The organism is Rhizobium sp. NLR22b (genome assembly GCF_019685295.1).
Taxonomy (GTDB): Bacteria; Pseudomonadota; Alphaproteobacteria; order Rhizobiales; family Rhizobiaceae; genus Rhizobium.
The window spans coordinates 165,235-219,376 of the sequence record NZ_JABDWM010000007.1 but is presented as its reverse complement, the minus strand read 5'-3'; the positions used below and the strand labels follow the sequence as shown (position 1 = coordinate 219,376).

Annotated in this window: 60 protein-coding genes and 7 pseudogenes (2 of these 67 running past the window's edge); 31 read left to right on the top strand and 36 right to left on the bottom strand. The window is 60.8% G+C overall.

All coding sequences use genetic code 11. The features are described from left to right. The 4 genes and pseudogenes from HJC00_RS13985 to HJC00_RS13970 all read right to left on the bottom strand — a co-directional run. On the bottom strand, positions 1–71 hold the 5' end (the start) of the coding sequence (locus HJC00_RS13985) for a hypothetical protein (protein ID WP_221164213.1). The gene continues 556 nt to the left of window position 1, outside the view; the window shows 71 of its 627 coding nt (coding positions 1–71); its start codon is at positions 69–71; the stop codon falls past the left edge of the window. 36 nt (positions 72–107) lie between these two features. Further along, positions 108–1,502, bottom strand: a complete 1,395-nt coding sequence (locus tag HJC00_RS13980; RefSeq protein ID WP_210630952.1) for a selenium-binding family protein — start codon at positions 1,500–1,502, stop codon at positions 108–110. 304 nt (positions 1,503–1,806) lie between these two features. After that, on the bottom strand, positions 1,807–2,253 hold the full coding sequence (locus HJC00_RS13975; RefSeq protein ID WP_221164212.1) for a DUF1184 domain-containing protein: 447 nt from the start codon (positions 2,251–2,253) through the stop codon (positions 1,807–1,809). A gap of 115 nt (positions 2,254–2,368) precedes the next feature. Beyond that, positions 2,369–2,782: pseudogene (locus HJC00_RS13970) on the bottom strand (TetR-like C-terminal domain-containing protein); the annotation flags it as partial. Here HJC00_RS13970 and HJC00_RS13965 point away from each other — a divergent pair. The 4 genes and pseudogenes from HJC00_RS13965 to HJC00_RS33130 form a co-directional block, all read left to right on the top strand. Continuing rightward, positions 2,771–3,376, top strand: a pseudogene (locus HJC00_RS13965) (alpha/beta hydrolase); the annotation flags it as partial. The pseudogenes HJC00_RS13970 and HJC00_RS13965 sit on opposite strands and share 12 nt — an antisense overlap. Beyond that, the gene (locus HJC00_RS13960; protein ID WP_221164211.1) at positions 3,339–3,860 is read left to right on the top strand and encodes a TetR/AcrR family transcriptional regulator; all 522 of its coding nucleotides are present in this window, start codon (positions 3,339–3,341) and stop codon (positions 3,858–3,860) included. The pseudogene HJC00_RS13965 and the gene HJC00_RS13960, both read left to right, overlap by 38 nt. Positions 3,861–4,306: 446 nt before the next feature. Further along, a complete protein-coding gene (locus tag HJC00_RS13955; RefSeq protein WP_064803254.1) occupies positions 4,307–4,507 on the top strand; it encodes a hypothetical protein in 201 nt (66 codons plus the stop codon). 282 nt (positions 4,508–4,789) lie between these two features. Beyond that, positions 4,790–5,809: a GlxA family transcriptional regulator gene (locus tag HJC00_RS33130; RefSeq protein WP_041678677.1), complete on the top strand. Its 1,020-nt coding sequence runs from the start codon at positions 4,790–4,792 to the stop codon at positions 5,807–5,809. A 227-nt stretch (positions 5,810–6,036) separates the two neighbouring features. Here the strand turns inward: HJC00_RS33130 and HJC00_RS13945 are convergent, their stop codons facing one another. The 3 genes from HJC00_RS13945 to HJC00_RS13935 form a co-directional block, all read right to left on the bottom strand. Beyond that, on the bottom strand, positions 6,037–7,368 hold the full coding sequence (locus HJC00_RS13945) for a diguanylate cyclase (protein ID WP_221164210.1): 1,332 nt from the start codon (positions 7,366–7,368) through the stop codon (positions 6,037–6,039). A 186-nt stretch (positions 7,369–7,554) separates the two neighbouring features. Then, on the bottom strand, positions 7,555–8,385 hold the full coding sequence (locus HJC00_RS13940) for a response regulator (protein WP_210630948.1): 831 nt from the start codon (positions 8,383–8,385) through the stop codon (positions 7,555–7,557). Beyond that, on the bottom strand, positions 8,373–8,654 hold the full coding sequence (locus tag HJC00_RS13935; RefSeq protein WP_221164209.1) for a hypothetical protein: 282 nt from the start codon (positions 8,652–8,654) through the stop codon (positions 8,373–8,375). Before HJC00_RS13935 ends, HJC00_RS13940 begins: the two co-directional genes overlap by 13 nt. A 306-nt stretch (positions 8,655–8,960) precedes the next feature. On the opposite strand from HJC00_RS13935, the gene HJC00_RS13930 reads away from it, so the two are divergent. Genes HJC00_RS13930 through arsC form a run of 4 tightly spaced genes read left to right on the top strand, consistent with a single transcriptional unit; the run spans position 8,961 to position 10,958 of the window. Further along, on the top strand, positions 8,961–9,317 hold the full coding sequence (locus HJC00_RS13930; protein ID WP_221164208.1) for a helix-turn-helix transcriptional regulator: 357 nt from the start codon (positions 8,961–8,963) through the stop codon (positions 9,315–9,317). Beyond that, a complete protein-coding gene (locus HJC00_RS13925) occupies positions 9,314–9,844 on the top strand; it encodes an arsenate reductase ArsC (RefSeq protein WP_221164207.1) in 531 nt (176 codons plus the stop codon). The genes HJC00_RS13930 and HJC00_RS13925 overlap by 4 nt, the downstream gene beginning before the upstream one ends. Next, positions 9,844–10,539, top strand: coding sequence for an MIP/aquaporin family protein (locus HJC00_RS13920; RefSeq protein ID WP_210630944.1), 696 nt, complete (start codon positions 9,844–9,846; stop codon positions 10,537–10,539). Before HJC00_RS13925 ends, HJC00_RS13920 begins: the two co-directional genes overlap by 1 nt. Beyond that, a complete protein-coding gene (arsC, locus tag HJC00_RS13915; protein ID WP_210630943.1) occupies positions 10,536–10,958 on the top strand; it encodes an arsenate reductase (glutaredoxin) in 423 nt (140 codons plus the stop codon). The genes HJC00_RS13920 and arsC overlap by 4 nt, the downstream gene beginning before the upstream one ends. A 27-nt stretch (positions 10,959–10,985) precedes the next feature. Here arsC and HJC00_RS13910 read toward each other — a convergent pair whose 3' ends face one another. The 5 genes from HJC00_RS13910 to HJC00_RS13890 all read right to left on the bottom strand — a co-directional run bounded on the left by HJC00_RS13910 (position 10,986) and on the right by HJC00_RS13890 (position 17,411). Further along, positions 10,986–11,252, bottom strand: coding sequence for a hypothetical protein (locus HJC00_RS13910; protein WP_221164239.1), 267 nt, complete (start codon positions 11,250–11,252; stop codon positions 10,986–10,988). 111 nt (positions 11,253–11,363) lie between these two features. Further along, positions 11,364–13,886 (bottom strand): mechanosensitive ion channel family protein, encoded by a 2,523-nt coding sequence (locus HJC00_RS13905; RefSeq protein WP_221164206.1) that lies wholly within the window; start codon positions 13,884–13,886, stop codon positions 11,364–11,366. Positions 13,887–14,021: 135 nt separating this feature from the next. Next, positions 14,022–14,573, bottom strand: a complete 552-nt coding sequence (locus tag HJC00_RS13900) for a DUF924 family protein (protein ID WP_221164205.1) — start codon at positions 14,571–14,573, stop codon at positions 14,022–14,024. 200 nt (positions 14,574–14,773) lie between these two features. Then, entirely contained in the window at positions 14,774–15,838 is a 1,065-nt protein-coding gene (locus HJC00_RS13895; RefSeq protein ID WP_210630939.1) for a sensor histidine kinase, read from the bottom strand. 127 nt (positions 15,839–15,965) lie between these two features. Further along, entirely contained in the window at positions 15,966–17,411 is a 1,446-nt protein-coding gene (locus tag HJC00_RS13890) for an MFS transporter (RefSeq protein ID WP_221164204.1), read from the bottom strand. Positions 17,412–17,770: 359 nt separating this feature from the next. On the opposite strand from HJC00_RS13890, the pseudogene HJC00_RS13885 reads away from it, so the two are divergent. Next, positions 17,771–17,970, top strand: a pseudogene (locus HJC00_RS13885) (FitA-like ribbon-helix-helix domain-containing protein). Then, a pseudogene (locus tag HJC00_RS13880) lies at positions 17,967–18,392 on the top strand (type II toxin-antitoxin system VapC family toxin). The pseudogenes HJC00_RS13885 and HJC00_RS13880 overlap by 4 nt, the downstream one beginning before the upstream one ends. A gap of 48 nt (positions 18,393–18,440) precedes the next feature. Here HJC00_RS13880 and HJC00_RS13875 read toward each other — a convergent pair. Both HJC00_RS13875 and HJC00_RS13870 read right to left on the bottom strand, forming a co-directional pair. Further along, positions 18,441–19,168: pseudogene (locus HJC00_RS13875) on the bottom strand (esterase family protein). After that, positions 19,165–20,124, bottom strand: a complete 960-nt coding sequence (locus tag HJC00_RS13870; RefSeq protein ID WP_221153508.1) for an acetylxylan esterase — start codon at positions 20,122–20,124, stop codon at positions 19,165–19,167. Before HJC00_RS13870 ends, HJC00_RS13875 begins: the two are co-directional and overlap by 4 nt. A gap of 109 nt (positions 20,125–20,233) precedes the next feature. On the opposite strand from HJC00_RS13870, the pseudogene HJC00_RS32545 reads away from it, so the two are divergent. Continuing rightward, a pseudogene (locus tag HJC00_RS32545) lies at positions 20,234–20,344 on the top strand (siderophore-interacting protein); the annotation flags it as partial. Between the two features lie 97 nt (positions 20,345–20,441). Beyond that, entirely contained in the window at positions 20,442–20,774 is a 333-nt protein-coding gene (locus HJC00_RS13865; protein ID WP_221153507.1) for an NUDIX hydrolase, read from the top strand. Positions 20,775–20,851: 77 nt separating this feature from the next. Here the strand turns inward: HJC00_RS13865 and HJC00_RS13860 are convergent, their stop codons facing one another. The 3 genes from HJC00_RS13860 to HJC00_RS13850 all read right to left on the bottom strand — a co-directional run bounded on the left by HJC00_RS13860 (position 20,852) and on the right by HJC00_RS13850 (position 24,633). Then, on the bottom strand, positions 20,852–21,199 hold the full coding sequence (locus tag HJC00_RS13860; protein ID WP_210630935.1) for a CAP-Gly domain protein: 348 nt from the start codon (positions 21,197–21,199) through the stop codon (positions 20,852–20,854). Positions 21,200–21,314: 115 nt separating this feature from the next. Beyond that, entirely contained in the window at positions 21,315–22,661 is a 1,347-nt protein-coding gene (locus HJC00_RS13855; protein WP_221164203.1) for an extensin family protein, read from the bottom strand. A gap of 151 nt (positions 22,662–22,812) precedes the next feature. Continuing rightward, positions 22,813–24,633, bottom strand: coding sequence for a methyl-accepting chemotaxis protein (locus HJC00_RS13850; RefSeq protein ID WP_210630933.1), 1,821 nt, complete (start codon positions 24,631–24,633; stop codon positions 22,813–22,815). A gap of 273 nt (positions 24,634–24,906) precedes the next feature. Here HJC00_RS13850 and HJC00_RS13845 point away from each other — a divergent pair, with 273 nt between their 5' ends. Beyond that, positions 24,907–25,293, top strand: a complete 387-nt coding sequence (locus HJC00_RS13845) for an acyl-CoA thioesterase (RefSeq protein ID WP_064803309.1) — start codon at positions 24,907–24,909, stop codon at positions 25,291–25,293. Positions 25,294–25,311: 18 nt separating this feature from the next. Beyond that, positions 25,312–25,899 (top strand): hypothetical protein, encoded by a 588-nt coding sequence (locus HJC00_RS13840; protein ID WP_210630932.1) that lies wholly within the window; start codon positions 25,312–25,314, stop codon positions 25,897–25,899. 211 nt (positions 25,900–26,110) lie between these two features. Here HJC00_RS13840 and HJC00_RS13835 read toward each other — a convergent pair whose 3' ends face one another. From HJC00_RS13835 to HJC00_RS13820, 4 genes are all read right to left on the bottom strand, one after another. Continuing rightward, positions 26,111–27,283: a DUF1501 domain-containing protein gene (locus HJC00_RS13835; RefSeq protein WP_210630931.1), complete on the bottom strand. Its 1,173-nt coding sequence runs from the start codon at positions 27,281–27,283 to the stop codon at positions 26,111–26,113. A gap of 10 nt (positions 27,284–27,293) precedes the next feature. Next, entirely contained in the window at positions 27,294–28,805 is a 1,512-nt protein-coding gene (locus HJC00_RS13830; RefSeq protein WP_221164202.1) for a DUF1800 family protein, read from the bottom strand. A 472-nt stretch (positions 28,806–29,277) separates the two neighbouring features. Further along, a complete protein-coding gene (locus HJC00_RS13825; RefSeq protein WP_210630929.1) occupies positions 29,278–30,078 on the bottom strand; it encodes a class I SAM-dependent methyltransferase in 801 nt (266 codons plus the stop codon). A gap of 151 nt (positions 30,079–30,229) precedes the next feature. Continuing rightward, entirely contained in the window at positions 30,230–31,111 is an 882-nt protein-coding gene (locus HJC00_RS13820) for an NmrA/HSCARG family protein (RefSeq protein WP_210630928.1), read from the bottom strand. A 100-nt stretch (positions 31,112–31,211) separates the two neighbouring features. Between HJC00_RS13820 and HJC00_RS13815 the strand changes: the two genes are divergently transcribed. After that, positions 31,212–32,135 carry a LysR family transcriptional regulator gene (locus tag HJC00_RS13815; protein WP_221153562.1) on the top strand — a complete coding sequence of 308 codons (924 nt, stop codon included), beginning with the start codon at positions 31,212–31,214 and terminating at the stop codon, positions 32,133–32,135. A 30-nt stretch (positions 32,136–32,165) separates the two neighbouring features. On the opposite strand, the gene HJC00_RS13810 is transcribed toward HJC00_RS13815, so the two are convergent. The 5 genes from HJC00_RS13810 to HJC00_RS13790 form a co-directional block, all read right to left on the bottom strand. Continuing rightward, positions 32,166–32,420: a hypothetical protein gene (locus HJC00_RS13810; RefSeq protein WP_221164201.1), complete on the bottom strand. Its 255-nt coding sequence runs from the start codon at positions 32,418–32,420 to the stop codon at positions 32,166–32,168. A gap of 48 nt (positions 32,421–32,468) precedes the next feature. Further along, positions 32,469–32,846 carry a response regulator gene (locus HJC00_RS13805; protein ID WP_210630926.1) on the bottom strand — a complete coding sequence of 126 codons (378 nt, stop codon included), beginning with the start codon at positions 32,844–32,846 and terminating at the stop codon, positions 32,469–32,471. Between the two features lie 139 nt (positions 32,847–32,985). Further along, on the bottom strand, positions 32,986–33,546 hold the full coding sequence (locus HJC00_RS13800; protein WP_282615039.1) for an NADH-quinone oxidoreductase subunit B family protein: 561 nt from the start codon (positions 33,544–33,546) through the stop codon (positions 32,986–32,988). Between the two features lie 131 nt (positions 33,547–33,677). After that, positions 33,678–34,046 (bottom strand): DUF4087 domain-containing protein, encoded by a 369-nt coding sequence (locus tag HJC00_RS13795; RefSeq protein ID WP_221164200.1) that lies wholly within the window; start codon positions 34,044–34,046, stop codon positions 33,678–33,680. 126 nt (positions 34,047–34,172) lie between these two features. Then, positions 34,173–34,961: a DUF899 domain-containing protein gene (locus tag HJC00_RS13790; RefSeq protein WP_210630924.1), complete on the bottom strand. Its 789-nt coding sequence runs from the start codon at positions 34,959–34,961 to the stop codon at positions 34,173–34,175. Positions 34,962–35,222: 261 nt separating this feature from the next. Between HJC00_RS13790 and HJC00_RS13785 the strand changes: the two genes are divergently transcribed. Then, positions 35,223–35,993 carry an adenylate/guanylate cyclase domain-containing protein gene (locus HJC00_RS13785; protein ID WP_221145331.1) on the top strand — a complete coding sequence of 257 codons (771 nt, stop codon included), beginning with the start codon at positions 35,223–35,225 and terminating at the stop codon, positions 35,991–35,993. Between the two features lie 56 nt (positions 35,994–36,049). Then, positions 36,050–36,240, top strand: a pseudogene (locus HJC00_RS32540) (DUF805 domain-containing protein); the annotation flags it as partial. 149 nt (positions 36,241–36,389) lie between these two features. Here HJC00_RS32540 and HJC00_RS13780 read toward each other — a convergent pair. From HJC00_RS13780 to HJC00_RS13770, 4 genes are all read right to left on the bottom strand, one after another. Next, positions 36,390–36,731 (bottom strand): lipoprotein, encoded by a 342-nt coding sequence (locus HJC00_RS13780; RefSeq protein ID WP_221164199.1) that lies wholly within the window; start codon positions 36,729–36,731, stop codon positions 36,390–36,392. Positions 36,732–37,065: 334 nt separating this feature from the next. Continuing rightward, complete coding sequence (locus tag HJC00_RS32535; RefSeq protein ID WP_221153503.1) at positions 37,066–37,443, bottom strand: hypothetical protein; 378 nt, start codon at positions 37,441–37,443, stop codon at positions 37,066–37,068. A 76-nt stretch (positions 37,444–37,519) separates the two neighbouring features. Then, positions 37,520–37,909, bottom strand: a complete 390-nt coding sequence (locus HJC00_RS13775) for a hypothetical protein (RefSeq protein WP_210630921.1) — start codon at positions 37,907–37,909, stop codon at positions 37,520–37,522. A gap of 147 nt (positions 37,910–38,056) precedes the next feature. After that, complete coding sequence (locus HJC00_RS13770) at positions 38,057–38,290, bottom strand: DUF982 domain-containing protein (RefSeq protein ID WP_259672267.1); 234 nt, start codon at positions 38,288–38,290, stop codon at positions 38,057–38,059. A 328-nt stretch (positions 38,291–38,618) separates the two neighbouring features. On the opposite strand from HJC00_RS13770, the gene uvrB reads away from it, so the two are divergent. After that, positions 38,619–41,630 (top strand): excinuclease ABC subunit UvrB, encoded by a 3,012-nt coding sequence (gene uvrB, locus HJC00_RS13765; protein ID WP_221164198.1) that lies wholly within the window; start codon positions 38,619–38,621, stop codon positions 41,628–41,630. A 307-nt stretch (positions 41,631–41,937) separates the two neighbouring features. On the opposite strand, the gene HJC00_RS13760 is transcribed toward uvrB, so the two are convergent. After that, positions 41,938–42,630, bottom strand: a complete 693-nt coding sequence (locus HJC00_RS13760; RefSeq protein WP_221164197.1) for a hypothetical protein — start codon at positions 42,628–42,630, stop codon at positions 41,938–41,940. Between the two features lie 396 nt (positions 42,631–43,026). On the opposite strand from HJC00_RS13760, the gene HJC00_RS13755 reads away from it, so the two are divergent. The 4 genes from HJC00_RS13755 (at position 43,027) to HJC00_RS13740 (ending at position 46,199) form a co-directional block, all read left to right on the top strand. Continuing rightward, positions 43,027–43,413: a GNAT family N-acetyltransferase gene (locus HJC00_RS13755; protein ID WP_210630918.1), complete on the top strand. Its 387-nt coding sequence runs from the start codon at positions 43,027–43,029 to the stop codon at positions 43,411–43,413. A gap of 118 nt (positions 43,414–43,531) precedes the next feature. After that, a complete protein-coding gene (locus tag HJC00_RS13750; protein ID WP_210630917.1) occupies positions 43,532–43,999 on the top strand; it encodes a DUF3828 domain-containing protein in 468 nt (155 codons plus the stop codon). A gap of 667 nt (positions 44,000–44,666) precedes the next feature. Beyond that, positions 44,667–44,879, top strand: coding sequence for a cold-shock protein (locus tag HJC00_RS13745; RefSeq protein WP_003540801.1), 213 nt, complete (start codon positions 44,667–44,669; stop codon positions 44,877–44,879). A 348-nt stretch (positions 44,880–45,227) separates the two neighbouring features. Further along, the gene (locus HJC00_RS13740) at positions 45,228–46,199 is read left to right on the top strand and encodes a helix-turn-helix domain-containing protein (RefSeq protein ID WP_221158325.1); all 972 of its coding nucleotides are present in this window, start codon (positions 45,228–45,230) and stop codon (positions 46,197–46,199) included. Between the two features lie 407 nt (positions 46,200–46,606). Here the strand turns inward: HJC00_RS13740 and HJC00_RS13735 are convergent, their stop codons facing one another. From HJC00_RS13735 to HJC00_RS13725, 3 genes are all read right to left on the bottom strand, one after another. Next, the gene (locus HJC00_RS13735; protein ID WP_221164196.1) at positions 46,607–46,951 is read right to left on the bottom strand and encodes a hypothetical protein; all 345 of its coding nucleotides are present in this window, start codon (positions 46,949–46,951) and stop codon (positions 46,607–46,609) included. A gap of 200 nt (positions 46,952–47,151) precedes the next feature. Continuing rightward, positions 47,152–47,451 carry an HNH endonuclease gene (locus HJC00_RS13730; protein ID WP_221158323.1) on the bottom strand — a complete coding sequence of 100 codons (300 nt, stop codon included), beginning with the start codon at positions 47,449–47,451 and terminating at the stop codon, positions 47,152–47,154. Then, positions 47,417–47,725, bottom strand: coding sequence for a hypothetical protein (locus tag HJC00_RS13725; RefSeq protein ID WP_221164195.1), 309 nt, complete (start codon positions 47,723–47,725; stop codon positions 47,417–47,419). Before HJC00_RS13725 ends, HJC00_RS13730 begins: the two co-directional genes overlap by 35 nt. A 96-nt stretch (positions 47,726–47,821) precedes the next feature. Here HJC00_RS13725 and HJC00_RS13720 point away from each other — a divergent pair, with 96 nt between their 5' ends. The 5 genes from HJC00_RS13720 (at position 47,822) to HJC00_RS13700 (ending at position 51,158) form a co-directional block, all read left to right on the top strand. After that, a complete protein-coding gene (locus HJC00_RS13720) occupies positions 47,822–48,049 on the top strand; it encodes a helix-turn-helix domain-containing protein (protein ID WP_221164194.1) in 228 nt (75 codons plus the stop codon). A gap of 917 nt (positions 48,050–48,966) precedes the next feature. Further along, a complete protein-coding gene (locus tag HJC00_RS13715; protein WP_259672260.1) occupies positions 48,967–49,344 on the top strand; it encodes a helix-turn-helix domain-containing protein in 378 nt (125 codons plus the stop codon). Continuing rightward, positions 49,341–49,817: an AlpA family transcriptional regulator gene (locus HJC00_RS13710; protein ID WP_221164192.1), complete on the top strand. Its 477-nt coding sequence runs from the start codon at positions 49,341–49,343 to the stop codon at positions 49,815–49,817. The genes HJC00_RS13715 and HJC00_RS13710 overlap by 4 nt, the downstream gene beginning before the upstream one ends. Positions 49,818–49,913: 96 nt before the next feature. After that, the gene (locus HJC00_RS13705) at positions 49,914–50,255 is read left to right on the top strand and encodes an HNH endonuclease (protein ID WP_221164191.1); all 342 of its coding nucleotides are present in this window, start codon (positions 49,914–49,916) and stop codon (positions 50,253–50,255) included. Positions 50,256–50,405: 150 nt separating this feature from the next. Beyond that, positions 50,406–51,158, top strand: a complete 753-nt coding sequence (locus HJC00_RS13700) for a serine protease (protein WP_221164190.1) — start codon at positions 50,406–50,408, stop codon at positions 51,156–51,158. Between the two features lie 8 nt (positions 51,159–51,166). Here the strand turns inward: HJC00_RS13700 and ligD are convergent, their stop codons facing one another. After that, positions 51,167–52,216, bottom strand: coding sequence for a non-homologous end-joining DNA ligase (ligD, locus tag HJC00_RS13695; protein ID WP_221164189.1), 1,050 nt, complete (start codon positions 52,214–52,216; stop codon positions 51,167–51,169). 289 nt (positions 52,217–52,505) lie between these two features. On the opposite strand from ligD, the gene HJC00_RS33020 reads away from it, so the two are divergent. The 4 genes from HJC00_RS33020 to HJC00_RS13680 all read left to right on the top strand — a co-directional run bounded on the left by HJC00_RS33020 (position 52,506) and on the right by HJC00_RS13680 (position 53,892). Further along, a complete protein-coding gene (locus HJC00_RS33020; protein WP_311044180.1) occupies positions 52,506–52,820 on the top strand; it encodes a hypothetical protein in 315 nt (104 codons plus the stop codon). 3 nt (positions 52,821–52,823) lie between these two features. Beyond that, positions 52,824–53,102, top strand: a complete 279-nt coding sequence (locus HJC00_RS13685) for a hypothetical protein (RefSeq protein WP_221158315.1) — start codon at positions 52,824–52,826, stop codon at positions 53,100–53,102. Positions 53,103–53,347: 245 nt separating this feature from the next. Next, on the top strand, positions 53,348–53,569 hold the full coding sequence (locus HJC00_RS32530) for a hypothetical protein (RefSeq protein WP_259672258.1): 222 nt from the start codon (positions 53,348–53,350) through the stop codon (positions 53,567–53,569). Then, positions 53,566–53,892, top strand: coding sequence for a thermonuclease family protein (locus tag HJC00_RS13680; RefSeq protein WP_221164188.1), 327 nt, complete (start codon positions 53,566–53,568; stop codon positions 53,890–53,892). The genes HJC00_RS32530 and HJC00_RS13680 overlap by 4 nt, the downstream gene beginning before the upstream one ends. Before the next feature lie 45 nt (positions 53,893–53,937). Here HJC00_RS13680 and HJC00_RS13675 read toward each other — a convergent pair whose 3' ends face one another. Continuing rightward, positions 53,938–54,142 carry the end of a phosphoribosyltransferase gene (locus tag HJC00_RS13675; protein WP_221164187.1) on the bottom strand. 641 nt of this gene lie beyond the right edge of the window, so only the last 205 of its 846 coding nucleotides appear in the window; the start codon falls outside the window, past its right edge — the gene reads right to left on this strand; it ends in the stop codon at positions 53,938–53,940.

Below are 54,142 nucleotides of genomic sequence, written 5' to 3'. Positions count from 1 at the left end.
CCCATCGCCGGATTAATGCCGTGAAAGGCGCCGAGACCGACAATCGAAAGCCATGGCCAGACGGTCGTCATTCGCCCTGAGAAGACCGCACTGTCGCCCCCTCCTCCCTATGGATAACAATAGGAATCGGACGAGCAGTCGCCGCCTTCGAGGCGGACCTGATGCGGGCGGTGACCCTTCGGCCAGTCGACGAAAAAGTTCTCGTCGAAGGCGATGCCGCCACCGTCGCCGACATCGAGTTTGACCATCCATCCGTCGATGCCGTCAGGGTAGAATTGCGGATCGATGGCGCCATAGAGCGAATTGGTGAAATAGATCCGCTTGCCGTCGCGGCTGATCTCCACCATCTGTGGCCCACCGTTCAGCGCTCCGTTTACAGCCTTCGGATGGGAGGTACGCGAAACGATCCCGCCGATCCGCACTCGGCCCGTTTCTTTCGGCGCGAAGGGATCGGAAACGTCATACTGGATCATATCGCCGGTGCCCCAACACGAGACGTAGAGAAAACGGTCGTCCATCGACAGGTCGATGTCAGTGACGAGCGGCGCCACGGCGCTGAACCCCTTGAGTACGGGAGGTAGCAGATCCGGGTCCGCCGGCTCCGCCGGAATCTCGATCACTTTCCTCACAGCCCACCGGTCTCCATCGCGATACCATGTCCAGATCGAGGCCGAGAGGTCCTTGAGGCTGATGACACAGCCGACAAAACCATAGGCCTTGGTCGGATCGTGAGCCGGGCGCAGCTCGAAGACGAGCTGGTGCTCCTCGCCGAAATCGATCTCTTGCAGGTGCTTGCGCTTGTGCAGATCCCAGAAATGCAATCGGCGGCCATATTTCGAGCCGAGCAACACCTCGGGAACCAGCCCGTTCTCGAATGTATCCGGCGTGCCCCATTCGCTGGTGATCATCGTATCGTGACCGAGATGCCACCAGAAATCATAGGCAAGCTTCTGCGGCCCACGATCCATTTCCCACTGCCCGAGCACGTCGAAACTCTGGTGATCCAAGAGGAAGATGCCGCCTGGCGCCTTGCCGTCGCGATCGGCGAGCGCATTGATGTAAATTCCCTCGGGTCCGCAGTGGGTCGTGTGCAACCGGGAATAGTTCGCCTTTTCGGCAATCTCCGAAGGCTCGATCACGCGAATGATCTTCGGATTGCGCGGATCCGGCTTGGTGTCGATGATGTGCAGACGCGAGGACCGCAAGCCCGGCACCACCAGATACCGCCGCTCGACATGCGGATGCGGCGCATTGGGGCAAAGACAGGACGAGCAGGCATTCCAGCCGAAATGGTGAAGCTCGTCGCCAAGGTTCGGCATCTCGACCTGTCCGACAATCTGCGAATAGCTTGAAGACGCCGGGTCGACGTCGACGACGGCGATTGCATCCGGTCGCCTTCGCTCTGGGTCGAACGCTGCAACATAGGCGAGCGTTTCCTTTGGAGCCTTGGCCGCCATGCGCGGTGATGGATAGAAGGAAGGATCGGGTCGCCACGTCGCCATCTCCATTCTCCCTGCTGGTATTCCCCATGCGTGGATCCTGATGCAGGCTCTGTTGATGCGGCAAAAACGCGTCGGAAATACGGCCTATCGGCCTTATTTCTTCGATTGAACGCTTGAAGCGCCTTACCGCCAAAATTGGATATACACGACGATCGTAGCGAGCGCGCTCAGGCCCGAACCGATCGTGCCGCAGTCACAGCGTTCCCTCATACGCTGTATGGTGGGGAGAGCGCGCGACAGGGATTCGGACTGTTGCGAGCAATCCGCGCAAGGAAATGCTCGCAAGCTGATCTCATCGGCGAAACTATCGACCAGAGCGGCGATCTGCCGATAGCTCGACCCGGCACGCCTCGCCGAATTCGAGTAGAACGTTCAATGCGCCTGATCTAGCCATACCCTTGATCTCAGAGAGGGAGCGGTTGGGAGCCAGATAAGTCTCGACAATCCTCTCCATCACCAACTCGGCCGCGTCTACAACCGGGCGCGTGGAAAAGAGCCGCATCTGGGCGACTAACGCGTAACAGAAGACGAGATCGGAGACGTCGTCCTTCTGGTGGCTGATTGCGTCACCATAGAGCCGTGTGGCTTCAGCGATGAAATCGGAAAAAAGCTTTTCGCGCTTGGCCATCTCGGCGTCGCGCTGCTTTTCCCTGGCCTGTGATCGCTGAGTCGTCCAAGTGGTAACAAAGGAGGTCAGGCTGCCGATCGCGACGCCTGCGAGCCCCATCAGAGCAGATAGGTATTCGCTCAAGAGTTTGTCCTCTCAAAGGAAGCTAGCACGGCTGTAACGACACCATGCCAAGCTATAGCAGCCGATCCTGCAAACCGGGCAGATGTCGGCATGTCGGGAGCGTGGCGAATTCTCTCTAGTCAGCGAGCGGGGGGCCCACCCACACGCCTGGCGGTATCGCCGGAATGTAATTTGCCAATCCGTTCAGCATCGCCTGCAAGACACTGTCGGTCAGTTCGCGTAGCGCTTCGGCTGGCCCCACGAGACGGTCCACCAACAGGAGCGTCAGGCCATGCAACTGCGACCAGAACACCAGGATGGCACCGTCGAGTTTGCTTTCGTTTTCGGCGGTGTTCGGAATCTCGCACCCCAAGGCGCCGCCGCTCATCGCATCCACGATCAGGGCTTTCATCCTGTAGGCAGCGGTCCTCTCTATCGCCGGACGGTCGCTATCCTGGCCCGTCAGGTAGCCGCCGAACATCAATCTGTAAAGCGCAGGATTATGAACGCCGCCACAGACGTAGGCGCCTGCCATGGCAGCGACGTGACGATCCTGGCCCACTCCATGGGAGGCTGGCTTGCAGCGGAGGCCCTGCGCGGTGTTGCCATGTGGGAGAAATCGATACCGTCCAAGGTCAGGAATGTCATCCTGGCATCCCCGGACATCGACATCGACGTGTTTCGCCGTCAGTTCACGGAAATGGGGCCGAAGAGGCCGCACTTTGCGATCCTGACATCGACGCGCGACAAGGCGCTGGAGGTGTCCGGCTGGCTGTCGGGTGGCGTCAACCGCGTCGGCGGCACCGATCTCAGACCCTATGCACCCCTTCTCGACCAACTCGGCGTTTCCGTGATCGACACGAGCGGCATCGCAACCAGCGATCCGCTCGGCCACAACGCTTTCGCCGACAGTCCCGAGATCGTGCGCATGCTCGGGCGGCGGCTGGCGGGGCAGAGCCTGGAGGGCGGAAAGGCAGGCGTTGCCGATGAGATCGGGATGACAGCGGCCAACTTCGCCGGCTCGGCAGCGCGCGTAGCCGTTGCGGCTCCGGTGGCCATCATCAGTCCGGAGGCACGCGATGCGCTGAAACGGGAGCTTTCCTCCGATGATGGAAAGATCGTCAACGGGCAGATCTCGTACTGAGCCTTCAGCGGGATTCTGCGATGAGGATCCGTCTGAAATCCCCTGTCCGGCAACTTACCGGCCGGACAGGGCTTCACTTCGAGACGATAGGATTCGAAGCCGTACGCCCAAAGGACTCGCAAATGGAAAGTCGCCTGATCCATCGATCGAGTCACGCGCAGAAGAGAGATCCCACATTGTCGAAGCTGCCACCACAGCGTGCCGGCGATACGGACCATTGAAAACGAACGTCACCGATATTGCCCGACTGATCGGAAAGTCGCCGGCAAGCGTGTACAAGGTCTTCCCTACTAAGGCTGCCGTACTGGACGCCGTGGCGGCGAGATTCTTCGAGCAGCGTTTCTGCTTTACCCAGTCTGCTGAAAGCGGCCAAGCCAGTGCAGGAGCGTTTGAAAGAAACGATCTGGAACAGCACCGACTGGTGCTGCAGGCGCGGACAATGACGCTGCGGTCGAACGCGCACGAGCCATCATGGTGCAGTTGACGGTGTTCGGTTCCCGAGGCGGTGGTCGAAGCGTGAACACCTATGATGCCGGCAGCAACGGGAATTTCGACGACGAGCTGCCCCATCTCGACACTCGGCACTGATCACTCCGCCCTCGCATACAGAATTCAGCTCGCTGCATTGGCCTTCGCGGCACGATCTTGCTCAACTGCCATTTCCAAAGGGAAAAAAGCTTGCCGTCTGTTGGAGAGACGCCAGCGGCATCCAGAGCCCACTTCCGCTCGCAGGGTTCAAAGTGCTTGGTACCGACAATAGAGGCCACGAGGTCCATTGTCGGGAGGCGCCGAGATCATTCAATATCGTTGATGCTATCCATAAGCTCTATTCGTTTGAATGATGAGTTCCCGACGCCCATATTAACAGCGTGGACATGGACGAACCTCCCATCGACGACCATGTCCCTGACCCAGGAAAGGAACTGGATAATGACCACGCTCACCTATCGGGGTGGTGGCAAGACCCTCACCTCCGGCGAAGGCCGCTTCGATCTGGGCCATTACGCCCACAAGCTCGTGCTTGCCTGGACGCGCTGGCGGACCGCCCGTGAAATCGAAGCCATGCCGTTTGACGTCCGCAAGGATATCGGCTGGCCGAGCACCGACGACAGCAAACACCGGACCATGTAATGAATGCGACATTCCTCCTGAGATGAGGGCGGCGTCTGCCTCGCGCAACGCCGCCTTTTTCCTGTCCGCTGTGCCGTTCCCAGCCGTTTTCAGCCCCGAATTTCAGTCGCGTATGAGCCTGTCTTCTGCCCCGATCGGCGATTTGACCGGTCAAATTCCGGTCAATGTCGCATATTTGCTCTTCCCGGCCGCATTTTTCCATGCCACTGTCGCTTTTAGGACATCGGCGCGACGCATTCCGCGCAACGAATATGTCATCGCCCCTCGAGCATGGATTTCGCTATGAACAGGATGCAGATCAAGAAGCGCTCACTGGTCTTCTTTATGGTACCGCAATTCACCATGCTGCCCTTTTCGGCAGCGGTGGACACCTTGCGCATCGCCAACCGCATGCTCGGCTATCAGGCCTATACCTGGCGGCTCGCCTCGGTCGACGGAGAGAAGGTCTATTCCTCCTGCGGCATCGGCATCGAGGCAAATTCCTCGCTCGCCGAGGAACGCCGGCATCTGGGCGGCGAAAACCGTCCCGGCATGGTGCTCGTCTGTTCCGGCATCGATATCGAGGAATTCAACAATAAATCCGTCAATGCCTGGCTGCGCGAATGCTACAATCGCGGCGTCGCCGTCGGCAGCCTCTGTACGGGCGCGCATGTGCTGGCTCAGGCCGGCCTCCTGAACGGCAAACGCTGCGCCATCCATTGGGAGAACCTGCCAGGCTTTTCCGAAGCCTTTCCGCAGGCGGAGGTCTATGCCGACCTCTACGAGGTCGACGGCAATCTCTATACCTGCGCCGGCGGCACCGCCTCGCTCGACATGATGCTGAACCTGATTGGCGAGGATTTCGGCGAAAGCCTGGTCAACCGCATCTGCGAGCAGCACCTGACCGACCGCGTGCGCAACCCGCACGACCGCCAGCGCCTGCCGCTGCGCGCCCGTCTTGGCGTGCAGAACGCCAAGGTTCTGTCGATCATCGAGCTGATGGAAGGCAATCTCGCCGAGCCGCTGTCGCTGATCGAGATCGCCGATGGCGCCGGCCTCTCCCGACGCCAGATCGAACGGCTGTTCCGCCAGGAGATGGGCCGTTCGCCGGCCCGCTACTATCTGGAAATTCGCCTTGACCGCGCGCGCCACCTGCTGGTTCAGTCCTCGATGCCCGTCGTCGAGGTCGCCGTCGCCTGCGGCTTCGTCTCGGCCTCGCATTTCTCCAAGTGTTATCGCGAACTCTACCACCGCTCACCGCAGCAGGAACGCGCCGAGCGCAAGATGACCATGGCGACGGCAAGACAGGCTGTTGCGGCTTGAGGCATCGGAAGGTCGCCGAGTGATAGGGCCGTGTCGGCCCCTCATCCGCCTGCCGGCCCCTTCTCCCCGCTTGCGGGGCGAAGGGGATACGCCGCACCGGCTTCCTCAGCCTCAACGCTGCATTTGGCATGCCCCCTCGCCCCGTTTAACCGGGGAGAGGGTTAGGGTGAGGGGCTGCCATTGGCGCAAACCGGACGGTGGCGAGAGGCTAATTACCGGAAGCAGTCCTACTGCGCCACCTCTTCCGTCATCCTGGCGTCGGAATAGACCTGGTTACGGCCGCGATGCTTGGCCATATAGAGGAACTGGTCGGCGGCGTTGAGATAATTCTCGAAGGTTTCATAGCCGCCGATTTCGGCGATGCCGATCGAGATGGTGACGCCGAGTTCCTCGTCGTCGGCCGTTACCTTCAGCCGCGAAATATCCGAGCGGATCTCGTCGCAGAGCTTGGTGGCGGCGGCCGAGTCCATCTGCGGAAAGAGGATGGCGAACTCCTCGCCGCCGAGGCGCGACAACAGGTTGTCGCTGCCGTCGAAGATCGTGAACAGCCTGTTTGCAACTGCTTTCAGCACCTTGTCGCCGATCTCGTGGCCGTATGTGTCGTTCAGCCGCTTGAAGTGGTCAATATCGAGGATGGCGACCGAGCTCGGCACTTTCAACCGCAAGCACTCGTTCACCAGCTTCGGGCCATTGTCATAGAAATAGCGGCGGTTATAGAGGCCGGTCAGATAGTCGCAGGCCGCAGCGGCCCTCAACTGGCGCATCTGCGCCAGTGTTTCCGCATTGTTTGCGATGCGGCATTGCAGCTCCTCGGCCACGAAGGGCCGGTAGACGAAATCGCTGGCGCCGGCTTTGAGGAAACTCGCGGACAGCATGCGATCATTGGAGGAGGAGACGCCGATGACGCGCAACCGGTCCGAACCGAAGCGATGGCGGATGCGCCGCGTCAGCTCGTAGCCGCTCATATCCGGCATGTGATGATCGGTGACGACGAGTTCGATATCGCTATAGGCTTCGAGCGCCGCCAGCGCCTCGAGCCCCGAGCTTGCCTCGACGACCAGATATTGCTGTGCCTTAAGGAGATCGACGAGAACCTGGCGTACCGAGACGACATCGTCGACGACGAGCACCCGCGTCTTGCGGTTGGAGATCGCACGGCGGACGGTGGCGACCAGATTGTCGAGCGCGAACTCATTGTCCTTCAGCACGTAATCGATGACATTGCGCTCCATGATCCTGTTGCGCGTATTGAGATCGAACGTGGCGGTGAAGACGATTGCTGGAATATCGTGCTCGATCGTGCAGTCGAGCGCCTCGCCATAGGGCGAATCCGGCAGGTTCAGATCGACGACCGCCATGGTGTAGCCGTGACCGTCTTCGGCAAGTTCCCTGCGAAGCGCCTTCAGCGACGAGCAGGATTTGACAGCAAGGCCAAGTTCCGTTTGGAACCGATGGCAAAGCACGGCGGAAAACATTCGAGAATCTTCAACCAGAAGTATCTTTAGCCCGCCGGAACGCAGCCCGATGCCATCTCGCTGAAAATCCGCCTGAAAAGCCACAGCCCCTATTCCCCCTTGCGCCTTATGGGCTCGACTCGGCCCTTCCCCCGGCGCGGCGGACGATAACCGAGAGGCTCATCCGCGTGAAGGGGACAAATATCCTGGTTACCTGTAATTGCAAAAATCCAGCGCCCGGCAGCGCCGATCGCCCCCGGCTTCCTCGCGATCCAGATCCTGGAAGGGCCGTCAGGCAACCGCCCGCTCCTTGCGCATGGACTGAATCTGCAGCAGCGTGTCGAGATTCTGGTTGACGCGGCAGTAGAACTCCTCGTCGATGAAGGGACGCAGCATGAAATCATTGCCGCCGGCCTTCAGAAACCGCGCCGAAAGCAGCCGGTTCGAGGACGAGGAAACACCGATGATGCGCAATTCGTGCGAGCCGATATGAGCCCGGATGCGCCGCGTCAGTTCAAAGCCGTCTATATCGGGCATATTGTAGTCGGTGATCATCAGGCCGATATCGCGACTGGCCTTCAGGATCTCCAGCGCCTTGGCGCCGTTTTCGGCGGTGCTCACTCGGAAATTATAGCGCTTCAGCCGGCTCGACAGCAGGGCGCGCGCCGTCGCGCTGTCGTCGACGATCAGCACGTGATGGCGATGATTGGTCAGAAACCGGCAGATCGACTCCGCCAGAAGGTCGACGGCGAAAATATTGTCTTTGAGGATATAGTCGACAATGTCCTTGGCGATCAGTTTGTCGCGCATGCCTTCATGGAAGGTGCCGGTAAACACGATGGTCGGTATGGAGAGATCGACCAGATATTCCAGCGCCTCGCCGTTTTCGGCGCCGGGCAGGTTGATGTTCGAGATCGCCAGCGTGATCGGGTCGGAAGACTTGTCGTAGGAAAACTGCAGATCCTCGAAGCTGCGGCAGATCTCGACATCGATGTCGAACAGCTCCTTCAGGCGCTTGCTGATCATGGAGGTGAATACGTTGGAATCTTCCGCGACAATAATCCGCGCACCGGCAAACATTTCCCCGGAATATTGCATCCCCGAAATACCTAGAAACGCCATAAGCAAACCTTTGATGTAAATTCTGTCCCCGAGCCAATTCGATACATCAATTGATTTGAATAATTATTAATCAGCATCTGCCGCTGCGAAATGAACACGCGGCGCAATGGTGCGCCTGCGATTTCTTTGCGGATATGATTAAGAGTCTGATCGAGAAAGCGGGATAGCGGACCAGCCTTCGTGTCATGAGCTTGATCATTGCAGCCTGGATGAACGTAGCGCATGCCGCTTCTATCATGTTGACGCCTGGTAGCGGGCGTCCGGATCATTCGATCTCTCCGCGTTTGTCGCCTAGATACGCAGGCATTAATCAGACACAGACGGCAAACCCAGCGAGCGCGCCTCGATCTTGTGCAGCAATTCGCGGGCCGAAAACTGGCCCGCCTTGACCTCGGTGATATGATAGCCCGGCTTCACCGGCCGGCCGTCATGGTAAAAAACAGGGAAGAGTCCCTGGCGCCGGCAAGCACGCTGAGCAGCATACCGAGATCGATATCGGTCTCCTGAATTCTACTGTTGTCGATGGCATTCATTTGCGCTAATCATCGCTTCAATGATTCAAGGATTATTGAAATATGGATCAGCGTCAAGCCCTCGCCGCATTTGGCGCGCTTTCACAGGAAACGCGCCTCCACATCATTCGCATGCTTGTCGTATCGGGTCCTGATGGAATGGCGGCAGGCGCCATCGCCGAAAAGGCGGAGGTTTCCCCGTCCAACATCTCCTTCCATTTGAAGGAGCTGGAACGAGCCGGCCTTATTGGCCAACAGCGCGAATCCCGCTCGATCATCTACACGGCCAATTACGAAGCGCTCGGCGGCCTGATCCGCTTCCTAATGGAGGATTGCTGCAGCGCAAATGCAGAGATCTGCGCCCCCGCTGCCACTGTCGCCGCATGCTGCGCACCTGCAAACAAGGAGGAACTGCAGTGACCACAGACCGCGTTTACAATGTGCTCTTTCTCTGCACCGCCAATTCTTCCCGCTCGATCTTGGCTGAATCCATTCTGAAGACCGAGGGCAAGGGCCGATTCAAGGCCTATTCCGCCGGCAGCCAGCCGAGGGGCGAGGTCAATCCTTTGGCGCTGAAGGAGCTTGCGGCACTCGGTTATCCCTCGGCCGGCTTTCGCTCGAAGAGCTGGGACGAATTTGCCAAACCTGAAGCACCGGAGATGGATTTCATCTTCACCGTCTGCGACACCGCCCACGGTGAAGCCTGCCCTGTCTGGATCGGCCATCCGATGACCGCTCACTGGGGCGTCGAGGATCCGGCCGCCGTCGAGGGCAGCGAGGTCGAGAAGGGCCGTGCCTTCGCGCAGGCCGCCCGCTTCCTCAAGAACCGGATCATGGCCTTCCTCAGCCTGCCCTTGTCGTCGATCGACAAGCTGGCGCTGGAGCAGCATCTGCGCCAGATCGGCGCGATGGGGGGCTCGACCGCTAAACCGGCGGGCGCCGGCTGATGGCGTCGTTCGATCTACCGCGCCGGCTGGTCGCAGAGGCCCTCGGCACCGCCATGCTGGTCGCAACCGTCGTCGGATCCGCCATCATGGCGGCATCGCTGACCGCGGATACGGGACTTGCCCTGCTCGGCAACACGCTGGCGACCGGCGCCATGCTGGTGGTGCTGATCACCGTTCTCGGACCCATCTCCGGCGCCCATTTCAATCCGGCCGTCTCGCTCGTCTTTGCCATGTCGCGCACGCTGGCGAAACGCGATCTCTCTGGATATGTCGCCGCGCAGATCGTCGGCGGCATTGTCGGAACCGTCATCGCTCATCTAATGTTCGCCCTGCCGATCGTCGAGTTGTCGAGCAAGGTGCGCACCGGCGACGCGCAATGGTTTTCCGAAGGTGTCGCGACCTTCGGTCTGGTCGCCATCATCCTTGCCGGCATCAGGTTCGAGCAGAAGGCGGTGCCGTGGCTGGTCGGCCTCTACATCACCGCCGCCTATTGGTTCACCGCCTCGACCTCCTTCGCCAATCCGGCCGTCGCCTTGGCCCGCTCGCTGACAGACACTTTCTCCGGCATCCGCCCAATCGATCTTCCCGGATTCTGGATCGCCGAAATATCCGGTGCTGTCGCAGCCCTTCTCCTGTTCACCTGGCTGTTACAGCCTGGCGCTTCGTCAACGCTATCGTCAGAGGCAAAACTATGAATGTCACCATCTACCACAATCCCGCGTGCGGCACGTCGCGCAATACGCTGGCGATCATCCGCAACGCCGGTATCGAACCTGATATCATCGACTATGTGAGGAACCCGCCATCGCGTGAGGAACTGGCAAGAATGATCGCCGATGCCGGCCTCACCGTGCGCCAGGCCCTTCGCGACAAAGATACGCTCTATGCCGAACTCGGCCTCGACAATCCTGATCTGACCGACGATCAGCTTCTCGACGCCATGCTGGCGGAGCCGATCCTGATCAACCGGCCCTTCGTCATCACACCGCTTGGCACACGCCTGTCGCGGCCTTCCGAGGTGGTCCTGGAAATCCTGCCGGAGACGCACAAGGGTGCCTTCACCAAGGAAGACGGCGAGAAGGTCCTGGATGCGGAGGGCAAGCGCATTATCTGAGCCGTCCAGCCTGACAGGTCCGCAACCCTATTTGACGACCGCCGAGCCTTTGATGATGTCGATCGTCTCGCCGCCATCGAGCCCGATCCGGTCGCCGTCGGGTGTCGTCATGAAGCAGCCGGAGGAGCAGAGGCTTTCGGAAGCGCCGGCATCGACCACGACTTCGACGCGCTGGCCGCCCTCGGTGATGATGAGCACCACGGCGGCTTGATCGGTGTTGGTGATGGATGCCGCATTGACCGCCGGCGCGGCAAGCAGCGGGACAAGCAGAACGGCGGCAAATCTTGCCATCATATGCGGCGGCGCTGACGCGCCCTCCCCTCGAAAGATCGGTGCTGCCCTCGGCAGCGATCCCGATGGAGGGATCATGCACATAGACCTGTGAATGATGGCTGAATAAGCTGTTCAGCTCTCCGCTGCCCGCCCGCGCAGTTGGCGTACCGGCCGCTCTTCTTCCTCCACCGGTCTATCCTTGGAATTCTCATCGCCGCCAGCATGCTCCTTAACCGCATTGGGAAAGACGGGGGCAGCCTCCCGATGGATGGTAAGGTCACTCTGTGGCAGCGGGATTTCTATGCCTTCCGCCTTGAAGCGCTTGAGGATCTCGATCCTGAGATTGTTGCGCACCGTCAGGCCGTCGCCCATGTCGGCGAGGAAGAAGCGAAGCTCGAAATCAAGCGAATAGGGGCCGAAGCGCAGGAATTCGACATGCGGCTCGGGATTGCGCATGACGAGCGGAATCTTCGCGGTCAACTCCAAGAGAATATCCATCACCATCTGCGGATCGGCGTCGTAGCTGACGGAGACCGGGATTTCCGAACGGCCGATCTTGTTGCGATGCGTCCAATTGCCGACGAGGCCGTTGATCAGTTCCGAATTCGGCACGATGATCGCCTGCTTGCGGAAAGTCTCGATCTCGGTGGCCCGCACCGAGATCCGCTTGACGATACCTTCGGCCGTGCCGGAGACGACGTGATCGCCGACCTTGAACGGCCGCTCGACCAGCAGGATCAGGCCGGAGACGAAGTTGGAGACGATGTTCTGCAGGCCGAAACCGATACCGACCGAAAGCGCCGAGGCGACAAGCGCGAAGCTCGACAGATCGATGCCGGCGGCGGAAACGCCGATGATCGCGGCAATGCCGACGCCGAGATAGCCGATGCCTGTCTTGACCGAATTTCGCACGCCGAGATCGACATGGCTTCGCGCCATGACATTGCCGTCGAGCCAGCGCTGCAGCCAGCGCGTCAGCAGATAGACGCCGGCAAAGAGCAGGACGCCGGTGCAGATTCCGAGCAGCGAGATGCTGATGCCGCCGAGCTTGACCTCAGTGAACAGCCGGAAGGCGATAAGCTGCAGATCCTGTACATGGAAGCCCCAGAGCAGCAGGATCAGCGGAATGCCGACGAGCAGCGCCACCGCATACATGGCAAGGCCGACGAGCAGGCCGACCTGGTCTATCGCCACCGGCCCGAGGTTGAAGCGCCGCGCCAGGAAGCGCGCGAAGAAGGTGTCGCCGAAGCTTTCCTGCCGCGAGATCGCCTTGCCGGAGAGCAGGCCGACATACATGGTTGCGACGACTGCGCCGGTGATGATGAGCTGCGTGGCGACGAAGCGGGCAAGTCCGACGTAGCCGGCAAGTGCCGTAACGATCAAAGCGGCACCGACGACGCGCAGGATGATCGCCATGCCGCGCGGCCAATGTCTGCCAGGCGCGTCGGGATCGCCGCTTCTCGCCAACATCGGCTTGCCGAAGGAGACCGCGATCAGGATGATGCCGATGATGAGCGCGGCGATCAGACTTCTGACGACCGTCAGCACCAGCGGTGAGCCCATCGCTTCGCCGATGCTGCTGAAGAGATAGTCGAGCCCGTTGATGACTGCCATCGCCAGCAGGCAATAACCGATTGAGCGCGCGCCGAGGTTGGAAAGCTTGACGAGCCGCCAGCGCGGTTCGTGCGGCGCAAAGATGGCATTGATGAAGCGACCGACAAAATAGACGAGTCCGATTGTTCCGAACAGCGCGCCGATGACCGGCGCGATATCCGGCCGCAGCACGTTGAAACTGTTGAGGAAGAAGAAGGAGGTGACGAGCAGCACCGCCAGCGCCAGCGTGCGGATCAGCGTCGACCAGAAGGCGATCGACAGCCGGCCGATATAAGAAGGGTTCTCGACCGCCTCGTCCCGGCGCAGATAAGAGCCGAACAGTCGGTAGCTGCCGGAAAGCAGAATGAGCGCCGAAGCGAGCGACAGGAAGATCGCCGCGAACAGCGGGAAGCGCTTGAACTTCCAGACGAAGGTGGCCCAGCTCGACAGCGCCGTGGCAAATTCGCCAGTCTCCCGTACGAAGGCAGTCGCAGCATCGTCAAGGACGGAAACCGAGATTTCGGTGCGCCTGAAAAGCGTATCGGCGAAAAGCTGCCGCCGCATCTCGATGATCTCGTTCATGAGCTTCGTCACCGCGATCGACAGGTTTTCGGCGTCACCGGTCACCGCATTGATCTGCGCGCGCTCGGCGGCAAGCGCGTTACGCTCGTCGGTGACGATCTGCGCCTCGGGCGGCTGCCCATCCTTCGGCGGCTCGCCGATCTCGGTCAGCCGGTTCTTGATCTGGTCGAAACGCGGCCTCAGGTTGACCGATATGGTGATGACGGCGCGGCTGAGTTCGTCGGCTTTGGTCGCAAGCCCGACCAGCGCATCGTCATTATCGGCGTTCTCCTTGACGCTGTCCTGCAGCGAACCAAGCTGGACCTTCGCCTTCTCGATCTCCTTCGCCGCCTGGGCGGAAGGCGTATCGACAGGCGGCGTCTCTGCTGCCGCCTGCGGCTGCGGTTCCTGCGCGAAGGCTGCTGCGCTCTCAAAATGCGCACCGGCGAGCGCCAGCGTCATGAGAAGAATGGTGCGAAGCAGGATGGATCTCAGCCGCAAAAAGGCCTCCGGAAAGGTTGTCATCGAAATTGAATGCTCGCTTTTCATCGCAAAGAAAGGCGACAGAAAGGCGGGAGATGCCTAAAGCGCCCTGCACCGAGCCTGTTCCATGCCGCGCACGTTCGTCCAAACAGCTCAGAACCCCGCGCCAGGCTTGGAGAGATAGTCGAGTTCTGCTGCCGTCGATTCCCGCCCGAGCATGGCATTGCGGTGAGGAAAGCGCCCGTAGGCGGCGATTATCTCATGGTGGCGGATCGCATAATCGAGATATTCCTCGTCGCCAAGCGCGGTGAACAGTGCCACCGAACGCGCCTGCTCATCGAGGTTCTCGGCATGTTCGAAGGGAAGATAGAAGAAGGTCCGGCATGCATGTTCCACCGCCTGGTCGGCGCCGGCCGCAAGCGCAAGCTTGGCTTCCCGAAGCGCCAGCCCGTCGGTAGCAACGGCAAGCCCAGTGCCGCGATAGATGTTGCGGGGAAACTGATCGAGCACGATGACGGCCGCCAGCCGGCTCATCGGATCGGCCCGCCATTCGTCGCCGACGCCTGCGGCAAGCGCCAGATGCGTATCGCGGAATATATCACGGATCTCGACATCGAGTTCCGGCGGCGGGCGAAACCATAGCTCGCGGCCGCATCGAACGAACCAGAAATCGTGGACTTCGCGAGGTGTGCGGATCGTTGTCATGCTTTCCTCCCGTCGCGTTAGGTTCATGATGTTATGCCGGCAAGCTCTTGTAAAAATAGGACAAGGGGGCACCTTCTCCCGTTGGGTAGAAGAGGGAGTCGAGACGTTGCCGCGAATCTCTTCTCCCCTCGGGGAGAAGGTGCCGGCAGGCGGATGAGGGGGCCGCGGGCACACCCTTTATCGTGACCTTCCACCTCTACCTACTTCTCCTCATGCAACGAGAACACTAGCATCGCCCTCGTCCCTTCATGCCTGGGGTCGTAAGCGAAATCCGATTTCAAGCTCGCGGCCATCGCCGTCAAAATGCGTGTTCCGAGCCCCGTTCCCCTGGCTGAGCCCTCTGGATCGAACCCCGCTCCATCATCCTCGACGATGACGTGCAATTCTCCGTCCGTCTGGTCGACAAAAACGCGGATCTCGCCCGAGACGCTCTCGGGATAGGCATATTTGAAAGCATTGGTGACGAGTTCACTGACGATCAACCCGAGCGTGATCACCTTGTCAGTCGCCAGATTGACCGGTTTTGCGGTCAGCACGATACGGTGCGGCCGCTTGTCGTCGCGCATCGAAGCTTCGAGTTCGGTCAGCAGGCTGTTCAGATATTCATCCACCTGCACCGAGCCGACCTGCCGGTTGGTGTAGAGCCGGCGATGCACGCTGGCGATGGCGTTGATGCGCATCTGCGTCTCGTGCAGCGCGTCGATCGCCACCTGGTCCCTGGTCATGGAAGATTGCATGCGGATCAGCGCGCCGACCAGGCCGAGGCTGTTGGCGATGCGGTGATTGACTTCGGCAAGCAGCAACTCGGCATGATCGCGCTGCTGGCGGATCACCTCCTGCGCCTGCGCCGTCTCGCGGCGGAAGCGCGCCCGCTCCAGCGCCTGTTCGAGGGCGGCGGCGAGCAGGTCGAAATAATCGGCCGAAATCCCCTTCAGCATGTAGTCATCGGCGCCCGCCTTCAGCGCCGCGACCGCGATGCTGGTGTCATCCGACCCCGTTGCATAAATGACCGGCGGATGATCCGGCACGGACGTGATGCAGGGCAGAATGTCGAGTCCGGTCTCGCCGCTCAGGAGATGATCGAGCACGACGGCGTCGATGCTGCCCTCCGCGATCCGCGCAAGGCCGGCAGCACCATTCTGCGCCCACTCGACCGAAAAGCCGCGCCGCGCAAGGTTCTTCTGCATCAGGAGGGCGAGCCCTTCGTCGTCGTCGATATAGAGGATGTGGATCAGGCCATCCGCATCGCCGCTAGAATTGCTCATTCGGTCTCCCGGCGTTCTCTCTAAGCAACGACGGCCGCAAGGGTCCGAGTCGTCGGCATGGGCACTGTCGTATTGCATTGACCGCCTGAGGTAAACATCGCTGATCCCTCGCTCATGTCGCAGGTGGTTAGCTCTTCTGGAATTTCCGGTGGCCGGAGACTTCGGCGCCAGCCTCCTTCGGCAATTGCAGGAAACGCAGCGACGAGACGATGCCGATCGCGCCAATCACGACGAAGGCCCAGCGGAAATCGGCCAAGACGGGATTGGCCGCACCCCTGAGAGCAGAGGAAATGTTGAGCACGGCGGCGGCCACCGCAACGCCGAGCAGCATCGACATCTGCTGCAGCATGCTCGACAGCGTCGAGGCCGAGCTTCGCTGCGCCGGGCCGATGTCGGCAAAGGCGAGCGTGTTCAGCGCCGTGAACTCCATCGACCGCGACAGGCCGGCGAGAAAGAGCAGCGCATGCATGAGAAACGGCGGCGTGTCAGGCGTCAGGAAACCGCAGGCAACGATTGAAAGGGCCGCGATCAGCCCATTGAGCCCGAGCACGGTGCGGAAGCCGAAGAAGCGTAAGAGCGGCGTCGTCACCGCCTTCATGCTGAAATTGCCGAGAAAATAGACGAGCAGATAGGTGCCGGCGGCAATCGAGCTCAGCCCGAAGCCAAGCTGGAACAGAAGGGGCAGCAGGAAAGGCGTCGCATTGATCGCCGTCCGGCATGCCGTGCCCGCCGAAAGCGTCGACATCGAGAAGGTCTGGACGCGGAAGGCCGAGAGGTCGAGCAGCGGATTGTCGACGGCGAGGAAATGCCGCGTCGCCATGACAGAGAGCATCATGCCCGCCGCCAGCAATGAGATGACGGGCCAAAGCCCGCCTTCCCATTTGACCGAAAGCTCCAAGGCCGCGAGCAACAGGGTCAGTCCGGCCGCGCTCAGGATAAAGCCGAGAATATCCAGCCGGCCGGGATTGGCCTCGCGCTGTTCGGGCACGAAGCGCAGCACCAGCCCCATACCGATGATGCCGATCGGGATGTTGATCAGGAAATTCCAATGCCAACTGGCATAGGTGGTGATGAAGCCGCCGAGTACGGGCCCGACCACGGGCGCCGTCAGCGCCGGCCAGGTGATCAGCGCGATTGCCTGCACGAGTTCAGACTTGCGGGCGTTTTTCAGCACGATGATGCGACCGACCGGCGTCATCAGCGCGCTGCCCGCCCCCTGCAGCGCACGCCACAGCACGAATTCCGTGAGGCTGCCGGAGAGCCCGCAGAACAGCGAAGCGCCGGTGAAGACGCCGATCGACACCAGGAAGACGCGGCGCGCGCCGAAGCGGTCACCGAGCCAGCCTGACAATGGAATGAAGGCCGCCATCGTCAGCATGTAGACGGTGATGCCGATGCTCATCGACACCGGCTGCACGCCGAAGCTTGCCGCCATCTGCGGCAGCGAGGTGGCGACGATGGTGCCGTCGAGGATCTGCATGAAGAAGGAAACGGCAACGACCAGAGCCACGATCTTCGCCTGACGGCCAGTTGCCACCTCTTGCCCGTTCTCGCTCGTCTCTGCCGTTGTCATGAAGCTGCCAATGAAAAATCCGGATGACGCGACAGGCAAGCGGGAAGGAAGCCGATCGGAGATCTGCCGCGCGGGGAGCGTGGATGTGAACCACACATTGGCTGAATACGCCCGTTGCATCACGCCGGAAAGGCTAAATCTAGCACTGGGCGGGAATATTCCCCCGCCCAGCCAAGAAAAAAGCCCCGCCGAAGCGAGGCCCAAGTTTGATCCGCTCCCGGGAAAACAGGAGCGGCGTCGAGGTCCATATCCTGCTGCCCATCCGCCAGCGAGGCCAGATTTCACCGTAGCGGTACGCCCTGCAAACGAAATTTGAGGGATCGGCGTAGGTTTCAGCTGCGAGACTTTGCGCGCTTCGTATTCGGGCGGCCACGCATGGCCGCAGCACCGAGGCGGAAATTCGAGACATTCTTGAGACGGCCGTCCGCCCCCCGAGCGGGTGAAGCTCGGTTCGTTGCTGGCATCCATCGCTCGCGAAGCGGAGCTGACCGATGCCGAGGCGGAACTGTTCGACCAGTTGCGCGACAAGACGCCGGCAGATCCGATGAGGTTTGAATGATCCTCATCGATACCAACATGATTTCGGAACCATGGAAGCTCACGCCCGATCCGCGTGTGCTGGCGTGGATAGACGCCCAAGCTATCGAAACCCTCTATCTCTCGGCCGTCACAGTCGCTGAGCTGCGTTTCGGCATTGCGGCCATGCCCGCCGGCAAGCGCCGCACCACTCTGCATGACCGGCTGGAGGGCGACGTGCTGCCGTTGTTCGAGGGGCGCGTGCTGCCCTTCGACCTCGGCGCCGCACAAGCCTATGCCGCCCTGATGGCGTAAGCCAAGCCCGCAGGCAAAGCAAACGGCAAGGCCGACGGCTACATCGCCGCCACAGCCGCCGCACGCGGCCTCATGGTGGCCACACGCGACACCGGCCCCTTTGAAGCCGCCGGCATCCCCATGATCAATTCATGGGAGGACCGCGGCTGACATCTCCCGCAACCGGCAGAGCGAAAAAAGCGGACGGGCTCACAGGGGTCAGATGTAGAGTGGCGCCATCTTTCGCCAGGCGCCGGCGCGGTGGGCGCGGCCGTCCCAAACATGCAGTTGATGGCGGATGTTCTTCTCGCCGAGCAGCCGGCTGAGATAGCGGTTGTTGTCGAGGAAGGGATCGGCATCGCCGATGGTCAGCACGATCTCGATCTCGCGCAGCCGCTCGAGCCGCCAGTCGGCGCCGAGGCCGGGCAGAAAATGCGTCGGCGTGTGGAAATAGATGCTGTCGTCGTAGTAGCCGTCAAACAGGTCGCCGAACACGTCCACCTTCATCGTCAGGTCGTAGCGCCCAGAAAGGCGACGAGCTTACGGAAGAGATGCGGGTGGCGGAAGACAAGGCTCGCCGCCTGGAAGGCGCCGAGGCTACATCCATGCACGACGGTGCAATCATGCGGGTTTTTCGCCGCCATCAGCGGCAGCACCTCGTGGAGGATATAATCCTCCAGCGCCGCATGCCGGCGGATGCGCTCGGCCGGATGATGGTGGAAGCCGTAGAGGCTGTCGGCCGCCAGTCCCTCGATGCAGTAGAGCTGGAGATGGCCGGCGGAGAGCTTATCGGCAAGGCTTCCGACCAAGCCGAGCTGTTCATATTCGAAGAAGCGTCCTTCCCGCGTCGGAAACACCAGCACCTTGGCGCCGGCATGGCCGAACACCAAGATCTCCATCTCCCGATGCAGGCGCGGACTATACCAGCTGAGATATTCGCGGTTCATGTCACCCTGAAGAACTGTCCGATCTTATCGCGGAGAACCGCCTCTTGCTCTGCGCTTCCAGGGTAATCGAAATGACCGGCGTCCAGGATGAAGATTTCATTATATTTCCGTATCGCATTTGCGACAGCGAACTGGCAGGGCGGCGCGACGGCGGGATCGAAAAGCGCCACTGCCGTCAGCATCGGCACATCGATCCGCCGCGCCGCCGTCGCCGCATCGTAGAAGCGCAGCGTCTCCAGCACGTTTTGATGATCCGCCTGATATTCCTGCACCCCTTGCGCGCTGCCGACGCTCGGCAGCTTCAGCCGCAGCGGCTGGTGGCCGAAGCTCGGCAGCGCCAGATGGCCGCGGTCGATGCGCCCGTCATAAGCGATCGCCATTGCCCCGACGCCGCCGCCGAAGCTGATGCCGCTATAGCCGATATGGCCAAAGAGCCAAGGATAGAACGCGACAAGTGTGGAGACGGCAAGCCAGATATCCTCGACGCAGCCGCCGATGATATAGGAGTCCCGATTGTCGATATCGTGCAACACATGCCAGGACGGATTCTGAGAGATCGGCGGATGGCTGCTCAGCGACAATCCACGGCAGCAGGGAAAGATCAGCGCCGTTTCTCTGACCGGCAGATCGAAATCAGGCTGATCCCGCCCGCCGTAACCATGCCCGACGACGAGGCCGCGCTTCACCTGCCCCTCACGCGGCAGCAGCAGCCAGCCGCCGATCCTGAAATCACCGGTCGAGCGATAGACGAGATCGAGCACATGCCAATCCGGATGGCTGAGCGGGCTGCGCGAAAGCATCGGCCGCGGATCGACCGTCAGCGCCCTCCGGTACCGCGCCTCCCAGAATGAGTCGAAGCCGTCGGGCTCCTCCGGCGGCTCGACTGCAAGAAGCTCCTGAAGCCGCATGCCGTAGGTCGGATCGAAGGCAAAGGGATGTATTTTGGGAATGCTCATTCGAGCCTTGTCCCGCGAAAAGGCGGGCCATGCAAGTTTTGCCGCGTACTTACTCGGGGCGACCATCAGCATCGCCACAACACCACCGGACCGCGGCGGAAGCCCGACGACACGTACCATTCGCGCCCATCTGCTGGAGCGGGGCTACCCACTCGCCTGGATCAAGGCATCCGGCTATTGGGTACAGGGTAACGCCGATGCGACTGAGAAATTTGGTTAGGCCGGAACAGCCGACCCGGCCGCCATCCTCTCACGGGGAGACGGCCGGGAAAAAGCGCGGGCTCGCCGGCATTTGCCGACATAAAGGAGAAGACGACATGCCTGAGATCGCGATGGGCGCCCTCATCGAGAATGGAAGCGTTCTCCTCGCAAGGCGAAGTCCCGGGCGCAGGCAGCATCCGGATCGTTGGAGCCTTCCCGGCGGCCAATTTGTGACAAAGTTCGGATGGCAAGGCCAATCCGCCACATCCGCCAGGTTCCATATCTATCGCATCGATCGGTGGCGAGGCTGCCCGCGACCGATTGACGACGAACACACCAAGCTGAAATGGTTTAGCGCCGCCGAAATCAAATGCGAAACGGAGCTGGCTTTGCCTGAGCTCAGTAAAATCCTTATGAGTCTGACCATCCAGGGGAACAGCAAAGATTGAGCGCGCGATGGCGTTCTCGAGCTCAGCAGGCAAACCGGGCTGTCACTCAGCCTGAAGACGGGCTGACACAACCGCGCTCAGACCTTCTCTTTCTTTCTGGTCTTTTCTTTCGGCTCCGCCGGCGCATCCGGTGTCGGCGCCAAAAGCTTGCGCAGTGATGCGATCTTGTCCTTCATCAGCGGCCGGAAGCGCGTCGCGCGATAGGGCATATCGGCGGCACCATAGCCCTCCGGTCCGTCATCATTGCCGCGATGGATTTCCGCAAGCTTCACGCCGATGAAGGTGCCATCGACATAATGGGTATATTCGCCGACCCAGCGGATCGTATAGATCTCGCCCTTGCGGATGAGCTGGTCGATGCTGACATGCTTGAAGGTATCATTGATGCAGACGACCTTCTGGCCGACATGGAATTCATAGCTCATGGATCAGACTTTCCAATAGCAATCCGCCTCGCCGGTCCATAGCGCGTCCGGCGGCCGGGATGAACCCTTTTCTTGGGACAGGGCCTAATTGCCGCGGCTGCAGCCGCGCCCTCGCCTAGTCGCAATAGACCTTGCCGCTCTTGCGGGAGCGCAGATCGAAATGGAAGTGGTTCCAGTGTTCCGGGTTGCTGCCCGGTCCGAGCACCGTATTGAAATAGCGGCAGCTGTCGCTGCGCACCGCCTTCAAGAGCCGGCCCTCGCGATAGGAGAACAGGCCCTTCTTACGCACGTCGATCGCGTGGCCGTTCTTCAGCACGAACTTGCCGACGTCGATGGCATTGCCGCGGGCGTGTTCCGACATCGGATTATATCTCTGCCGGCTGTTGTTCATGCGGCGGCAGGAATAGCCGCCGAGCGGCTGGATCGTCCTGATGCCGCTCCAGTAGCGGTAGCGGGCCGACGGCGCCAGCTCGTTCTTCACCCACTTGGCGAAGGCAAGCGTCACCTGGCAGTTCAGCGTCACGGCCGGCTTCACGCCGATATTGCCGGAAAGCCCCTTCAACGACACCGGATAGGGCACCTGGCAGGCTGGTCCCTGCGAGATCGGCGGCTTCTCGTCGAAAAGCACATCCATACGCTTCAGTTCGCGCCGGCAGGCGAGCTCGGAAGCCGGCATGACGCTCGGGTCGACCGGCGCTGCGGGCTGGCTCATCATCGGGTTGTTCGGCCGGAGCATCGCAACTTCTTCGCTCTCGTCCTCTTCGGGAACGCGGGTCGGTTCCAAGACAGGGCTGCCGTCATTCCAGGCGGGGGCTCGGCTCATCTCAGCCTGGGCTGCCGGCTGCGGCATTGCCCGCGGCGCCGGCCGGCGCACTGGCTGATTGATCTGAGCCGGGTTGTCGGTGCCGATGCCGTCGACGACAGGTTCGCTGGCGTTGCCCTCGGCGATCTGCTGCTGTTGTTCCTGCGCCAGCCCGACGACCGGTTCGGCCCCGAGCTCCTCGTCCATGTTGACACCGCCGGACGGGACAGCAAGGTTCTGCGTGCCGCCCCAGTTGCCGTTCGGCTGGCCTGCCGCCAGCGCCTCATCGCTGTCGATCATCGGCAGCTTTCGGCTCTGGGATTCCGGCGCCGTCAGCGTCCGCGGCGCCTGCGCCGCGTGCCCGGTGCCGGCAAGGTTCGGCGTATCGAGATAATCGACCGAGCCCTGGCTGCTGCCGACCGGCCCGCCGGAAACGGGATATGAGGCTTGAGTTTCCGCAGGCGCAAGGCGCTCCGCCCGCGCCATACGCACGGCGGGCGCCATACGCGCTGCACCGCGAGACGGTGAAATCGAACTGACCCGGGTGCCGTTGTCGACATTGGCCGGTGGCACCAGCCCGTCGCTGATCGAACAAGTGGTCAGCGCCGCCGAGAGCAGAACGGGCAGGAAGGCTCGCCGCGGAAAGGAAACAAACGCCATACTCTTATCGCTTCCATGGGCCGGCCGCAGAGTGACCGAAAAAACTCGGTCCAATTTTAATTAAAAACGGTGAATGAAAACTTACCGGCACAATCTGAAGGCGGTGGAAATGAAAAAGGCCGGTCGCCCGGCCTTTGATTTCTGCTGTTTCTCACGCTGCCCGTGTGTATCGGGTCTCGGCCCGCCGCCCCGCCTCGCGCAGGCGGAAATTCGAAAGCAGCGTCTTCAGCTGCGTGCTTTCGTCGGCGAGCGTGCGGCTGGCCGCCGTCGTCTCCTCGACCATCGCAGCGTTCTGCTGCGTCATCTGGTCCATGTGATTGACGGAGCTGTTGATCTCGTTGAGGCCCGTAGACTGCTCGCGCGCCGCCGTCGCGATCGAGGCGACATGGTCGTTCACCTGGTTGACCAGTGCCTCGATCTCCAGCAGCGCGTCACCTGTCGAGCGCACCAGCGCAACCCCGCCTTCGACTTCCGCAGCCGAGCGGCTGATCAGTTCCTTGATCTCCTTGGCCGCATTGGCGGAACGCTGCGCAAGTTCGCGCACTTCCTGGGCGACGACAGCGAAGCCGCGGCCAGCCTCGCCGGCCCGCGCAGCCTCGACGCCGGCGTTCAGCGCCAGCAGATTCGTCTGGAAGGCGATCTCGTCGATGACAGAGATGATCTGGTTAATGCGGCTGGAGGATTCCTCGATCCGGCCCATCGCGGTCACGGCGTTGCGGACGATGTCGCCGGAGCGGCCGGCGCTCGCCTTGGTTTCGGCCACCATCTCGCGCGCCTCGTTCGCCCGCTCGGACGCGGTCTTGACCGTCGCGGTGATTTCGTCGAGCGCTGCCGCCGTTTCTTCGAGTGCGGCCGCCTGCTGCTCGGTGCGCTTCGACAGGTTACCGGTCGCCTCACTGATGTCGGATGCGCTGTCGTTGACTACCCGGCTTGATTCGGAAATCGCATGAATGACGCCGTTCAGCGCATCGACGGCCGCGTTGAAATCATTCCTGAGCTTGGCGTAGTCCTCACCGATGTCGCCGATTGCAACGGTGAGGTCGCCGCTTGCAAGCTTCTCCAGGCCGACGCCGAGCGCCTGCATGGCGCGGTTTTGCCGCTCGGAAGCCGAGCGCAGGCTCGCTTCGTTGCCGCGGCGCTCGTCCTCGATCTGCCGCTGCCGCTCGTCTTCGCGGCCGCGTAGCGCCCTGCGTTCGTCGACGGAGTCACGCAGCACCAGCAGCACTTTGGCCATTTGTCCCACCTCGTCGCGGCACTCGCTGCCGGCGATCTCGACGGATGCTTCCTCGGCAGCAATCGCGTTCATCGCCGTCTTCAGCCGGGCAATCGGCGCCGTTACACTGCGGACGATGGCATAGGCGATCGCAATGGTGGCGGCCGCACCAAGCAGGCAGAGCACTGCCGCCCAGATCGCATTTTGGCGATAGAGCGCCGCCAGGTCATCGGCATAGACGCCGGTGCCGACGATCCAGCCCCAGGGTTCGAAACCGGCGACATAGGAATATTTCAGCACCGGCTCATCGGCGCCCGGCTTCGGCCAGTAATAATCAACGAAGCCCTTGCCGTCCTTCTTCACCTTGTTGACGAACTCGACGAACAGGAACTTGCCGGTCGGGTCCTTCATCTGGGAGATATCGGTGCCGTTCAGTTGCGGTTTGATCGGGTGCATCACCATGGCGGGGCGCATGTCGTTGATCCAGAAATAGCCGTCGGCGCCGTAGCGCATGGCGCCGATCACGTCCTTGGCGGCCGCCTGCGCCTGCTCGCGGGTCATCGTGCCCGCCTGTTCCATCTTGTAATATTTGTCGAAGATGCCGAGCGCCGTGGCCTCCATCTTCTCCAGCCCCGCCTTCCGCTCCGCTTCCAGCTCGGAATAGGAAAAGTTCAGAAAGAAGACCATCGTCGCCGCAAGCACGGCAAGCGTGAAGCCGACGAGGCAGTAAAGACGGGTGGAAATCTTGACGTTACGCATGAGGGTTCCCGGCGATTCTTGGATATGAGACCGCTTTCATTGTGAACCACCTCAATTACTGGAGCGTAAAGTTTTATTAGAAGATAATTAAATAACGCAAGCTGAAGTGTCGGTTGTAAAATTCAACTAGCTGAAATCGATTGAGATTTCAGCTCGGTGACGGTCGCGATATTTGCACCGCCGCCTTCGCTGGCACCGAAAGGGATTGGTCGACACAACGAGTTCGCCTAACGTGGCTGCAGAATCGTAACACCCAGCCTGAGGGAACCTTCCATGACCGATGCCGCCAAGCCGAGAGGCGAACTGACGCTGCGCACGCTCGCCATGCCGGGCGATGCCAATCCGGCCGGCGATATTTTCGGCGGCTGGGTCATGGCGCAGATGGACCTTGCCTCCGGTATTCGTGCCGCCGAGCGCGCCAAGGGCCGCGTCGTCACCGCCGCCGTCAAGGAGATGGCCTTCGAACTGCCGGTCAAGATCGGCGATACGCTGTCGGTCTATACCGATATCGACCGCGTCGGGCGCACATCGATTACGCTGATCGTCGAAGCGTGGGCGCACCGCTCGCGTTATGCCAAGATGGAAAAGGTCACCGCCGCCACCTTCATCATGGTGGCGCTCGACGAAGAGGGCAAGCCCAAGCAAGTCCCCGAGGAGTGACAGGCCAGGATCGACACGATGGAAACGGTCAGCTCGCCGGAAGTCTTCCTTCATATCAAGGTGGTGATGGGCATGGTCATCAGCCTTTCGCTTGCAAGGCTGCTCACTGGCGTTGCCGGCATCGTCCAGCATCCGGCCAAGGCGAAGGTTTATCCAATTCACCTCGGCTGGGCGCTGTCGCTGTTCCTCTTCATCATCCATATCTGGTGGTGGGAATATCGCCTGCAGGCCGTGCCCGCCATCGGCTTCGGCATCTATCTCTTCCTCGTCTGCTTCTGCAGCCTGTTCTTCCTGCTCTGCGCCCTGCTCTTCCCGGCGAGCCTCGAGGAATATGGCGGCTACGAGGAATATTTCATTTCACGGCGCAAATGGTTCTTCGGCATCCTCGGCCTGATCTACGCCGTCGATATCCTCGATACGGCGATCAAAGGTCCGGAGCGTATCCTCTCGCTCGGCTGGGAATATCCCGCCCGCAATATCGTCTACATCCTGCTCTGCGCCATCGCCGCCTGGACCGCGAACCGCCGCTTCCACACCATCTTCGTCATCGCCAACCTGCTCTACCAGGTGAGCTTCATCTTCAGACTTTACGATGTGTTGGGGTGAGGAGCGATCGGGCGCGGCCCGAGCAATCGATCCAGTGAACCGATTGCAGCGACGAACGCCCTGAGCCTAAAGCGAAGGGCCGGGCAGCGGCTTGCTCCCTTGGCGAAGCACAGGCAAGAGCAGGCGGTCGCCCGACGCATCACCTCCCTCAGAGCGTCCGGCCCTGCAATTGGTTCACCGGCCGATCGATCCCGCTATGCGAAACCACCTCTCACACCTTCAAAAACTGCGACCCCCTATCAAACCCCAGCCCGGGAAATATCTTCCCCGTCAGATCATCCACGCCGACATCGAACTGCCGGTAAAGCATCGCCGCCGCCACCTCGCGCACGTCGGCGGTCGGCATCAGGTCGCGGTCGTCGAGCAGTAGCCCGTCGCCGAGCCCGGGCCAGCGGCCGAGGATACGGCCGCCGTCGATCGCGCCGCCGGCAAGTACGGCGCAGCCGCCGGTTCCGTGGTCGGTGCCGGCGGAGCCGTTCTGTCGGACGGTACGCCCGAATTCGGTCATGGCGAGTACCACCGTCTTTGACCAGATCTCCGAGCCCAGCGTCACCTTCAGCGTGTTGATCGCCTGGGCGAGATCCCCGGCCGGCCGCTTGAACTGGCCGGCCTGGCCGATATGGGTGTCCCAGCCGGTGATCGAGAAGCTGGCGATGCGGTAGTCGCCCTTCAGCATGTTGGCCGCGAGCGCCGCGACGTCGCCGATCTTTTCGCCGCGCTCGCCGTCCGGCTCGACCATCATCGCCGCGCTGTCGGCTCGCGTCGCCTCGGCAAGCGCCTGGGCGAAGGGCGGATCACCGGCATAAAGCCGCGCCAGGAACTGCATCTCGTCACGCGCCGGCGCCAGATTGGAATCCGACGCCCAGACGTCGACATTGTTCGGCCCGGAGAGGATCAGTTCCGTCGACGTGTTGACGTCGATCGCCTTGCGCGCATCCGACCGCGGGATGACGGCGAGCGCCCGGTTCAGCCAGCCAGTCTTTTCCTCGGCGACATGTTCGCCGCCAGACTCAAGCATGTCCTGCCCGTCGAAATGGCTGCGCTGGTCGCGATAGGGCGTCGACACCGCATGGACGAAGGCGAGTTCTCGGCTCTTCCAGAGCGGCATCAGGTCGGCGGCGGCGGGATTGAGGCCGAAATGCCCATCAAGATCGAGAAGTCCGCTGTCCGGCGTCAGCGCCAGGGTCGGCCTGAGCGCAGCAAAGCCGGCATCGCCGTAAGGCTGCACCAGGTCGAGTCCGTCCATTGCGCCGCGCAGGACGATGGTGACGAAACGATTATCGCCCGGCATCGCCGCAAAGGTGACCGGCGTGAAGAGGGGGGCGGCGGCAATACAGCAGGCCGATGTCAGAAAGCCGCGGCGGGAAAGCAAAATCCGGTTCATTGAGAGCCTCCTATCGGCGGTTGAATTCCGGCGATGCCAGCACCAGCGTCAAACCGCTGATCTTGTTCGGCGCCTGCGATACCACGCGGATCGTCTCGTCGCGGGCGGCATCGGCAAGCGTCGATCTCAGGAACTCGCGCGGATCCTCGTCGCGGCCGAACTGCGCCGCGGCCCGCCTTGCCCAGGCCAGGCGCTCGGCGAGCTGGCTGCCGCTGATCCAGGCGGAAAAGCCTTCCTCGAAACCGGCAGGGCTCGGCGGCAGCCAGGTCGTCTGGCCCATGCGCTTCAGCGCCCCCTGCCCCAACGCCCGCGCCGCCCGAAAGGCCTTGAGCCGCTTGTCCCTCGCCTCTCCGGCGGGGTCCGTCGTCACTGGCGCTCCCGCCATGCCGGGCGTATTGGCAGCCATATCGCCCTCATCCGTTCCCTGCTGATTGGCTGCCAGGAAGCTGCCGACGACGCCGTTGACCGGCCCCGCATTCAGCGCCCTCAGGCCGGCAACGATAAAATCGAATGGCTGACGCGCCTTGGCGCCCTCGTTTTGCCAGGCGGCCGGATGGTCGAGCATGGCGGTGTAGACGGCGGTGAGATCGCCATCTGTCTTTCTCCAAGCCGCCGCCATGTCAGAGACCATCCCCTCGTCTGGCTGGTCGGAGACGAAATGCACCGCGAGCTTGTGGCTGATATGCGCCGCCGTCTTCGGATGGACCGAGAGGTCATCGAGCATGTCGAGATAATCTTCGCGCGAGCGCCGGCGCCCGCCATAACTGACGCCGAGCACCTCATGCGTGCCGGGCTCCGAAATGGTCGGCCGAAAGGCGATATCCATCTCCTTGCGGTCGATGGTGAGGCCCGTCAGCACCATGGCCGCGGCGGTAACATCCGCCTGGGTATAGCCGCTGCCGGCCCCGAGCGTGTGCAGTTCCAGGAGTTCGCGTCCGAGATTTTCGTTCAGCCCCTTGTTGCGCTTGACGCCGCCCGCCGAATCCGGCCCGAGCGAATCCGCCTGGTCGAGGTAGATCAGCATGGCGGGATGAGCGGTGGCGCTGCGCAGGAGATTGCCGAACCTGCCCGAAATGAACGGCCGGATTGCCTCGGCCTCGTAGAGCGGCACGATAAGGCGCATCGGCAGGCTCTTGTTGGCGCTGGTGGAGAAATGATCGGTCCAGAAGGTCGAAAGCCGCTCGTAAAAGCCGTAGGGCGACAGCACCGCCTGCATCAGCCGCAGGTTTGCATCGTGCTGGAATTGTTGCTGCGCCTGGCGCTGCACAGCCTTGCGCATCTCGCGCCGCGTCGGATCGTCGGTGACCGTCTTGGCATCTTCGCGGATCTGCTTCAGCTGCGCCTGCAGGCTGAGGATCGCCCGGTGACGCATATCGGGGCCGCCGAGCGGAAAATCCGGCGTTGCCGCCGCGCCTTTGGACAATTGCCCGATCAGCTCGTCCTTGCTTTGCGGCGCCACCTCGCCCGGCCGGAAACCATAACCGAAACGGATCGCCGCCATCGTCGGGAAAGAGAGGCTCATGCCCGATCACCTCCTGATCACTTGATGGTGACAGGCTGACAGCCGATTGCGACGGGAATCTGTAGGAAATGCGGCGATATCACGACATGGACGATTTGTAATCTACTGAAAACGCTCAGGTTTCATGCGCGGAAAATGAAGGATGCTCCGATGTACTGCCGTAGGCGGCTTCAGTTTCAACCCGCCGACGGCTCTGGCATTTCATTCAGCGAGCACTTTCGAACGCGGCTCCCGCCAACGCCCCTCACGATGAGGCTCTCTCGGGCCTTTGGCGGCATCCTCCAGCTTTCCTCGTGCTGAGGTGTGCGGCCCGAGGGCGGAACTCGAAGCACGCGCCTCAACCTTGCTTTTTGCAACTTTTCGCCGCCGCAACACCCGCCTCGTCCTTCGAGGCACCTGCGGATGAGGCTCTTGAGCGCTGGCGCATGCCCTTGCGCCTCTTCATCGTAACAGACGCATCCGCCCGACCGTCTCAAGCCACCCTGCCCCGGCACGCCCACGCCACCGAAGCAAACGATCGCGGCCCATCCGGCTCGCCGGCCTCATAGGCGGCCCGAATGGCGGCGTCGACGGCCTTTTTCTTGTCCGGCTCGAGCCCCGCAACGTACCTGCCGAGCGGCCCTTCGCCGGCCGCGATCGGCTGCCAATAATCGTCGAAGGAAAGATAATCCATCCGCACCAGGAGCGAGGTTTCTTCGACATCGGAAAGGCCTTGCGCGATGAAGGTCTGTTTCATTTCCCCCGGCCGCATCATCGGCTGGAAACAATATCGGCGGCGCAGCGGCAGCGCGTCCTCGTCGAGCATGACGGCCGTATCCCACAGCATTCGCATATTCGACATACCGCCGTAATGGTCCCAGACGGCGGCGGCGACCACGCCGCCGGGGCGGACGACGCGGGCCATCTCGGCCACCGCCTTGCCGGCCTCCGGCACGAAATGCAGCATCAGCAGCGACATCGCCCTGTCGAAACAGCCGTCCTCGAAAGGCAAGGAGCAGGCATCCGCCTGTTGGATCGATATGCGTGGATCGGTATTGGCCCGTTTCGCCGCCTCGACGAAGACAGGAGAATAATCGATGGCGGCGATCTCCCGCAGGCCTGGCGTTTGCGCAAGCGTAAACGCCAGGCTGCCGGTGCCGCAGCCGACGTCGAGCACGCGATCGCCATCCGCCAGCCCGGCAAAATCGATGAGCATCGGCGCCAGCTTCCGGCTCCAGCGGCCCATCAGCCGCTCGTACCCATCCGCACTTTCGACATGAAAACTCGACGGCATGAAAGCCTCCTCCCCCAAGGACGATGGCTGATTATGAACGCGCCATCGGCGGCCGCAAGCGGATAATCGCTGTCGGTCCGCCGGACCTCCTTCTCCCGCATCCTCGGCCCTGCGCCGAGGATCTGCCACCCGTCAACCGCCGTGGAGCGCGTCAGCCGCCAGCTTTATCCAGAACGCTCCAATCAAACCCGCGTGCCCAATCGGCATAACGGTGCCAGCCGACATCAGGAAAATCGCGGCGAAGGAAGGCGATGTCGGCGTCGTAGCCGGTGCGATCGAACCATTCGTACATCCGCGCCGCATCCTCGCTCTGCTGCCGCATCGCGGCAATCGGCAATTCCTGATAGCCGATCGGGCGGCCGAGCACTTCCGATAGGATCTTCACCTGCTCCTCGCCGGACAATTCGTCGCCGGCGATGTCGAAACGCCTGCCGAACACCCGTTCGCGCCGTTCGGCCAAGGCCGCGACGAAGGCGCCGATATCGGCAAGGCAGATCTGCTGCAGCACGCGCCCGGACGGCAGGGCCGCGGCGTAGACGCCCTGGCGCAGCCCGTCGAGAGCCCAGGGCGCCACGGTGTTTTCCATGAAGGCGACGGGCGCGCTGATCGTGTAGGGAACGCCGAGCCCGGCAATATGCTGCTCGACCAGAAACTTGCTGTCGAAATGCGGAATGCCGGTCTTTCTATCGGCGTCAGCGACGGAGGAATAAATCAAGTGCCCGATACCGGCAGCCTTCGCCGCATTCGCGGCGGTGATGCCCTGGCGGGTTTCCGCATCCGTCCCCGCCTCGTAGCTATTGCCCATCAGGAACATCGTATCCACGCCGCTCGCAGCCTGCGTCACCGACCCGGCATCGTCGAGATCACCGGCGACAACTTCGACTCCCGCCGCGGCCAGGCGGCTGGCGCTGTCGCTCTCCGGATTCCGGCAGATCGCCCTGACGCGGTGGCCCCGCGCCAGCAATGCGCGTGCGACCGCGCCGCCCTGCTGTCCGGTCGCGCCCGTTACCAGTACACTTCTTTCCTTGCTCATGTCTCTGCTCCTTGTGGTTGGCGATGAGCCAGAGGTAAGGCTTGCCGCATTGAACCATAATAGCCTAAGAATGAGAAACATCGTGCCACTGGTGAATACAATGCTCGATCTCAACGATATCGTCGTCTTCGCCCGCGTGGTCGAGGCCGGCAGCTTCACCGCCGCCGCCCGCCTGCTTGCCATGCCAAAGACGACGGTCAGCCGTCGTATCGCCGCGCTCGAGCGCGAGTTCGGTGTACGGCTCCTGCAGCGGACCACCCGCAGCCTCAGGCTGACGGATGCGGGACGCCTCTATTACGAGGAGAGCAGTGAGGCGCTTCGCACCCTCGAGCAGGCGAACCTTCGGCTGGCCGAGGCGCGGACCGAGCCCGCCGGCACGATCCGGATCTCCGCGCCCGTCGGCTTCAGCGGTCATTTCCTCTCCGCCACCATGTTCGATTTCCTGGCGACTTACCCGAAAACCAGGGTGGAGTTGCACCTGTCCGACGACCGGCTCAACCTCATCGAGAACGGCATCGACCTCGCCTTCCGCACCGGCATTATGGAGGATTCGACGCTGATCGCCCGCAAGCTCGGCTCGACCTACCGGATTCTCTGTGCCAGCCCCGACTATCTCGCGCGCTGCGGCGCACCGGATCGGCCGGCGGACCTCGCCAGCCACGATTGCGTCATCGCCGGTCCGTCGGCGGCCAATGCGCACTGGGTGCTGGAGGGCGCGGACATTCGGGAAACCGTAGCGGTATCGGGACGCTTCGCCGCCAACGAGATGCAGGCGGTCATGGCCGCCGCGATCGCCGGCTACGGCATCGCGCAACTGCCGCACGGCGCCGCCGCAGCCTGTATTGCCGACGGCCGTTTGCAACGCGTCCTCGACGGCTACACGACCCCAGCCGGCGGCCTGCATGTCGTCTATCCCAGCAGTCAGCACCTGTCGCCGCTGGTCAAGGCATTCGTCCAATTGGCAATCGATCGGCTCAACGTCGGCTATGGCGCATTGAATGCGCCGGCGATCATATCGCAATAAGCCCTGGCCTCGGTGAAAATGCTGCCTGTTTTACCGCCAGAGGAAATCCGGCCCGGTCGTCTGCGAGGTCAGCTTGAGCGTTCCGTCCGGCTGAACGACATAGGTCTCGAAGACCCGGTAGCCGAAGGCGCCGAGAAAAGTGTGCTGGACCACCGTTCCCGGACGATAAGATGAACGCACTAGTTTTCCGCCATAGGTGAGACTATCCGGAAGAGGCTGCGGTCCGCCGGCGGTGCTGGCGCACGCGGTAAGGGCGAAGAAAACGACAAAGAGCGCGTGCTTCATCCTGGCCTCCCGGTGATAATGGTAACGGAAGAATACAACTTTGCTCACTCAGAAAACAGCGTTTCTGCCTTCGTAGTCTCTGCGCAACGCCTGCGCCCTCGCCAGTGCGCCGGTGATCCTCTCGTCGGTGAAAGGTTTGGCGATCACATCGAGCGCGCCCTCAATGCCGTTTCCGACGCTTTCCGGACTGCCGGTCACGAAGATAACGTCGACGCCGTAGCGGTCGATCAGCCGGCGTGCGAGCTGCGCGCCGCTGACCCCGTCGGCGAGACTGAGATCGACGAGTGCGAGATCGCTTTTCGGAGCATAAGCGAGAGCCTGCTCAATGGTCGAAACCGGCCCGACCGTCTGGTGCCCGGCATCCTGCGCGATACGTTCGAGTTCCAGGGCAATAAAACCCTCGTCTTCAACGATCATGACTTTCATGGATCATCCTCCTCCCATGGCAGGCTCGCCGGTGGATACATCCCCGGTCACCGTCCTAACGCAACTCCCGCTCGAAAGTTTCCGCAGCGAAGGATGGGCGTGCGGAAAATGGTAAGCAATCCCGTAAGGCCATCGCGAGCTACCGCTCGGTGCTGCCGTTGCGCCGGATCTTCCGCTGCAGGAGCAGGATGCCGTAGAGCAACGCTTCGGCCGTCGGCGGGCAGCCGGGAACATAGATGTCGACCGGCACCACCCGGTCGCAGCCGCGCACGACGGAGTAGGAATAATGGTAATAGCCGCCGCCATTGGCGCAGGAGCCCATGGAGATGACATAGCGCGGTTCCGGCATCTGGTCATAAACCTTGCGCAGCGCCGGCGCCATCTTGTTGCACAGCGTACCTGCCACGATCATCAGGTCCGACTGCCTTGGGCTTGCGCGCGGGGCGACGCCGAAGCGCTCGATATCGTAGCGCGGCATGGACATCTGCATCATCTCGATGGCGCCGCAGGCAAGACCGAAGGTCATCCACATCAGTGAGCCGGTGCGCGCCCAGGTGATGAGTTCGTCGGTGCTGGTAACGAGAAAACCCTTGTCGGCAAGCTCGGCATTGATCTTTCCCATCATCGGGTCGCCCTGCCGCTGTTCACCGGGAAACCGGAAATTGCCTGGAGTCGGGTGCGGTTGCGTAAAGGGCGGCACCGTCTTCTCCTCTGAGCCGACCTCCAACGAAGCGGAGACGCCAAAGTTTCTGCCGCACCCGCCCCGGTACAATAGCGAACATTTGCTTCCTATGTTTTTCGGAAGTCCGACGCCGGCACCGGCAGCCGGGATCACTGATCCTTATCGAGGAACCCGCGGATCGCGGCGTCGTTGCGGCATCGCGAGAGCGGCAATTGCCGCACGGAGTGAATACGGGTGATCCCCTCCTCACCGTCCGTGTCAACATCCATGCAGGCGCAGGCATAACCATGCGCGGCATAGGTGTAGACAAATTCGCCGGCCGTCAGGTCGGGGATCTTGTCCATTCCCTCGGCCGCCTTGTAGCCGCTGCCATTGTCCATGATGGTCCAGCCGCCGCCGGCGTCCATGAGCAACCATTTGGCCATCGAGGGATTCTCCAGCCAGCCGCAGCGGCGTTCGGCATGCGCCGCGGCGGGCGCGAGAAGCACCATTAGAACAAGCGCATGCAATCTGGTCATCGGCCCCTCCAAGTCACCTCCCACTATGCATGGTCGGTGCCCGGCAAGGCAACTGGGGTTTTCCAATTGGCCTGGGACGACCTCCATCGGTGTCATCCACCCGCCCTTGCCCTTCGAGGCTCCGGCCTATGATTTCGCCTTTGCTGCTTCCTCCCTGAACGCCGCCTCGCCGGCATCTGACACTTCAACCCATTTCTTGTCTGGCTCGGCGTCGGCAACGTAACTGTCGTGCCAGTTCCACCATTTGTAGGTCGGGGTCTGTGGATAGCCCGCAGGCGAATCCTCCCAGACTTCCTGGCGCCCGAGCGGCGTGATGTCGAGATAATTCCAGGTGCCGCCCATCTGCTCATCGCCGCGATTGTTGACGAAATAGGTGCGGAAGATGCGCTCGCCGTCACGGTAGAAGACATTGGTGCCGTGCCACTCGTCGACGCCGAAATCCTTGTCGAAGTCGTCGGTGATCGTCACCCACGGCACCGTCCAGCCCATCCGTTCCTTCAGGCGCTCTATGTCGGCCTGCGGCGCGCGCGAGGCGAAGACCAGCGTCGTGTCGCGGGCGTTGAGATGAGCGACATGGGCGACCTGATCGGCCACCATCGAGCAGCCGCGGCAGGCATGCTCGGGCCAGCCGAAGACGCCGGGCTCGTAAAAGGCGCGGTAGACGATGAGCTGGTGCCGGCCCTCGAACAGGTCAAGCAGGCTGATCCTGCCCCGCGGTCCTTCGAAAGCATATTGCTTTTCGACGGCCATCCACGGCATGCGCCGCCGCTCGGCGGCAAGCGCGTCACGGGCACGCGTATGCGCCTTTTCCTTCACGAGAAGCAGCCTGTGAGCCGCCTCCCAGTCCTCCTGCGACACGACGGGCGGCCTCCGCATGGCCTGTCCGCCCTTTCCATTCTGAACTGTTGCAGTCATCGCTTCAATCTCCTCTTTGGGGCGAGTTCCCGCGCCTCCTGTCCGAAAGCCGGTGCATCGCGATTGGTCGCAGATAGTTTCGCATCGGGCATCGAACAGTGGGAGTAACAACTGTGTCTGTTATCCCACGGCCAACGCAGTTGGTCCGTAGGCCAACGCAATGGCTCCGCCCGCGGCCGACGATACCTCCTCAACCAACACAACAGTTGCCAAAACCCACATGTTGACGGAAGCTTCACCAAGGCCATTGGATCACGTGACATGACGACAGAAACCACCTTCACGGAGCAGGCACGGCATGGCAGCGCCAGGATCTGCCGGGGCTGCTGGGATCAGATGCATATGCCGATCCCGATCGGCGGCCCGCTCGCGCTTCCCTTTCGCGCCTTCGGCATTACCCGCAGCAAGATGAATCCCGATATCTGCACGATTTGCGAGCGCTCCTTCCAATATGTGAAGAAGCAGCGCCAGATCACCGTCGACGCCACCATCCTGTTTGCCGATATCAGGGGCTTTACCGATCTTTCCGAGCGTATAGAGGCAGTGCGCTTGAGCGAAATCGTCAGCCTGTTCCAGGATCGCTGCGCCCAGGCGATCTGGGCGCATGACGGCATCGTCAACAAGCAAATGGGCGACGGCCTGATGGCGATCTTCAATTTCCCGATCATCCGCAAGGATCACGCCAGCGCCGCGATCAGCGCCGCCCAGGAGATCCAGCGCAACTGCGCCGCGGCGTTGAGCGGGCTGGCACTCAACGCCCTGTCCGGCCGCACCTTGGGCGTCGGCGTCGGCATCCATTCCGGCGAGGTCCAGATCGGCGAATTCTCGAGCTTCCGCAGCGATTTCACTGCGATCGGCGGCGTTGTCAACCAGGCCGCAAGGCTCGAATCCCAAGCGGCAGCCGGCGAGATCCTGATCTCGGCCGAAACGGCCGCGAAGGCTCCCGAATTCGCGGCAGACGCCGAAACGCGCATGCTGGCGCTGAAGGGCATCGAGCAGCCCGTGCAGGCACGCGTTCTGGTCAAGCGTTGAGCGACGGCGATTGCGGTCTTCTCAAAGCATCATCCCGCCGCCAACATGGGAGCTGCAGCCGGATCTCGTCGCCGGTCAAGTTTCTTCCGTCGATCGCCATGGCCGCCCGACGCCTTCACGACACATCAACCGAAGCGGGTGGTGGCAGCTTCTTGGACTATTAGTTCCCATTGGATCGGCTGTCGCGCTCGTATGGTACTGCAGGGCGTCGACAGCAGATGCTTCCAGGGAGGCCGTCTTCGCTTGAGCAAGGTGTGAGGATGGCCCTCGCGGGTTAGGTGTTGCCTTCGTGGCACGGCCTATCCGCTGAGCGCATTGCGGGATGCGCAGTCCGCTTCCAAGTATCACCGACCGTAAACCGGTGCCTGCCTTCTTAGTGGTCCTGACGAACCACTATCAGCCGGGCAGCTTGCAGCCCTTGCTCATGCCGGCGGACTGTATAGCCGAGACCTTGCCTTTGGATGCTGCAATTTCGCCTTCCTTGTCTCCGCCAGCGACACTGCCGATCGGAACGCCGACGAGGAAGACACCGAAAGCATCGCCATTCGCCGCGCTGATCTGCTGCTTCGACAGGTAATCGAGCTTCGCCTTCTCTTTCCTCAATTCCGCGGCGAGCGCCCCGCAACTGAGGTTCGTATAGGCCGCCATCGGAATATCGACCTGAACGATGGCGTCAGGACGCTTGGCGCAGCCGGCCAGCGCCGCGGCAGCCGCGAATGCAATGAAAATTTTTCTCATGAAGAATCCCCAATTCCCGCATCAGCTGTAACATTGCTGCGCGCATCGCGGGAGGGGACACCCCCTTCAACCACAGAACTTTTATTTGTCAGGCATGCATTCAGTTGCCGCACGATGGGCTGCCGCGCGCCCTGTGCGTTGAAAAGGGACGGCCGCCGCCGCACGGCCGTTAGCGTGCGGCTCGCGCCTGGAGCTCATCTCCTACCCGCCCCTCGACCATTCGATGGGTTCGACACGTTCGACGACCTTCCTCGATGGGCGCTGGCGTAAGGGATCTCTGGTTCCGAGGATCCCGGAAGGGACCGGCGAGGCTGGCAGATGCCCCGGCTCCTCCTCAGTACTTCATTTTCCGCAGTTCCGGAAAATCATAGTACCGCAGCCGCCTATCGTGGCAACGAAGTTCGTTTTTTTTCACGCCCACGATCATGTTATGTTTTAAAGTAAACCCGATGTAAGACCAGTCTGGATTGCTACGCTCCGTGGTCCGCGTACAGTAGGCGTAGGTCTGCTCTTGAGGTTTTAGCGGAACGACGCTGGAAATCTCAGCCCGCAGAAAGTTTCCCGGTTCTATGACGCCGCGGAGAGCGTCAACATTCTCGTGTCGAACGGCACTGGAGGGTGGACGCTGCGAGTCCGCAACGGATTGAGGCAGAGCGGTTTGGCAGCCGGTCAGCGCCAGCAGAGCCGCGCTCGCAAGTATTCTCATTTTCATTTGAATTCTCTGTATCAAAGTTGATGGGGTCATGGCTGCAGACGGCAATGACCCGTCCGAAGCCCTTTGCCCTCTGTCAGGTCTTCATGCCGGTCAGCTCAGGAAACGGGTAGTAGTGAAGCCGCTTATCCTTGCAACGATAGTCATTCGCAGTTGCGCCGAGGATTTGGCCATCCGTGAAGGAGACGCCGAGGTAGGCCCAGTCGCCCCAGCTGCGCTTGGGCACGACCCGCACACAGTAGGCATAGATCTTTTTCTCGGGCTCAAGCAGCACCACACTGGAAATCCGCGCCCAAACCACTTCGCCCGCTTCGTGTCTATAACTCCTCTTGAATACAATATTGATGAAGTTCTGCCGGACGTCACTGGAGGGAGCACGTTGGGAATCCGCAACGGATTGCGATACGGGGGCGTTGCAGCCGGCCAACATCAGCAGGGCAGCGCAAGCAAGGACTTTTATTCTCATTCAGGTGAATCTCCAAAGAATCGGATCGTGATAAACCCTGCGTATTCCTACAAACATCGCGGGAATAATATTTGCAATACACAAAAAAACAGTATTTGACGCTGCGCGTTGATCGCGCACCGTGTAAATTTGATTGCGTCGCTCTATTTATACAGGTGGGTTTGAAACGGAACTTGTGGTCCCATTCCCATCCTCATCATTGATCGCCACGCCAGCCTCCAGCGCTGCAAGGATGAAAGCCTGCCGCACCGTTTCCGCCGGCATTCGGCCGGCAAGCCAGGCGCGGCAGAAATCGATCGCCCTCTGCTGATGGACGCCGCCATTGATCGGCCAGTCGGAGACGAGTGCGTAAAGCGCATCCTGCGGTGAGCGGAGAACCAGCCGTTCGCCGGTATCAAGTTCGATCGAGATCGGTTTTTTCCAGAAGGCGGAATGGTCGCTAATGGCAGTCGCACCTGCAGCTGAATTGACAGGGAACTAACTGCCGAGGGCCGATACCGGTTCCAGTGCGGGCGAGAGGATGGCAACGGTGCCCGCCCAAGAGAGCCCATCCTACGGCGCCCCTCCGGGGCCTCGAAGGACGAGGCGGGTGCTCCCGCGGTCAGCCACAAGCCGGGGGATTGTTGAGCCAATCCGAACGATTCATTCGTTTCCCTTTTGTACTCTTTCCCCTCTTCCATTTCGCGCTGACTCTCTCCATATTCGCGCCATGGCCAGATCTCCGAAAAAATCTTCGCCCTCGAATGGTTTCGAGGAAGCCCCGCAATCGTCCTTTGAGGGCGCGCCCCTCTCCGGCTCCGTCGCCGATTGGGTGAAACAGCTGGAGGCGGACGCCGAAGCGTCCGGCGTCGAAAGCCAGCGCGAAATCGCCTCGAAAGCCGGCAAGCACCGCAAGAAGGTGGAGAATGAGGCGCGCAAGCATTCGGAAGCCGTCAGCGTCAACAAGAACGCGACGGTGAGCAAGACTGCGCGCGGCGTCTCGATCGGTGGTTCCTCCGATCCGAAGACCCGCGCCGCCGCCGGCCTGAACCCGGTGGCGGGTCTCGACATTTCGCTCGAGGATGCCGGCAGCATCTCGCCTGGCGGCGTCACCGCCACTGTCGAGGCGCTGTCTAAGCTGATCGAGAGCGGCAATCCGCTGCACAAGAACGGCAAGATCTGGACGCCGCACCGCCCTGCCCGCCCGGACAAATCCGAGGGCGGCATCACCATCCGCATGGACTCCGAATACAAGCCGGCCGGCGACCAGCCGACGGCAATCCGCGATCTCGTCGAAGGCCTGCAGAGCGGCGAGCGTAGCCAGGTGCTGCTCGGCGTCACCGGCTCGGGCAAGACCTTCACCATGGCCAAGGTGATCGAGGAGACACAGCGCCCGGCTGTCATCCTGGCGCCGAACAAGACGCTGGCCGCCCAGCTCTATTCCGAGTTCAAGAACTTCTTCCCCGACAATGCGGTGGAATATTTCGTTTCCTACTACGATTATTACCAGCCGGAAGCCTATGTGCCGCGCTCCGACACCTATATCGAGAAGGAAAGCTCGATCAACGAGCAGATCGATCGCATGCGCCACTCGGCGACGCGCTCGCTGCTCGAACGCGACGACTGCATCATTGTCGCCTCGGTCTCCTGCATTTATGGTATTGGTTCGGTCGAGACCTATACCGCGATGACCTTCCAGATGAATGTCGGCGATCGGCTGGACCAGCGCCAGCTGCTGGCCGATCTCGTCGCCCAGCAATACAAGCGTCGCGACATGGATTTCACCCGCGGCAGTTTTCGCGTGCGCGGTGACACCATTGAGATCTTCCCCGCCCACTTGGAAGACGCGGCCTGGCGCATAAGCATGTTCGGCGACGAGATCGACGCCATCACCGAGTTCGACCCGCTGACCGGCCAGAAGACCGGCGACCTGAAATCGGTGAAGATCTACGCCAATTCGCACTATGTCACGCCGCGCCCGACGCTGAACGGCGCCATCAAGGCGATAAAGGAGGAACTGCGGCTGCGCCTCGCCGAGCTTGAAAAGGCCGGCCGCCTGCTGGAGGCCCAGCGCCTGGAGCAGCGCACCCGCTACGATATCGAGATGCTGGAAGCCACCGGCTCCTGCCAGGGCATCGAGAACTATTCGCGCTACCTCACCGGTCGCGATCCCGGCGATCCACCGCCGACGCTGTTCGAATACATCCCCGACAATGCCATCGTCTTCATCGACGAAAGCCATGTCACCGTGCCGCAGATCGGCGGCATGTATCGCGGCGACTTCCGCCGCAAGGCGACGCTGGCCGAATACGGCTTCCGCCTGCCTTCCTGCATGGACAACCGGCCGCTGCGCTTCGAGGAATGGGACGCCATGCGCCCCGACACGATCGCCGTTTCGGCCACCCCCGGCGCCTGGGAGATGGAACAGTCCGGCGGCGTCTTCGCCGAACAGGTCATCCGCCCCACAGGCCTGATCGATCCGCCGGTCGAGGTCCGCTCGGCGCGCACCCAGGTCGACGACGTGCTCGGCGAAATTCGCGAGACCGCGGCCAAGGGCTACCGCACGCTCTGCACCGTGCTGACCAAGCGCATGGCCGAGGACCTGACCGAATATCTGCACGAGCAGGGCGTGCGCGTGCGCTACATGCACTCCGACATCGACACGCTGGAGCGTATCGAGATCATCCGCGATCTCCGCCTCGGCGCTTTCGACGTGCTGGTCGGCATCAACCTTTTGCGCGAAGGCCTCGACATCCCCGAATGCGGCTTCGTCGCCATCCTCGACGCCGACAAGGAAGGCTTCCTGCGCTCCGAGACCTCGCTGATTCAGACCATTGGTCGTGCGGCGCGTAACGTCGACGGCAAGGTCATCCTCTATGCCGACAACGTCACCGGCTCCATGCAGCGCGCCATGGATGAAACCGCCCGCCGCCGCGAAAAGCAGATGGCCTATAACCTCGAAAACGGCATCACGCCGGAATCGGTCAAGGCGAAGATCTCCGACATCCTCGACAGCGTCTACGAACGCGACCATGTCCGCGCCGACATCTCGGGCGTCTCGGGCAAGGGCTTCGCCGACGGCGGCAACCTCGTCGGCAGCAACCTCCAGGCCCATCTCAACGCGCTCGAAAAGAGCATGCGCGACGCCGCCGCCGACCTCGACTTCGAAAAAGCCGCCCGCCTCCGCGACGAAATCAAACGCCTCAAGGCCGTGGAACTCGCCGCGATGGACGACCCGATGGCGAGGGAAGAAGCCCGCAACCAGGAAGGCGGCAAAAGGAACGGAAAAGCCAACCGCGAGTCCCTTCTCCCCACCGGGGAGAAGGTGCCCGGCAGGGCGGATGAGGGGGCCACACCCTCCTACTTCTCCAAACCCACGCTCGACGACATGGGCCCCGGCACCGACACGGCCACCCCGCTGTTCCGCAAGCCCGACCTCGACGAAATGGGCCGCCACGTCGCCACCCCCGCCGGCGATGGCAAGAGCCTCTTCCGCCGCAACACCCTCGACGAAATGACCGTCGGCCGCACGGAAAAACCGGTGACCGGCCATGTGCCTGACAAGCCCGACGTCGCCAAGGGCACGAAGCGGTTTTCACCGTTGCCGGAAGGTCAGCCGGAACGCGACGACAGTGTCAGGCCGGTAGTGCGCGGCCGGGTCGGCGCTGGGAGCTATGAGGAGCCAGGCGAGCAGAAGCGCAAGGGGCGCACGAAGGGGAAGACTGGGCGGCCAGGGCGGTAATGAATCCGACTCTTTTGGTGCAGTAAAGTACCGAGCCGGTCTCGAGCCCGCAAAACAAAGCCTTGCCTGAATGAGCATCGGCCTACAGCAATGGAATGATACGGAAAAATTCTCATCCTTATCGCGACGAATCTCTTTAACGGGGAACTTTCCCCCGGCGCTCCAAATAACGCGCTCGGGTATCGCATTACTCGAGGAAATATCTCTCTGATGCAAGACTATTGGGATGACGGAGGAGCAGTAGTCGCCCTCGCCCGACCTGGAGAGAGCCAACTAGTCTACCCAAGTACCGCCTCCATCCTCACCTCTACACAATTCTCGCCTCCCCCTTCGCCAAGGCAAAATAAATCCGCTCTACCCGGCAGGCCGCACTCCTGGCGCTCGCCTCGTACCCCGCAGCCGGCCAGCCGGGGCGCGGGCTGCCGTCGGCTGATATCAGCCAGTACCAGCGCTCGTCGGAGCCGGTGAAATCGATCTTGAAGATCCGCCCCATGCAGGTTTCGCCGTCAAAGCCGATGAAATCGTCGCCCGGCTTTTCCTTCCAGGCGTGGCGCCATTTGCCCCTCGGTCTCTCGCCGCTGACGATCACCTCCCAGTCCTTCCAGCCGTTATAATTCGATCGCGCCGTCAGAGAGCCGTCATAGTGCTTCTGGTCGAACGTCATGCAGCCTTCCAGGAAAACAGCGACGGACTCGCAGACGGTTCTCCACCCATCGTCGTCGCGGGATGTCAGCCTGTAGGCGAGATCATCGGGCACATTGCCCAGTGCCAGGGCGATGGCGAAGACCACGCCTTCCCTGGTCGCCGGTCGGCCGTTCGCCTTGATATCGAGATAGGTGCAGAGGAATTCGGCTACCTCGTCTGCGATCGCATCGATGACACCAGGCTGCCGGCGCTTGCCGATCTCATAGCCGCCGAAATCCCGGATCCGGCGCTGCGTCTGCCTGCGAAGGGCATTGTTGAGGAATGACCGTAACAGCGTTCCGGCATCGTCTGGCATGCGTTGTCCTTCTCCTCGTGTCTTGCCGCATGGTTTCGTGAATGGCTCCCGCCCGAGCCGGTGAAATCAAAGCAATTCCGGACGCAAAACCGCCACGGCCTTTGCCTGACTTGCCCTAGATCAACGTCGGCTCCGGATCGTCCTCGACTTCCTCGATGATCTCGAGCCCGTCATTCCTCGGGGAGCCGGGGCATCGGCCGATCTTCCACATCGTCATCAGCTCGGTCGGGAAAGATCTCAGATGTTCTTATTATGTTCCGGAACAGTATCCGGTCAACAAAGCGTCAGTTGTGCGCTGCTGGAATACGCTTCGCGTCCGGCAGATCGGTTGCGAAGCGGGCGAAATTGTCGGATAACAGCCCCGGCAACTGAAGCGATGAGCGAACGGGAGCAGCCATGCCAGACCTGCGCATCGACCCTTTTCCCCCGCCCGCCGAACTCACCAGCCTCTGGTCCGCAGCCTGGAACACGCCGGAAGCACCTGACTTCTCCCGCATCCTGCCTCGCAGCCTCGCTCACATTGGCGCCTATCACGATGACAGGCTCGTCGGCTTCGTCAATGTCGCCTGGGATGGCGGCATTCATGCCTTTATCCTTGATACCTGCGTTCACCCGGGCATGCGCCGGCAAGGCATTGCGACGCGGCTGGTCAGAGAAGCGACAACGATTGCCCGCGAGCGAGGCGCCGAATGGCTGCACGTCGATTTCGAACCGCACCTCGCCTCCTTCTATCGCAACTGCGAATTCAGGCCGACAGAGGCAGGCCTCATCAAGCTGGCCTGACATGCCGCCCTCCTTCGGTCTGCAAGGCCGGCTGTCACGTCGCGGCATCTCAGAAAATGCCGCTCCACCTCAACGCTCGTTTCGGCTATGATTCTCTGCACATCGGAGGAGAGCCTGCATGCGTCTGCCAACCGTCATCCTCGCCCTCGCCATCTCGGCGTTCGCGGCCCTGCCCGCCTTGGCGGAGACCTACAAGACGCCGAAGGCGCTGCTCAAGGCGCTTTACAGCTACGACACCGACAGGAGCGACGCCGAGGCGCCCTCGCCCTATTCGATCTTCTTTTCCGACCATCTGAACAAACTTCTCCAAGCCGATCTCGACAACACGCCCGAGGGCGATGTCGGCGCGGTCGATTTCGATCCCGTCATTGCAGGCCAGGATGGCGAGGCAAGCAATGTCAGGATCGGGCAGCCGATCCTGTTGGACGACAAGGCCGAGGTGGAGGTGCAGTTCGACAACGGCAAGGAGGTAACGCTTTTCTACAGCCTGGTGCGGGAGCATGGCGGCTGGAAGGTCGATGACATCGCCGATCAGCAGGGCGACAATCCCTGGAGCCTGAGCGCATTGCTGGGGGATGCGCAGTAAAACCGCAGGCGTCAAAAGAGAGCCCTCATGGTGAGGGCCGTCTCGAACCACAAGGGCGGACGTGCAACTCCTTACCTGTATTCCACAAAGCCCCTATGCTGAATCGAACGCAATGGCGCCGGTGGCCGCCCCCGTCCTTCGAGGCTTCGCCCTGCGGGCTACGCACGTCAGGATGAGGGCCGGAGCAAAGACGGGGCCAAGAACACCGGAGGCAGGCTCTGCGATCCTCTTCACCTGAGGCCTGCCGCTCCGACCGCCGCTCCGCAAAATCCATAGCCGGCCACCGAAGCGACCCTCATCCCGTTTCGGGACGAAATCCCGATATGGCACAGGCGTGCAAGGATCTGCTAACTTTTCGTCAAGTAACTGAATCTTCGGCATTTCCTGTCACGAGAAAGGACATGCCACAATAATGGCGCTTGCATTTTGACCGAAATGATGGCACCAATCCACCTACTCGGGCATTTGCATGCCGGTGACTGGACTGATGTGGTACTCTTCCGTTACGGAAGGGGCGCGGGAATACCCGCCTGCGTAGACGTTCTTTCCCCGTACGTGACTTCTCCGACTGACCCTTCGTCCCAATCGATCGGGGCGAAAGCTAAAGCCGTCCGCTTCCTCTCGGGGGCGCGGATACTAGACAGACTAAGGGAAAAGGACTATCCCAATGGCCACCAAAGGCACCGTAAAATTCTTCAACCAGGACAAGGGTTTTGGTTTCATCACGCCGGACGGCGGCGCAAAGGACGTTTTCGTCCACATCTCTGCGCTGCAGGCTTCTGGCATCCAGTCGCTGCGCGAAGGCCAGCAGGTCACCTTCGACACCGAGCCGGACCGCATGGGCAAAGGCCCGAAGGCTGTTAACATCTCGGCTTCGTAAGCTAGATCATCGCTTCGGCGGCAGGAACGGCGCTCTGAAAAGGGCGCCGTTTTTGTTTGCCACGCTTGGATTTGTCGATCGCAAGGCCAGGTGCTATATGCGCCCTTAATGATGATCTCGCCCGAGCGGCGATGCAGGGCGCCAACATTGAGGCGCCGCGGCTACAAGGAACAATGGATCGTCGATGACTGAGAAGAGGCCGATTTTTGCGGTCGCCCCGATGATCGACTGGACGGATCGGCCCGCTAGAGTGGGCAAATGGAGTTTCTGTCGTACTTCTCGTCGTACCGTTTCCGCGGCGACCGGAAAAAGTTATAGTCGGCGAACACCAGCGTAGGAGCAGCCCGTTTGGAGTACGACGAACTGATAAGCCGTGGCGAAACGGCCGTCCGCGAATTGATCGGCAAGCAGGAAACACTTCAGCTCGAGTTCAAGGCTAACGAACAACGAGACCCGATTTTCCAGGATGGAGCACTGACTAAATCAGGCAGGAAGCTGCTGGCAAAGGAAGCATCTGCTTTTGCCAACTCCGCAGGAGGCGTGATTGTATTCGGCGTCGATTGTCGAGCTGTCGATGGCATTGATCAGGCCGAGAAACTCACGCCGATCTCGAATATTCAGCGGGCGGAAACGAGTGTTCGTGATGCCGCATCAGAGCTGCTCCAACCTCGCCATGATGGAATCAGGGTCGCATCTATTTCTACTGCTTCGGACCTGACCTCGGGCTTCGTGATCGTCGACGTACCCCGATCAGAGAGGCGCCCACACAGGTCCGAGGCAACTGACCAAAAGCAATATTTCAAGCGCTCGGGTAGTCGCTCATATCCTATGGAACATTACGACATCGAGGATGCATTCAAGCGAACGACAGCTCCGTCTCTCTCGCTTAAGCATTCGCTGAGGCGGACAATGACAGTTGGGAGTGATGAGGGGCACTATCACTTGGAAATCGCCATGCTAAACGACGGGGCTGTATCCGCTAAATCGGTAACATTACAAATCTGGAACCGCCAAGGATCGATGTTCGGTCATGACTTTTACTCAAAGCAGCCAAACTTCACTACGAATTACGAAGGACGCGAACACATCGCGGCACCCGCCGACTTTGTGATTCATCCTGGAGAAACGCGGAAATTTCACCATTTCACATTCGAAATGGCGCGTAAATCGGGCGTTATCACTGTGGGCAAAGTGCCTCTCGAAGGTAAAAGGTTCTCTTTCGACTATGCAATCGGAGCCGACAGTCTCCGTATCGAAGAACGCACGCTAGACCTCACCGATACGATAAAGGCTGAAGCTGAAAAGCATTTTCCATCTTGACCTGTAGGGAAAGCCTGGCCTTCGGCCAGGCTAACTCCCGTCAATCAACCGGCCTACTGCTTATAGCTCCCCTCCCTATCCGAAACCTTAACCTCCGCGCAGCGAAGCTCGTCAGATCCAGAGAGGTAGCGGCGCAGGTTACCCCACTGCATGTTTTTGTGTCGCGGGCAGTTGCCGTTCGTTTTATGGGGCTTACAGAGGCCGCACGAAGCTTTGCGCGGTCGCTTTCTTTTGTGGTGCATGTCGATCTCAGAACGAAGTCGGTGCGCCCCGATGGCGCACGCGTATCTTTCGGAGATGGACGGATGTGCTGTTCATCTGTCCTCTTTACTACATCAGCGAGAAACGGAAAAGCCGCCGGCAGGTGACGCCGACGGCGCGCTTGTTGGCCACCCTGGCACTGGCGACTAAAAATCGAAATACACGCTCACGCCTGACCGGCGATGATACGGGTAATGGCGATAGCCGTAGCCGCGATAGGGGTAATAATCGCGATAACCATAATAGTCGCGGTGGCCGTAATACCGCGGACGATAGCACGAGCCATAATACCGGCAGTCACGGTAAGCGTACCGGTGTCTCTTCCAGTGGCCATACGCATGTCCATGACCGTGGCGACAGTAATGGACCAGATCGACGTCGGCGGCGGACATCGCTATCGATTTCGGCACGACCATCGGCGTGGCGCTTAGCGGCAGGGCGAAAGATGCAGACAAGACCATTGCTGCAAGTGTGGAAAAAAGCATCTTCATCGGCGCATCCTTTCAGGCTGCGATTCTGGGTTAATGAGCATTAACCTCCGATGAACGGCTACGTGCTTGAAGAAATACCGGCCGGCGCGCCGCTGGTGTGGTCGCGGGTGGTGCTCGCGCCGGCCATGGTGTTCAGTGAGCGCTCGGCCGCGTCATGCGGCGACTGCGACCGAGCGCGTATCGGCCAGGGCGGGCCGAGCTTAGAATTTGCATCCGGCGATGAACTCCCAGAACTCGCCCCGCCGGTACGTCTTGAAGGTAAGCCAGTCCATTGCAGATCCGCGCATGTCATTGCACTCGCGGCAGGCTGCGGCCATGTTGTCAACCTTGGTCCAGCCCTTACGGCGGTGAGTGATCAGGTGCTCCAGCGTGGCTGCGTTCGGTGGGATATGACGGGCGCCGCGAGGCATGAGGATCATTGCGCGATCGCAGTAGCAACACTTGCCGCCCTGCTTCTCGAAAAGATCACGAACAAGAGCTCGCTTCACTCCGGTCTTCATAGGGATTCCTGCATGCGGTCAGATGGCTTCCTTCGACCGTGCGGAACGGGCGGCCGGCCATGTCACCGGTGATGAGTTGGATATCGTAAATCTCTCTTCCCATCGCCGACCGAGAGCACGTCATCACGATCGCGAGGTTTTCGCCGAACGACACGGTATCGCCTGCAGCGAAACGAAACTCCTTGGCGTGGTAAACTCGAGTTGGTCGTCTGCCAAGCAGCGCCCTCGGCAACAAGCTTCTGTCGGCGTGGCTTATCGGTGCATGAATGGTCATCGTGGTGCTCCTCGTTGCTTCTGAACTGATTTCGTAATAATGTACTGATAGCATCTCATTTTCGGTGCGTCAATACGAAATCGGTACATTATCACGATGAAAGTAGTTCAATGCAAAATGGCTCGAGCGGCTCTGGGCTGGGGCGTGCGGGACCTAGCTCAAAATGCCGGGGTAGCTGTCGACACGATCTCGCGTCTGGAGCGGGGGGAAGAGATAATGCCTCGAACACTCGCCGCCATCCGGACAGCGTTGGAGTCCGCAGGCGTAGAGTTCATCGATTACGATCGTGGCGAAGGCGTTATCAAACTACGGCATGACCAATGAATTATGCAATCGCAGGACTTCTCGCTTCTCTTTTGATTTCGACTCCGGCCTATTCCCTGCAATGTCACCCGAGAGATAATGCAGCAAGAATATTAGCGTCACCTACCCCGAACGATATTCATCCAACTTGGAGAGGTGACTCGTACGTCGGCATGAGTTGGACGTTCATTGTTCAGGGCAGCGCAGAGGATGGCACTGGCAAGTATTTCAAAGGTAATCTTATGTCTCCTCGCGGGGGCCCGGTAAACGCGAACGTGTTCATCTTGCGAAGCGAATGGGACTGTGAATAACCGATAGCGTCTCGTCTGTTTTCTGTTCGCGGCTCACTTCTTCAAATAGCTCTTCCCGCCGCTGTCGGTGATGCAGTAACGCCCTCCCCTGGGGCCGGTACAGAATGATCCGGACCGGCATGAACACTCGCCGCCGGCGGCCGGCTCCATCTCGTGTCCTGCACTCCCAATCAGACCTGCTGTGCCCAATTCCGCGGAACACGATCTCTTGCTGGCGCTCACGGAACCGTCGTTGCAAATAAACGTGCTGCCCTGACAGCCGGCAACGCCACCCTTCTTGCCACTACACGGGGTGTTGGCGGCCAGCGCAGCCGGAGCCAAGCCAAGTACAAAAACTGCAGCCAGGAAAACGCGTATCCCCATCGGCTAACGATGCAACTGGATGTGGATTCGCGCAAGTGCGCCTTGATCGACTCGAAGTTCTCTAATAGCCCCTAACCGCGGCCCACCACTCCGCGCAGGCCATCCCGCCTAACCACCACTTGAAGAGGATCAAGATGCTTTCGGCGTCCGCGCCGGCGGCGATCCCTAAACCGCTTGTGGTGGGCCATGAACAGATCAGATTTCCAACGAGCCCTCACCTACGCCCGCGCCGCCCAACCATTGGACCCAGACCAAGGCTGGCGAATGGAAGACGTTCAACTGGCCTTCATGGCCGGCATGGAGGCACTCGCCCTGCCCCGGCTCTTGTCGTTACCAGAGGCGGCGCGCGTCTTGAACGTCTCGCCATCCACGGTCAATGACTTGGTGCGACATGGCGAGCTGGCATTCGTGCAAGCCGGCCGCGGCACGGAGCGGCGACGCCTAACCTTCAGCCAGGATGAAATAGCGAGTTTTATAAGGCGTCACACCCAACGCACCCATTATGACCCGACGCCCAAGACAGCGCGACGCGGATCGCGAAAGACAAACCTGGAGCTCGCCGTCGAGCGGGCGAGCGCGGATGGCGGGTTTTCTGCTCGGTTCGAAGCTCTGTTGGCCGCGGCGAAGGCGAAGAAGAAATGACCATTCCCCCGCGGCTCATTGGTCGCAAAGAAGCGGCTGAATATTGCGGAATTTCGCCGTCATGCTTTTCGATGTGGGTTGCACGCGGCATCATGCCCCCGACCTTACCAGGCACCAGAAGATGGGATCGCCGCGCTATCGATGCGATGATGAGCGCTCTTGGCGGAATTGATGAACCCAACGCGATCGACGACCGCAGCGCGATTAGGAAATGGAGAGATAGGAAAGAAAGTTATGACCGCCCGCGCTTCGGCCTGGATTCCAAGAGCGAAAACATCTTGGTGGCGATGTCCTACAACACCGAACTCAACACGTTGGACGTCTTGCCGGGCGCCGGGCCGGTTTTGATGGGTCGACTGGTCGGAAAAGGGCTGGTGAAATGCCAGACATCGGAAGGAGAAGTGCGATACATCATAACCGACGAGGGACATGCTGAAGCAAGCAGAATTTTTGAGAGATGGAAACGGCGATAGCTACAACATTTAGCCATTCATTTCCTGACATTTACAAGATGCAGCCGTCATGGTGTCATTTCATCGGGAGGTGGAGACTGATTCGAGGAGAGCAATATGGCAAATCAACTTTTGGAATATTTTCGGCGTCTGGAAGCCTGGCGCCGGCTTCCGCAGAGTGCAGTGCTTGATCCCGCCCGGTGGCGCTACGATGCTCATGGCCGCTTGATCTGTTTCAGTGATTACGGGCGCCGAGACAGCGAATATGGTTGGGAGCTTGACCACTTCCCTATTCCGAAGGCCCTCGGCGGCTCCGATGACATGTCCAACATCCGTGCACTTCACTGGCGCGGGAATGCAGCCCATGGCGGACTACTCGGGCTCGGTCTGGCAGCACTGTCGAAGGATGAAAAGCACCATGGGCTTGGTGGGCTCTTCGGGCTCTATCCCAAGTCATAAACCGCGGCATTGTCCGCCGCATCGCGCAGTCCATTATGGGACGCGGGTCGTAGCTGTCCGCGCTACATCGAATAGTGGCAAGGCCACCGTCGACGTGTTTTCCGATTCATGCTTTAAACGCATGCAGCGGTAAAACTGGCAGGGTTCTCGATGGCCATTTATGAAGAATCCCTTAAGTCTCTTTTTTTGGAGATGTCTTTCGAGGGCACCCATTTGGCCACCGGGACGGGCTTCATTTGCACCAGTCCGATCGGACCTGTGCTGATCACCAATCGCCACAACGTAACGGGGCGTCACCAAGATACAGGACAACCTCTCTCGCCAACTGGCGGTGTGCCGGACAAAATCTCGATAAGGCATAACAGGCTCGGGCACACAGGCGAAACCCTATTGAAGGTTGAGGCCCTTTTTGATCCCGAAGGCGAACCTCGATGGAAAGAACATCCGACACTCGGGGCGGTGGCTGACTTCGTTGCTCTTCCTATGAGCAACACATACGGTGGCGTTCAGCTGCGTTACTACGATCCGTCGGCTCCTGGTCCGTTGTTCAAGATCGGACCAACTGCAATCGTAAGTGTGCTTGGTTTTCCATTCGGAATAACTGGAGGTGCTTCGCTTGCTGTGTGGGCAACAGGTTTCGTGGCATCGGAGCCAGATGCTGATTACGGCGGCCTACCCACGTTTCTGATCGACTGCCGCACAAGACCAGGACAATCGGGATCACCGGTCATCGCATATCGCCATGGCTCGGCTGATCTGGAGAGTGGTGGCACAATGATGTTCGATCAGCCGCTCACGCGCTTTCTGGGTATTTATAGCGGGCGCGTGAACGCAGAGGCCGACCTGGGGATCGTCTGGAAGGCTCATGTCATCGCTGAGCTAATCGCCTCGCTGAAACAGTAGCACTGACGTTATTCCAACTCATAAACCGCCGCGTCGTCCTGCTGCTCCCTTAGCCCCTTATACGAGGCGTGGCGCAGCTTCCCGTCATGAGTCCAGGCTCGGTACTCGATCTCAGCAACAAGCTTCGGATCGACGAAGACCGCATTTCGCTTCCTGCCGGTATCGACTGCGGGCTTGCTGATGATCAGCTTGTCCATCTGCTGCCGGAGCTCGGCGGCGGAACGCTCGTTGAAGCCGGTCCCCACTCCCCCGACATAGACGAGATCCCCTCCCTTGCGCGCGGCAAGCAGAAGGCGCCCAATGCCCGCGAATGACGAGGTGGACTTCTCGTAGCCGACAATGATGAAACTGTCGCTCTGGATGCATTTGATCTTCTGCCATTCGCCGCCTCGTCCGCTGCGATAGGTGCTGTTCCGATCTTTCGCGATGATGCCCTCCAGCCCATGCTCGCAGGCGATGCGCAGAAGTGTTTCGCCATCCGCCTCGATCTCCTCGGAGAGACGTATCGCCTCCTCCCCGCCGGCCGGGACTATCCCCTCGAGTAGATGGCGCCTTGCGGTGAACTCGGTCTCCGTGAGGTCATGACCATCGAGATAAAGGAGATCGAAGACCATACAGATCGATTCCCACGAGATCCGCTTTCCGCCGCGGCCGCCGAGCGACTGCTGGAGCTTACCGAAGTCAGACCGGCCATGCTCGTCGAACACGACAGCCTCGCCATCCAGTATGGCCGTTGAAACAGGAAGGCGTTTCGCCTCTGCCACGATGGCAGGGAAGCGGTCGGTCCAATCGTGCCCGCCGCGGGTCAGGATTTTGACGCCCTTCGGTTCGATATGAACGGCCAGGCGGTACCCGTCCCATTTCACCTCGAACGCCCATTGCCGGCCTTTCGGCGGCCGCGGCTTCAGCAGCGCCAGGCACGGATCGATGCGTGCCGGCATTGGATCGAGGGTGAGTTGATGCTGGTCCGGGTCACGCCGCCGTCGCGGCTTGCTGCGAAGTGGCGCGTCAGATTCGCGGAGCAGCGGCGTCGAAGGCTTGCGAGGCGGCTTTGTCATCCTCACATGACATCAGCGACGCGTCGGAAAGCAATTTACCAAGATTGATTATTGACTTGGATCGTGGCGAGCAGAAACTAGTGATACGCTCGGGGTTGAGCGCGTCTATTTAGAGAAGGTAACGACGATGACCCCGTTGCAGCCCGTGTCACGATGCGCGCTGAACAATGCTGAACTGGCCCTCTGTCAGAGGGTATATGACCGCATCATCTCAGCCAGACCGCTCGTCTCAGATGCCGAGCGCGAGGACCTAGCCAGCATGATCATTAGGTCATACCAGCATGGGGTAATGGATGAGGATGCCTTAGTGCGGCTTAAGCTGATCGCAAACCTCCTGTCCGATAGCGTGGAACCTTACGCATTCTCTTCCGTTATTGCGTCGGGACCGCGCGGAGAACCGACGCAGCCAACTTCTCACATCGCCCCCAGATACGCGCGGTCTCGTTTCCCCTTTTTCGATCAATTGCCCCGCTTCGGCGGGGCTATTTTTGTGGTCTTCAAATTCATTATTGACTCGCCCGATCATGAGAACATATTAGGAACGCGCTCGGGCGGGGCATTCAACAACAATGCGGCAGAAAGGACCTCGAAAGGGGAAGGATGACGCATGGCCGAAACCATCGGCGAGGCAATGGATGCAGGATGGGATGTCAGCGCCAGATGCGCATGGGGGAAGCGTGAGGGGCTGAAGAGCGTGCGTGAATGTCAATGGAAGCATCGGCTGGATCTGATCACCCTGGTGGCGACGAGAGGGCGCGATTTTCCGCTTGCGATGCTCTCGCAGCGGATGCGCTGCCCGGTCTGCGGCAGCCGGCGCGTGGCTATCGCCTACCTGCCGAAGAGCACGCCGAGGGCGCAAACCATGGCAAGGGGGCCGAAATGGTAAGATTTTTGGAGGTGCCGAATTGGGACCCGGGCTACGTCAACACGACGCCGCAACACATCGCAATCATGGCCGAATGTACAGCCTGCGGCGATAGGCGTGAATTCTCTATGGATCGGCTGCCGGCGAGCCTTCATTATGCGCAGATCAAGGAGGTCGAGAGGCGCCTAAAATGCTCGGTGTGCGGCGTTAAGGCCGGAAAGCTGCGGTTCGGCAGCTTTGTGCCGGATTAGTAGGGAGGGGACAATTTGAGTATCGAAGGGCATTCATCGGCACCTGGCGCTAATGTGATCGTAGAGCACTATTGCGGAGAGCCTGGTTGCAAGGAATGGGGAGGCTGGGGAAACAGCCCCTCGCCTGCGGTTCCGACCCGATGGTGGTGCTGGGAGCACTTTCCCCATAAGACTTATGAACAGGAACAGGCGCTGAGACGGAAGCTTGAGGCCGCGGAGAGAGGGACGCCGAATTGATTGCAGATTTCATCCTCTGCGCCTCGCTGACAGCAGTCGACGGCGACACCGTGAAATGCGACGGGCAGAATATGCGATTGCTGGGGGAAGGCGTTCCGTTCGTCTCGGGCATAGACACGCCGGAGATCGGGAGCCATGCGAAATGCCTCAAGGAACGGAAGCTGGCGCTGATCGCCAAGGGAAGACTGAATGACCTTCTGGCCGAAAACGGATTGCGTGTCATGTTCAGCGGCACGGTGGACCGTACGCCATCGCACCGGCCGCTCATCAAAATTTATCGGAGGAACGGAGAAGAGATTGGGAGGAAGCTGCCTCCCCGGTGAAGGAGAGGCGGCCTTTTATATCCTATTGATCAAACGTTGAACTTCTTAGGCCGATCGCGCAGCTTGTTTCTTGCTTCGCGATGCATTGCCCTCGTCACGGCCTCGCATGATTTTCTTTCTGAGATCGACATAACCCGAACAACCGAGTACTCGGGTTGCTTCGGGACCTGTGAACCCCCGGTAATGAAAGCTGAGAAGCTCGTCGCAAAATTTTGCAAGATCGCTGCCATATTGTTTCTCCAGCTTTGCT

Coding starts and splice junctions, on each gene's coding strand:
- HJC00_RS13710 (WP_221164192.1), top strand. CDS start 49,341: ATGACCATTCCCCCGCGGCTCATTGGTCGCAAAGAAGCGGCTGAATAT.
- HJC00_RS13790 (WP_210630924.1), bottom strand. CDS start 34,961: ATGACTGCAACAGTTCAGAATGGAAAGGGCGGACAGGCCATGCGGAGG.
- HJC00_RS33020 (WP_311044180.1), top strand. CDS start 52,506: ATGGATGAGGATGCCTTAGTGCGGCTTAAGCTGATCGCAAACCTCCTG.
- HJC00_RS33130 (WP_041678677.1), top strand. CDS start 4,790: ATGAACAGGATGCAGATCAAGAAGCGCTCACTGGTCTTCTTTATGGTA.
- HJC00_RS13910 (WP_221164239.1), bottom strand. CDS start 11,252: ATGATGGCAAGATTTGCCGCCGTTCTGCTTGTCCCGCTGCTTGCCGCG.
- HJC00_RS13685 (WP_221158315.1), top strand. CDS start 52,824: ATGGCCGAAACCATCGGCGAGGCAATGGATGCAGGATGGGATGTCAGC.
- HJC00_RS13840 (WP_210630932.1), top strand. CDS start 25,312: ATGGAAACGGTCAGCTCGCCGGAAGTCTTCCTTCATATCAAGGTGGTG.
- HJC00_RS13930 (WP_221164208.1), top strand. CDS start 8,961: ATGGATCAGCGTCAAGCCCTCGCCGCATTTGGCGCGCTTTCACAGGAA.
- HJC00_RS13825 (WP_210630929.1), bottom strand. CDS start 30,078: ATGCCGTCGAGTTTTCATGTCGAAAGTGCGGATGGGTACGAGCGGCTG.
- HJC00_RS13780 (WP_221164199.1), bottom strand. CDS start 36,731: ATGAGAAAAATTTTCATTGCATTCGCGGCTGCCGCGGCGCTGGCCGGC.
- HJC00_RS13785 (WP_221145331.1), top strand. CDS start 35,223: ATGACGACAGAAACCACCTTCACGGAGCAGGCACGGCATGGCAGCGCC.
- HJC00_RS13795 (WP_221164200.1), bottom strand. CDS start 34,046: ATGACCAGATTGCATGCGCTTGTTCTAATGGTGCTTCTCGCGCCCGCC.
- HJC00_RS13700 (WP_221164190.1), top strand. CDS start 50,406: ATGGCCATTTATGAAGAATCCCTTAAGTCTCTTTTTTTGGAGATGTCT.
- HJC00_RS13755 (WP_210630918.1), top strand. CDS start 43,027: ATGCCAGACCTGCGCATCGACCCTTTTCCCCCGCCCGCCGAACTCACC.
- HJC00_RS13745 (WP_003540801.1), top strand. CDS start 44,667: ATGGCCACCAAAGGCACCGTAAAATTCTTCAACCAGGACAAGGGTTTT.
- HJC00_RS13810 (WP_221164201.1), bottom strand. CDS start 32,420: ATGAAGCACGCGCTCTTTGTCGTTTTCTTCGCCCTTACCGCGTGCGCC.
- HJC00_RS13705 (WP_221164191.1), top strand. CDS start 49,914: ATGGCAAATCAACTTTTGGAATATTTTCGGCGTCTGGAAGCCTGGCGC.
- HJC00_RS13935 (WP_221164209.1), bottom strand. CDS start 8,654: ATGATCCGGACGCCCGCTACCAGGCGTCAACATGATAGAAGCGGCATG.
- HJC00_RS13890 (WP_221164204.1), bottom strand. CDS start 17,411: ATGACAACGGCAGAGACGAGCGAGAACGGGCAAGAGGTGGCAACTGGC.
- HJC00_RS13775 (WP_210630921.1), bottom strand. CDS start 37,909: ATGAGAATAAAAGTCCTTGCTTGCGCTGCCCTGCTGATGTTGGCCGGC.
- HJC00_RS13815 (WP_221153562.1), top strand. CDS start 31,212: ATGCTCGATCTCAACGATATCGTCGTCTTCGCCCGCGTGGTCGAGGCC.
- HJC00_RS13850 (WP_210630933.1), bottom strand. CDS start 24,633: ATGCGTAACGTCAAGATTTCCACCCGTCTTTACTGCCTCGTCGGCTTC.
- HJC00_RS13865 (WP_221153507.1), top strand. CDS start 20,442: ATGCCTGAGATCGCGATGGGCGCCCTCATCGAGAATGGAAGCGTTCTC.
- HJC00_RS13855 (WP_221164203.1), bottom strand. CDS start 22,661: ATGGCGTTTGTTTCCTTTCCGCGGCGAGCCTTCCTGCCCGTTCTGCTC.
- HJC00_RS13955 (WP_064803254.1), top strand. CDS start 4,307: ATGACCACGCTCACCTATCGGGGTGGTGGCAAGACCCTCACCTCCGGC.
- HJC00_RS13900 (WP_221164205.1), bottom strand. CDS start 14,573: ATGACAACGATCCGCACACCTCGCGAAGTCCACGATTTCTGGTTCGTT.
- HJC00_RS13730 (WP_221158323.1), bottom strand. CDS start 47,451: ATGAAGACCGGAGTGAAGCGAGCTCTTGTTCGTGATCTTTTCGAGAAG.
- HJC00_RS13760 (WP_221164197.1), bottom strand. CDS start 42,630: ATGCCAGACGATGCCGGAACGCTGTTACGGTCATTCCTCAACAATGCC.
- HJC00_RS13960 (WP_221164211.1), top strand. CDS start 3,339: ATGATGGAAAGATCGTCAACGGGCAGATCTCGTACTGAGCCTTCAGCG.
- uvrB (WP_221164198.1), top strand. CDS start 38,619: ATGGCCAGATCTCCGAAAAAATCTTCGCCCTCGAATGGTTTCGAGGAA.
- HJC00_RS13725 (WP_221164195.1), bottom strand. CDS start 47,725: ATGACCATTCATGCACCGATAAGCCACGCCGACAGAAGCTTGTTGCCG.
- HJC00_RS13735 (WP_221164196.1), bottom strand. CDS start 46,951: ATGAAGATGCTTTTTTCCACACTTGCAGCAATGGTCTTGTCTGCATCT.
- HJC00_RS13835 (WP_210630931.1), bottom strand. CDS start 27,283: ATGAACCGGATTTTGCTTTCCCGCCGCGGCTTTCTGACATCGGCCTGC.
- ligD (WP_221164189.1), bottom strand. CDS start 52,216: ATGACAAAGCCGCCTCGCAAGCCTTCGACGCCGCTGCTCCGCGAATCT.
- HJC00_RS13845 (WP_064803309.1), top strand. CDS start 24,907: ATGACCGATGCCGCCAAGCCGAGAGGCGAACTGACGCTGCGCACGCTC.
- HJC00_RS13920 (WP_210630944.1), top strand. CDS start 9,844: ATGGCGTCGTTCGATCTACCGCGCCGGCTGGTCGCAGAGGCCCTCGGC.
- HJC00_RS13870 (WP_221153508.1), bottom strand. CDS start 20,124: ATGAGCATTCCCAAAATACATCCCTTTGCCTTCGATCCGACCTACGGC.
- HJC00_RS13715 (WP_259672260.1), top strand. CDS start 48,967: ATGGAAGACGTTCAACTGGCCTTCATGGCCGGCATGGAGGCACTCGCC.
- HJC00_RS13895 (WP_210630939.1), bottom strand. CDS start 15,838: ATGAGCAATTCTAGCGGCGATGCGGATGGCCTGATCCACATCCTCTAT.
- HJC00_RS13940 (WP_210630948.1), bottom strand. CDS start 8,385: ATGGCGTTTCTAGGTATTTCGGGGATGCAATATTCCGGGGAAATGTTT.
- HJC00_RS13860 (WP_210630935.1), bottom strand. CDS start 21,199: ATGAGCTATGAATTCCATGTCGGCCAGAAGGTCGTCTGCATCAATGAT.
- arsC (WP_210630943.1), top strand. CDS start 10,536: ATGAATGTCACCATCTACCACAATCCCGCGTGCGGCACGTCGCGCAAT.
- HJC00_RS13750 (WP_210630917.1), top strand. CDS start 43,532: ATGCGTCTGCCAACCGTCATCCTCGCCCTCGCCATCTCGGCGTTCGCG.
- HJC00_RS32535 (WP_221153503.1), bottom strand. CDS start 37,443: ATGAAAATGAGAATACTTGCGAGCGCGGCTCTGCTGGCGCTGACCGGC.
- HJC00_RS13830 (WP_221164202.1), bottom strand. CDS start 28,805: ATGAGCCTCTCTTTCCCGACGATGGCGGCGATCCGTTTCGGTTATGGT.
- HJC00_RS13820 (WP_210630928.1), bottom strand. CDS start 31,111: ATGAGCAAGGAAAGAAGTGTACTGGTAACGGGCGCGACCGGACAGCAG.
- HJC00_RS13980 (WP_210630952.1), bottom strand. CDS start 1,502: ATGGCGACGTGGCGACCCGATCCTTCCTTCTATCCATCACCGCGCATG.
- HJC00_RS13720 (WP_221164194.1), top strand. CDS start 47,822: ATGAAAGTAGTTCAATGCAAAATGGCTCGAGCGGCTCTGGGCTGGGGC.
- HJC00_RS13805 (WP_210630926.1), bottom strand. CDS start 32,846: ATGAAAGTCATGATCGTTGAAGACGAGGGTTTTATTGCCCTGGAACTC.